Origin of the sequence: Kitasatospora sp. NPDC094028, assembly GCF_049543595.1 — a bacterium.
Taxonomy (GTDB): domain Bacteria; phylum Actinomycetota; class Actinomycetes; order Streptomycetales; family Streptomycetaceae; genus Kitasatospora.
In genome coordinates, this window is record NZ_JBMVFA010000025.1 from 55843 (window position 1) to 113513 (window position 57671).

At 72.8% G+C, this 57671-nt stretch carries 46 protein-coding genes, 1 tRNA gene and 1 pseudogene (2 of these 48 only partly in view); 22 read left to right on the plus strand and 26 right to left on the minus strand.

Annotation, left to right across the window (positions count from 1 at the left end):
* A protein-coding gene (locus ACPC54_RS29470) for a hypothetical protein (RefSeq protein ID WP_498969111.1) crosses the window boundary here: on the minus strand, positions 1–36 show its 5' portion. 111 nt of this gene lie to the left of the window's left edge; only the first 36 of its 147 coding nucleotides appear in the window; the start codon lies at positions 34–36; its stop codon lies off the left edge, out of view.
* Positions 37–57: 21 nt separating this feature from the next.
* Here ACPC54_RS29470 and ACPC54_RS29475 point away from each other — a divergent pair, with 21 nt between their 5' ends.
* Positions 58–837 (plus strand): alpha/beta fold hydrolase, encoded by a 780-nt coding sequence (locus tag ACPC54_RS29475; protein ID WP_498969113.1) that lies wholly within the window; start codon positions 58–60, stop codon positions 835–837.
* 72 nt (positions 838–909) lie between these two features.
* On the opposite strand, the gene ACPC54_RS29480 is transcribed toward ACPC54_RS29475, so the two are convergent.
* Positions 910–2241 (minus strand): serine hydrolase domain-containing protein, encoded by a 1332-nt coding sequence (locus tag ACPC54_RS29480; protein ID WP_498969115.1) that lies wholly within the window; start codon positions 2239–2241, stop codon positions 910–912.
* 170 nt (positions 2242–2411) lie between these two features.
* The gene (locus ACPC54_RS29485) at positions 2412–2900 is read right to left on the minus strand and encodes a carboxymuconolactone decarboxylase family protein (RefSeq protein ID WP_498969117.1); all 489 of its coding nucleotides are present in this window, start codon (positions 2898–2900) and stop codon (positions 2412–2414) included.
* A 172-nt stretch (positions 2901–3072) separates the two neighbouring features.
* Here ACPC54_RS29485 and ACPC54_RS29490 point away from each other — a divergent pair, with 172 nt between their 5' ends.
* Positions 3073–3927, plus strand: a complete 855-nt coding sequence (locus ACPC54_RS29490; RefSeq protein WP_498969198.1) for a pirin family protein — start codon at positions 3073–3075, stop codon at positions 3925–3927.
* Here the strand turns inward: ACPC54_RS29490 and ACPC54_RS29495 are convergent.
* Positions 3902–5020 carry an SGNH/GDSL hydrolase family protein gene (locus ACPC54_RS29495; protein WP_498969118.1) on the minus strand — a complete coding sequence of 373 codons (1119 nt, stop codon included), beginning with the start codon at positions 5018–5020 and terminating at the stop codon, positions 3902–3904. The two genes, ACPC54_RS29490 and ACPC54_RS29495, sit on opposite strands and share 26 nt — an antisense overlap.
* 514 nt (positions 5021–5534) lie before the next feature.
* A complete protein-coding gene (locus tag ACPC54_RS29500) occupies positions 5535–5972 on the minus strand; it encodes a MarR family winged helix-turn-helix transcriptional regulator (RefSeq protein ID WP_498969120.1) in 438 nt (145 codons plus the stop codon).
* Between the two features lie 113 nt (positions 5973–6085).
* Here ACPC54_RS29500 and ACPC54_RS29505 point away from each other — a divergent pair.
* The 8 genes and pseudogenes from ACPC54_RS29505 to ACPC54_RS29540 form a co-directional block, all read left to right on the plus strand.
* Positions 6086–6778: pseudogene (locus ACPC54_RS29505) on the plus strand (type 1 glutamine amidotransferase domain-containing protein); the annotation flags it as partial.
* On the plus strand, positions 6764–8107 hold the full coding sequence (locus ACPC54_RS29510; RefSeq protein ID WP_498969200.1) for an aldehyde dehydrogenase family protein: 1344 nt from the start codon (positions 6764–6766) through the stop codon (positions 8105–8107). The pseudogene ACPC54_RS29505 and the gene ACPC54_RS29510, both read left to right, overlap by 15 nt.
* A gap of 233 nt (positions 8108–8340) precedes the next feature.
* Complete coding sequence (locus tag ACPC54_RS29515) at positions 8341–9084, plus strand: NUDIX hydrolase (protein WP_498969122.1); 744 nt, start codon at positions 8341–8343, stop codon at positions 9082–9084.
* Positions 9085–10248: a 5'-methylthioadenosine/S-adenosylhomocysteine nucleosidase family protein gene (locus ACPC54_RS29520; RefSeq protein ID WP_498969123.1), complete on the plus strand. Its 1164-nt coding sequence runs from the start codon at positions 9085–9087 to the stop codon at positions 10246–10248.
* Positions 10245–12212 (plus strand): hypothetical protein, encoded by a 1968-nt coding sequence (locus tag ACPC54_RS29525; protein WP_498969124.1) that lies wholly within the window; start codon positions 10245–10247, stop codon positions 12210–12212. Before ACPC54_RS29520 ends, ACPC54_RS29525 begins: the two co-directional genes overlap by 4 nt.
* A 20-nt stretch (positions 12213–12232) precedes the next feature.
* Positions 12233–12772, plus strand: coding sequence for a hypothetical protein (locus tag ACPC54_RS29530; RefSeq protein ID WP_498969125.1), 540 nt, complete (start codon positions 12233–12235; stop codon positions 12770–12772).
* A gap of 227 nt (positions 12773–12999) precedes the next feature.
* A complete protein-coding gene (locus tag ACPC54_RS29535; RefSeq protein WP_498969127.1) occupies positions 13000–15393 on the plus strand; it encodes a hypothetical protein in 2394 nt (797 codons plus the stop codon).
* Between the two features lie 83 nt (positions 15394–15476).
* Positions 15477–17714: a hypothetical protein gene (locus ACPC54_RS29540; protein WP_498969128.1), complete on the plus strand. Its 2238-nt coding sequence runs from the start codon at positions 15477–15479 to the stop codon at positions 17712–17714.
* Between the two features lie 172 nt (positions 17715–17886).
* On the opposite strand, the gene ACPC54_RS29545 is transcribed toward ACPC54_RS29540, so the two are convergent.
* The 6 genes from ACPC54_RS29545 to ACPC54_RS29570 form a co-directional block, all read right to left on the minus strand.
* Entirely contained in the window at positions 17887–19557 is a 1671-nt protein-coding gene (locus tag ACPC54_RS29545) for a phospholipase D-like domain-containing protein (RefSeq protein ID WP_498969129.1), read from the minus strand.
* Between the two features lie 196 nt (positions 19558–19753).
* The gene (locus ACPC54_RS29550) at positions 19754–20530 is read right to left on the minus strand and encodes a 3-oxoacyl-ACP reductase (protein WP_498969130.1); all 777 of its coding nucleotides are present in this window, start codon (positions 20528–20530) and stop codon (positions 19754–19756) included.
* Positions 20527–21900: an aldehyde dehydrogenase family protein gene (locus tag ACPC54_RS29555; RefSeq protein ID WP_498969131.1), complete on the minus strand. Its 1374-nt coding sequence runs from the start codon at positions 21898–21900 to the stop codon at positions 20527–20529. Before ACPC54_RS29555 ends, ACPC54_RS29550 begins: the two co-directional genes overlap by 4 nt.
* Positions 21897–22625: a gamma-glutamyl-gamma-aminobutyrate hydrolase family protein gene (locus ACPC54_RS29560; protein ID WP_498969133.1), complete on the minus strand. Its 729-nt coding sequence runs from the start codon at positions 22623–22625 to the stop codon at positions 21897–21899. The genes ACPC54_RS29555 and ACPC54_RS29560 overlap by 4 nt, the downstream gene beginning before the upstream one ends.
* Entirely contained in the window at positions 22622–23980 is a 1359-nt protein-coding gene (locus ACPC54_RS29565) for a glutamine synthetase family protein (RefSeq protein WP_498969135.1), read from the minus strand. Before ACPC54_RS29565 ends, ACPC54_RS29560 begins: the two co-directional genes overlap by 4 nt.
* Complete coding sequence (locus tag ACPC54_RS29570) at positions 23977–25557, minus strand: amino acid permease (RefSeq protein WP_498969137.1); 1581 nt, start codon at positions 25555–25557, stop codon at positions 23977–23979. Before ACPC54_RS29570 ends, ACPC54_RS29565 begins: the two co-directional genes overlap by 4 nt.
* Positions 25558–25772: 215 nt before the next feature.
* Between ACPC54_RS29570 and ACPC54_RS29575 the strand changes: the two genes are divergently transcribed.
* Positions 25773–26522 carry a FadR/GntR family transcriptional regulator gene (locus tag ACPC54_RS29575; protein ID WP_498969138.1) on the plus strand — a complete coding sequence of 250 codons (750 nt, stop codon included), beginning with the start codon at positions 25773–25775 and terminating at the stop codon, positions 26520–26522.
* A gap of 71 nt (positions 26523–26593) precedes the next feature.
* On the opposite strand, the gene ACPC54_RS29580 is transcribed toward ACPC54_RS29575, so the two are convergent.
* A complete protein-coding gene (locus tag ACPC54_RS29580) occupies positions 26594–28477 on the minus strand; it encodes an acyl-CoA dehydrogenase family protein (protein WP_498969139.1) in 1884 nt (627 codons plus the stop codon).
* 277 nt (positions 28478–28754) lie between these two features.
* Here ACPC54_RS29580 and ACPC54_RS29585 point away from each other — a divergent pair, with 277 nt between their 5' ends.
* Complete coding sequence (locus tag ACPC54_RS29585) at positions 28755–29372, plus strand: hypothetical protein (protein ID WP_498969141.1); 618 nt, start codon at positions 28755–28757, stop codon at positions 29370–29372.
* A 589-nt stretch (positions 29373–29961) separates the two neighbouring features.
* Here the strand turns inward: ACPC54_RS29585 and ACPC54_RS29590 are convergent.
* Together ACPC54_RS29590 and ACPC54_RS29595 are read right to left on the minus strand one after the other, a co-directional pair.
* Positions 29962–30513 carry a SecY-interacting protein Syd gene (locus ACPC54_RS29590; protein ID WP_498969142.1) on the minus strand — a complete coding sequence of 184 codons (552 nt, stop codon included), beginning with the start codon at positions 30511–30513 and terminating at the stop codon, positions 29962–29964.
* Positions 30514–30882: 369 nt separating this feature from the next.
* Positions 30883–31440: a hypothetical protein gene (locus ACPC54_RS29595; RefSeq protein ID WP_498969144.1), complete on the minus strand. Its 558-nt coding sequence runs from the start codon at positions 31438–31440 to the stop codon at positions 30883–30885.
* Between the two features lie 145 nt (positions 31441–31585).
* On the opposite strand from ACPC54_RS29595, the gene ACPC54_RS29600 reads away from it, so the two are divergent.
* Positions 31586–31813, plus strand: a complete 228-nt coding sequence (locus tag ACPC54_RS29600; RefSeq protein ID WP_498969145.1) for a hypothetical protein — start codon at positions 31586–31588, stop codon at positions 31811–31813.
* A 203-nt stretch (positions 31814–32016) separates the two neighbouring features.
* Here the strand turns inward: ACPC54_RS29600 and ACPC54_RS29605 are convergent, their stop codons facing one another.
* Positions 32017–32784, minus strand: a complete 768-nt coding sequence (locus ACPC54_RS29605) for a hypothetical protein (protein ID WP_498969146.1) — start codon at positions 32782–32784, stop codon at positions 32017–32019.
* A gap of 280 nt (positions 32785–33064) precedes the next feature.
* Entirely contained in the window at positions 33065–33988 is a 924-nt protein-coding gene (locus ACPC54_RS29610) for a LysR family transcriptional regulator (protein ID WP_498969147.1), read from the minus strand.
* Between the two features lie 109 nt (positions 33989–34097).
* Here ACPC54_RS29610 and ACPC54_RS29615 point away from each other — a divergent pair, with 109 nt between their 5' ends.
* Together ACPC54_RS29615 and ACPC54_RS29620 are read left to right on the plus strand one after the other, a co-directional pair.
* A complete protein-coding gene (locus tag ACPC54_RS29615) occupies positions 34098–34988 on the plus strand; it encodes an NAD-dependent epimerase/dehydratase family protein (protein WP_498969149.1) in 891 nt (296 codons plus the stop codon).
* Positions 34985–35881 carry an aldo/keto reductase gene (locus tag ACPC54_RS29620; RefSeq protein ID WP_498969150.1) on the plus strand — a complete coding sequence of 299 codons (897 nt, stop codon included), beginning with the start codon at positions 34985–34987 and terminating at the stop codon, positions 35879–35881. The genes ACPC54_RS29615 and ACPC54_RS29620 overlap by 4 nt, the downstream gene beginning before the upstream one ends.
* Before the next feature lie 113 nt (positions 35882–35994).
* Here ACPC54_RS29620 and ACPC54_RS29625 read toward each other — a convergent pair whose 3' ends face one another.
* Positions 35995–36648, minus strand: coding sequence for a LysE family translocator (locus tag ACPC54_RS29625; protein ID WP_498969152.1), 654 nt, complete (start codon positions 36646–36648; stop codon positions 35995–35997).
* Positions 36649–37133: 485 nt separating this feature from the next.
* Between ACPC54_RS29625 and ACPC54_RS29630 the strand changes: the two genes are divergently transcribed.
* Positions 37134–38195: a methyltransferase gene (locus ACPC54_RS29630; RefSeq protein WP_498969154.1), complete on the plus strand. Its 1062-nt coding sequence runs from the start codon at positions 37134–37136 to the stop codon at positions 38193–38195.
* A gap of 312 nt (positions 38196–38507) precedes the next feature.
* Here ACPC54_RS29630 and ACPC54_RS29635 read toward each other — a convergent pair whose 3' ends face one another.
* Positions 38508–39404: an alpha/beta fold hydrolase gene (locus ACPC54_RS29635; RefSeq protein WP_498969156.1), complete on the minus strand. Its 897-nt coding sequence runs from the start codon at positions 39402–39404 to the stop codon at positions 38508–38510.
* A 550-nt stretch (positions 39405–39954) separates the two neighbouring features.
* Between ACPC54_RS29635 and ACPC54_RS29640 the strand changes: the two genes are divergently transcribed.
* The 3 genes from ACPC54_RS29640 (at position 39955) to ACPC54_RS29650 (ending at position 45222) form a co-directional block, all read left to right on the plus strand.
* Positions 39955–41871 (plus strand): ABC transporter ATP-binding protein, encoded by a 1917-nt coding sequence (locus ACPC54_RS29640; protein WP_498969157.1) that lies wholly within the window; start codon positions 39955–39957, stop codon positions 41869–41871.
* Between the two features lie 316 nt (positions 41872–42187).
* Positions 42188–44671, plus strand: a complete 2484-nt coding sequence (locus ACPC54_RS29645) for a WD40 repeat domain-containing protein (RefSeq protein WP_498969158.1) — start codon at positions 42188–42190, stop codon at positions 44669–44671.
* A gap of 74 nt (positions 44672–44745) precedes the next feature.
* Positions 44746–45222 carry a GNAT family N-acetyltransferase gene (locus ACPC54_RS29650; protein WP_498969159.1) on the plus strand — a complete coding sequence of 159 codons (477 nt, stop codon included), beginning with the start codon at positions 44746–44748 and terminating at the stop codon, positions 45220–45222.
* Positions 45223–45677: 455 nt separating this feature from the next.
* Here the strand turns inward: ACPC54_RS29650 and ACPC54_RS29655 are convergent, their stop codons facing one another.
* The 4 genes from ACPC54_RS29655 to ACPC54_RS29670 form a co-directional block, all read right to left on the minus strand.
* Positions 45678–46424 (minus strand): phosphotransferase family protein, encoded by a 747-nt coding sequence (locus ACPC54_RS29655; protein WP_498969160.1) that lies wholly within the window; start codon positions 46422–46424, stop codon positions 45678–45680.
* Positions 46417–46710: a hypothetical protein gene (locus ACPC54_RS29660; protein ID WP_498969162.1), complete on the minus strand. Its 294-nt coding sequence runs from the start codon at positions 46708–46710 to the stop codon at positions 46417–46419. The genes ACPC54_RS29655 and ACPC54_RS29660 overlap by 8 nt, the downstream gene beginning before the upstream one ends.
* Positions 46711–47380: 670 nt before the next feature.
* Complete coding sequence (locus ACPC54_RS29665; protein ID WP_498969163.1) at positions 47381–48253, minus strand: hypothetical protein; 873 nt, start codon at positions 48251–48253, stop codon at positions 47381–47383.
* 10 nt (positions 48254–48263) lie between these two features.
* Positions 48264–48827: a papain-like cysteine protease family protein gene (locus tag ACPC54_RS29670; RefSeq protein WP_498969165.1), complete on the minus strand. Its 564-nt coding sequence runs from the start codon at positions 48825–48827 to the stop codon at positions 48264–48266.
* A 553-nt stretch (positions 48828–49380) separates the two neighbouring features.
* Here ACPC54_RS29670 and ACPC54_RS29675 point away from each other — a divergent pair.
* Positions 49381–50286 carry an NAD-dependent epimerase/dehydratase family protein gene (locus ACPC54_RS29675; RefSeq protein ID WP_498969167.1) on the plus strand — a complete coding sequence of 302 codons (906 nt, stop codon included), beginning with the start codon at positions 49381–49383 and terminating at the stop codon, positions 50284–50286.
* A gap of 38 nt (positions 50287–50324) precedes the next feature.
* Here ACPC54_RS29675 and ACPC54_RS29680 read toward each other — a convergent pair whose 3' ends face one another.
* From ACPC54_RS29680 to ACPC54_RS29690, 3 genes are all read right to left on the minus strand, one after another.
* Positions 50325–51215 (minus strand): ATP-grasp domain-containing protein, encoded by an 891-nt coding sequence (locus ACPC54_RS29680; protein ID WP_498969168.1) that lies wholly within the window; start codon positions 51213–51215, stop codon positions 50325–50327.
* A gap of 99 nt (positions 51216–51314) precedes the next feature.
* A complete protein-coding gene (locus ACPC54_RS29685; protein WP_498969169.1) occupies positions 51315–52202 on the minus strand; it encodes a hypothetical protein in 888 nt (295 codons plus the stop codon).
* Between the two features lie 197 nt (positions 52203–52399).
* Positions 52400–52470, minus strand: a tRNA-Cys gene (locus tag ACPC54_RS29690).
* A gap of 281 nt (positions 52471–52751) precedes the next feature.
* Between ACPC54_RS29690 and ACPC54_RS29695 the strand changes: the two genes are divergently transcribed.
* The gene (locus ACPC54_RS29695) at positions 52752–54035 is read left to right on the plus strand and encodes an NAD(P)/FAD-dependent oxidoreductase (protein WP_498969170.1); all 1284 of its coding nucleotides are present in this window, start codon (positions 52752–52754) and stop codon (positions 54033–54035) included.
* Positions 54036–54253: 218 nt separating this feature from the next.
* On the opposite strand, the gene ACPC54_RS29700 is transcribed toward ACPC54_RS29695, so the two are convergent.
* Positions 54254–56653 carry a collagenase gene (locus ACPC54_RS29700; protein ID WP_498969172.1) on the minus strand — a complete coding sequence of 800 codons (2400 nt, stop codon included), beginning with the start codon at positions 56651–56653 and terminating at the stop codon, positions 54254–54256.
* Between the two features lie 328 nt (positions 56654–56981).
* Here ACPC54_RS29700 and dnaE point away from each other — a divergent pair, with 328 nt between their 5' ends.
* A protein-coding gene (gene dnaE / locus ACPC54_RS29705; RefSeq protein WP_498969173.1) for a DNA polymerase III subunit alpha crosses the window boundary here: on the plus strand, positions 56982–57671 show its 5' portion. It continues 2877 nt past the right edge of the window; 690 of the gene's 3567 nt are visible here — the first part of the coding sequence; the start codon lies at positions 56982–56984; its stop codon lies beyond the right edge, outside the window.

Sequence of the window (57671 nt, forward strand, 5' to 3'; positions counted from 1 at the left end):
GCCCGCCGGGGGCAGGACCACTGCCGTGCCCGACAACCCACCCGAGGAGAACCGCTCTTGACCCCCGTCGCGCTCCCGCACACCCTGATCGGCCACGGCCCGCACCACGTGCTCGTGGTGCACGGTTGGTTCGCCGACCGCGCCGCCTACGACCGGCTGCTGCCCGACCTCGACCTGGACGCCTTCAGCTACGCCTTCGTCGACCTGCGCGGCTACGGCGAGGCCCGCGACCTGCCCGGCCGCCACACCACCGCCGAGGCCGGCGCCGACCTGGTGGCGACGGCCGACGCGCTGGGCTGGGACCGCTTCTCGCTGATCGGGCACTCGATGGGCGGCTGCATCATCCAGCGCGCGCTCGCCGCCGCGCCCGAGCGCGTCCGCCGGCTGATCGGCATCGCGCCCGTCCCGGCCTCCGGCATCCCGTTCCCGCCCGAGCAGTGGGAGCTGTTCGCCTCCGCGGGCGACCTTCCGGAGAGCCGCAGCGCCATCATCGACTTCACCACCAGCGGCGTCCACCCGCGCGCCTGGGTGCGGCGGATGACCGAGCAGTCGGTGGAGCGCAGCGACGCCAAGGCCTTCCGCGCCTGGCTGGACTCCTGGGCACTGGAGGACTTCCACCAGGAGATCGCGGGCCGCACCCTGCCCGTCCGGGTGTTCACCTGCGAGCTGGACCAGGCGCTCACCCCGGAGCTGATCCAGCAGACCTGGCTGCGCCACTACCCGCGCGCCACCGAGGTCCACCTCCCCTCCACCGGGCACTACCCGATGGAGGAGACGCCGCTCCAACTCATCAGCGCCATCGAGGAGTTCCTCGGCGAGGACGGCCCGGAGGACTGACCGCCGCCCCGCCCACCGGGCCCGGTCGGCTCGTGGGAGCCGGCCGGGCCGGGGGCCGTCAGCCCGGGGCGCTCACCGTCCGCCGCAGAACACGTCCTCCAGCAGCTGCGCCTGCGCCCGGTACTGCGCGATCTGCTGCGGCCCGTCGCCGTGCGGGGTCGTCGACACCGCGAGCTCCCGGGTGCCCGAGGACCACAGCTGCGACTGGTACCCGGGCATCGAGCCGTCGTGCCCGTAGATCGGCCCGCAGGACAGCTGCACCCGGGCCAGCCCCAGCCCGTACGTCATCCGGCTCGGCGAGCCGTCCGCGGTGACCGGGATCGTGGTGGACATCTCCTTCATCAGCTCGGGCGACAGCAGCCGGCCGCCCAGCAGGGCCCGTTCGAAGCGGATCAGGTCGTCGGTGGTGGAGATCAGCTCGCCCGCGGCGTTGGCCCAGGTGACGCTCTGCACCGTCAGGTCGAAGTCGGTCCGCTGGTCCGGACCGGGGCCCTCGACCAGCGTCACGTAGCCGTGCGCGTGCGGGCCGCGGATGTCGGTCGCCGCGCCGGGGAGGTAGGTGCGGGTCATTCCCAGCGGGCGCAGGATCCGCGCCTCGATCTCGCGCGCGTAGCCGTGCCCGGTGACCTTCTCGACGACCATGCCGAGCAGCGCGTAGTTGACGTTCGAGTAGTGCCACGAGGTGCCGGGCGGGAAGTACGGCGCGTGCGCGACCGAGGCGGCCACCACCTGCGCCGGCGGGACGCTGTGCGAGGGCCCACCCTGCTCGTACCACGCGCGGGCCTCCGCCGCGGTCCTGAAGTTCGGGAAGACGCCCCCGTCCGGCTCGTTGGTCGGGTCCCACAGGCCCGAGCTGTGGTTCATCAGCTGACGGATCGTGATGTTCCCGCCGTTCGGGACCAGCCCCGGCAGGTACCGCTCGACCGGGTCGTCCAGGCCGATCCGGTGCTCGCCGACCAGCTGCAGCACGGTCGTCGCGGTGAACATCTTGGTGATGCTGCCGGCCCGGAACCGGCCGTCCGTCCGCACCGGCGCGCCGGTGGCGAGGTCCGCGACGCCCGAGCCGGCCCGCACCGTGCCGTGCTGGTCCGCGACGGCGCCGAACGAGGCGGCCGCGCCGGCCGCGGTCACCCGCTGCAGTGCGGCGCGCAACCGGGCCCCGACATCGGCGCGGTCGCCGCCCCGACCGTTCCCCTGCTCGTCACCCTGCTCGTTCCCTTGCGCGTTCCCTTGCGCGTTCCCCTGCTCGTCACCCCGGACATCGCCCGGTACGAGGCCCACCACGACGCCGGGGGCCGCCGCGCCCGGACCACCCGCGACCGGCGTCGCCGACGCGGAGGCGACCGGCGCGGCCATCGCCACGCAGATCGCCGCCACCAGTACGGACACCCGACGACGTGCCATCGCACACCCCCCACTCACCCGTGGCGGGCCGCGCCCGCCGCCTCCGCCCAGCCTCTCCGTTCCCCCTCCGGCCGGTCATCCGCTTCCCGTAGGAGGCAGTTCTCCGTCCGAGTACGGAGGATCGCCTACGCCGCGCGGAGGAGACGGGTGCCCCAAACCCCCCCTGACGGTCAGTTGGCGGCCGACCGGCGCACCGGGTGCTTGCTCATGATGGACACCCGGTTGAAGGCGTTGATGGCGATCGCGACCCAGACCGCCGCCGAGATCTCCTGGTCCGTCAGCACCGCCCGGGCGGCCGCGTACGCGGCCTCCTGCAGTGCGGCGTCGGCCGGCGTCGTGGTCGCCTCCGCGAGCCCGAGCACCGCCCGCTCCCGCTCGGTGAACACCTGGGTGTCCCGCCAGGCCGGCAGCACCCCGAGCCGCTGGGTGGTCTCGCCGGCCCGCAGCGCGGCCCTGGTGTGCACGTCGAGGCAGTAGGCACAGCCGTTGATCTGCGACACCCGCAGGTTGACCAGCTCCACCAGCCCCCGGTCCAGCCCGGCCTCGGCCGCGGCCGTCCGCGCCGCCTCGGCGGCGGCCGCCTGCGCCCGGTAGGCCTGCGGGGTCTGCTTGTCGATGAACACCCGCCGCTCCGCCGGGACCACCGTCACGTCACTCACCTGAGCTCCTTCCGCCCTGCTCGACCACTGCTCTTCTCGGCGATCATTTCACCATGCATAATAGTTGAAACTGAAACCACCAGGCAGGCGAAAGGTACGGCCCACCGTGAACCCCGTGAGCACCGTCGACATCCTCTCCCCCCGGGACGTCCCGCTCGGCGGCCCGCGCGCCATGACCGTCCGCCGCACCCTGCCGCACCGCTCCCGCCGCCTGATCGGCGCCTGGTGCTTCGTCGACCACTACGGCCCCGACGACGTGGCCCGCAGCGGCGGCATGGACGTCGCCCCGCACCCGCACACCGGCCTGCAGACCGTGAGCTGGCTGTTCAGCGGCGAGATCGAGCACCGCGACAGCCTCGGCGTCCACGCCCTCGTCCGCCCGGGCGAACTCAACCTCATGAGCGCCGGCCACGGCATCTGCCACTCCGAGGTCTCCACCCCCGCCACCACCGTCCTGCACGGCGTCCAGCTCTGGGTCGCCCTCCCCGAGGAACACCGCCGCACCGCCCGCGACTTCCACCACCACGCGCCCCGGCCCGTCCCGCTCGACGGCGGCGAGGCCCGCGTCTTCCTCGGCACCCTCGCCGGCGACACCTCCCCCGTCCCCACCTTCACCCCCCTCCTCGGCGCCGAGCTCACCCTCCGCCCGCACGCCACCGTCACCCTCACCGTCGACCCGGCCTTCGAACACGGCCTCCTCGTCGACCGCGGCCCGGTCCTCCTCGCCGACACCCCCCTCCGCCCCGGAGACCTCGGCCACCTCTCCCCCGGCCCCACCACCCTCACCCTCACCAACCCCACCCCCACCGAAGCCCGCGCCGTCCTCCTCGGCGGCACCCCCTTCGACGAACAGCTGGTCATGTGGTGGAACTTCGTCGGCGGCACCCACGCCGACATCGCCGAAGCCCGTGCCGCCTGGCAAGCCGCCTCCCCCCGCTTCGGCGAGGTCCACGGCTACCCGGGCGACCGCCTCCCCGCCCCGGAGCTCCCCGGCGTCCCCCTCAAGCCCCGCGGCCGCGTGCGCTGACCCGCACGTCGGCCCCGCCCCCGGCTACGGCACCCAACGCGGTGAGGTCGACCGCGTCGGCCATCGCCTGGTAGCCGGCGTCGTTCGGGTGCAGGTGGTCGCCGGAGTCGTACGCGGGGTCGAGCGCCGACGGGTTGCCGGGGTCGCGCGTCACCGAGTCGAAGTCGACGACGCCGTCGAACGCGCCGCTCGTCCGGATCCACCGGTTCACGGCCGTACGGATCTGCTCGCCGTAGGCCGTGTAGTACTTGGCGCCCTGGTAGGGCGGGATCGTTCCACCGGTGATCCGCACTCCTGCCGCGTGCGCCTGGTGGACGACGTTCAGCATGCCGCTCTCCAGGTCCTCCGCCGTCAGCGGTCCGGTGCCGCTGGAGCCGACGTTGTCGCCGATGTCGTTGATGCCTTCGAGCAGGATGACCTCCTTGACGTGCGGCCGGCCGAGGACGTCGTGGCGGAAGCGGCTGATCAGGGACTTGTTGTAGCCGTCGGCACCGGCATCCGTGAGGATCCGGTTGGAACCCGTCCCGGCGTTCACCACGCCGCGGGTGGTTCCGCCGCCGGTCGCGGCCATGCGGCGCGCGAGGTCGTCGGGCCAGCGGCGGTTGGCGCCCGGGGTGGAGCCGACCCCGTCCGTGAGGGAATCGCCGACGGCGACCAGGGTGCCGGTGGCCGTCCGCGAGACGACGTCGAGACCGGCCAGGACGAACCACTGCTGGCTGGTGGCCGGGTAATTGCCGGTGCCGTCGTCGGCGGCGTGGTCGCCCGCCGTGGAGATCCACGTGGTCTCGCGCGCCCGTTGGTGCCAAGTCTCGGCACCGGCAGGGATGTTGGGCAGGTAGACGCTGACGAGCAGGTCCTGGTCGGCGCACACGCCAGTCGGGACCGGATCGCTGAGGACCTCCCGCCCTGCGGGGATGGTGACGCCGGTGGCCCCGTGGAAGGTCACCGTGCGGTGGCTGCCGGGCACGGCCGTGCCCGCAACGCCGCCCTGCCGCGCCAGGTCGACGGCTCCGACGGTCAGCGGCGAGCTGCCGTAGAGGTTGCTCAGCCGCACCCGCGGCCGGGAGCCGGCCACCGAGGTATGGGCGATCATGCGGATGATCTGGTCGTGGAAGGTCGCCGTGGGTCTGGCCGCCGGCCATCAGGCCGTCGCCGAAGGCACCGACCCGGGTCGGCCGGGTGTGCCTGCGGCGCTGGTCCGCGCCGCTGTCGTGCCGCTGGGTGCACACACCGCCCGGGGAGCCGACCGGCATCGCGGCCGCGGCCGGCGACAGGGCGGGCGCACCCACGGCGAGCACTCCGGCCACGGCCAGGAGGGCGAGCCGCGAACTGACCTGACGTCGCATGGGAATCCTTTGCCTGTGGAGAGTCAGCGGCAGGGGGTTCGGCACCCACGAGCTCCACCACGTCAGCCGAGCGAGCCCCCCGACCGAACAGCTACTGGTCCGTATCCTGCCGCCCGGAGGCTGTCTCCACCAGCTCGACGCCCTTCAACAGCGCGGTACAGCAAGTGACTTGCGTCTCGCCGTGCTGCCTCGTACGCCTCCCTCGCGAGGGCCGGCGCCCGGCGGGCGACGTCGGCCCGTCGAAGGGGCCGGCCGCCGCGCTCAGGCGGCGCCGGCGGGGAAGAGCCGGCTCAGCAGGTGCTGGAGGGTGCGCCGGTCCTGCTCGCCCAGGTCGTCCAGCCCGCTGAGGGTGGCCAGCAGCTCGGCGCGGATCTCCTGGACGGTCCGCTCACCCTCCCCGGTCAGGGTCACGTTCTTGATCCGCCGGTCCGCGGGGTCGACCTCGCGGCGGACCAGGCCGTGCGCCTCCAGCCGATCGACGATGCCGGTGACGTTGGACGCGTCGCAGGCGAGGAGGTCGGCGAGGGTCCGCATGGGCATCGGGCGCCGGAGCAGGCTCAGCATCTTGCCCTGCATCAGCGTGAGGCCGCGCGCCGCCGCCACGGTGGCGAAGCTGCGGTAGTACCCGGCCGCGGCCTGGGCCAGCTGGTCCATCAGCTCGACGGATGTGGGCGGGGTGGGCGGGGTGATGCCGGTCATGGTTCGAGTGTAGGCAGGATTGGTTGACAACCTCAACCGTTGAGGCCTACCGTCGAAAGCATTACTTGAGGCCTTCAACCATCTAGGACCTCAACTCATCCGGGAGCACCACCATGACCGCCGCCCTCTTCGTCGTCACCGGCGCCACCCACTGGACCCTCGCAGACGGCACCGCCCACCCGACCGGCTACTGGGCCGAGGAACTCGCCGAGCCGCACCGCGTCTTCCGCGAGGCCGGCTACGAGATCACCATCGCCACACCCGGCGGCGTCGCGGCCACCGTCGACCGCGGCAGTCTCACCGCCGCGGCCAACGGCAGCCAGGAACGGGCCGACGCCGTCGCCGCGTACCTCGACTCCATCCGGTCCTCGCTCACCAGCCCCGCCCGGCTGGAGGACATCGACCCCGACGCCTACGACCTGGTCTTCTACCCCGGCGGCCACGGCCCCATGGAGGACCTCGCGGTCGACGAGACGTCCGGCCGGATCCTCACCCGCACCCTCGACTCGGGCCAGCCGCTCGGCGTGGTCTGCCACGCACCGGCCGCCCTGCTCGCCGCGCGCCGCGAGGACGGCAGCTGGCCGTTCGCCGGCTACCGGATGACCGCGTTCACCAACGCGGAGGAGACCATGGCCGGTCTGGCCGACCGCGCCGAGTGGCTGGTCCAGGACCGTCTGGTCGAGCTGGGCGCCGACTTCGCCGAGGCCGCCCCGTTCACCCCGCACACCGTCGTCGACCGCAACCTGTACACCGGGCAGAACCCGGCCTCCTCCGCGGCGCTGGCCCACCGCCTGGTCGAGGCCCTCGCCACCGACGCCGACGCCGACACCGACACCGACGCCGCCGCCGTCGTGACGCGGCTGCGCAGCACGTTCCGGTCCGGGCGCACCAAGCCGCTCGCCTGGCGCCTCGACCAGCTGCGGGCGCTGCGCTCGCTGCTCACCGAGCAGACGGAGACGCTCCTGGCCGCCCTGAACGCCGACCTGGGCAAGGGCGCCGCCGAGGCGTACCGCACCGAGGTGGCCTTCACCCTCAACGAGCTCGATCACACGGTGAAGCACCTGGAGGAGTGGCTGCGCCCGAAGCCGGCCACCGTCCCCGACGCCTTCCTCCCGGCCGAGGCCCGGGTGGTCCGCGACCCGCTCGGCGTGGTGCTGATCATCGCGCCGTGGAACTACCCGCTGCAGCTGGCACTCGCCCCGCTGGTGGGCGCTCTGGCGGCCGGCAACACCGCCGTGGTCAAGCCCAGCGAGCTGGCCCCGGCCACCTCGGCGGCCATCGCCCGCCTGCTCCCCCGCTACCTCGACCCGCAGGCCGTCGCCGTCGTCGAGGGTGCCGTGCCGGAGACCACCGCGCTGCTGGAGCAGCGCTTCGACCACATCTTCTACACCGGCAACGGCGCGGTCGGCCGCATCGTCATGGCGGCCGCCGCCGCACACCTCACCCCGGTCACCCTCGAACTCGGCGGCAAGAGCCCCGTCGTGGTCGAGCCCGGCGTCGACCTGGCCGTGACCGCGCAGCGGATCGCCCGCGGCAAGTTCCTCAACGCCGGCCAGACCTGCGTCGCCCCCGACTACGTCCTGGCCGTCGGCGACACCGCTGCCGCACTCGAGGCCGAACTGGCCGCCGCCGTCCACGCGGCCTACGGCGACGACCCGGCCGGTGACCCCGAGTACGGGCGGATCGTCAACGAGCGCCACTTCGACCGCCTCACCGCTCTGCTCACCGAGGGCCGCGTCGTCACCGGCGGTGGCCACGACCGCACCACCCGCTACCTCGCGCCCACGGTGCTCGCCGACGTCTCGCCCGCGGCTCCCGTGATGCGGGAGGAGATCTTCGGACCGATCCTGCCGATCATCACCGTGCCCGACCTCGACGCGGCGATCGCCTTCATCAACGAGCGCAACAAGCCGCTCGCGCTGTACGCCTTCACCGAGTCCGACCGCACCAAGCAGCGGCTCGCCGAGGAGACCTCCTCGGGTGCGCTCGTCTTCGGCCTGCCCGTGTCGCACCTGGCGGTCCCCGAGCTGCCGTTCGGCGGCGTCGGCGAGAGCGGCATGGGCCGCTACCACGGCGAGTACTCCATCGACACGTTCAGCCACGCCAAGGCCGTCCTCGACAAGCCGCTCGGCTAGCACGTTCCCCGCTGCCCGTGCCCCGCTGCCCGTCCCGGCCGACCGCCGGGGCGGGCAGCGGCGCCCCGGCGTCGCTGCCGACCGGCTCCCACGCCCCGGCGCAAGGCCGCCCGGGCGTCGGCTCCGGGCCGGACCGGCCGGTCGGGCGGAACCGGCGGTGATCCCGCCGTCGCCGAGCGCTCCCCCACCCCCCTTCTTGTGCAAGTGACAGTAACTGAAGTACCGTGCTGGACATGCCAGATGACGCGTGGTCACCACCTGCTGTCCTGCTGACGGTCGATCTCGTGATCCTGACCCTGCGGGAGAGCCGCCTGCACGTCCTCCTGGTGGAGCGGGGCGGAGATCCCTTCCGGGGGATGCTCGCGCTGCCCGGCGGATTCCTGAACCACGACGGTGAGGAGATCCTGGATGCCGCCCATCGCGAGCTGAGCGAGGAGACGGCCCTGGCCGCCGGCTGGGTGCACCTCGAACAGCTGGCCGTGTACGGGGGCACGGGCCGCGATCCGCGGGGCCGGGTCGTCTCCGTGGCCCACCTGGCGATCGCGCCGGGGCTGCCCGACCCGGTCGCGGGGACGGATGCCACCGATGCCGCGTGGGTTCCGGCGGAAGCCGTCCTGTCCGGCGACGTGGAACTCGCCTTCGACCATCGTCGGATCGCCACGGACGGGATCGAACTCGCGCGCACCAAGCTCGAATTCTCGGCGCTGGCCACGGCGTTCTGCGGGGAGGAGTTCACCATCGCGGAGCTGCAGCAGGTGTACGAGGCCGTCTGGGGCACCGAGCTCGACACCCGCAACTTCTACCGGAAGGTCCAGGCCGCGAAGGGATTCATCGTCCCCGCGGGCACCGATCGCCGGACCACGGGAGGACGGCCCGCACGGCTGTACCGGGCCGGTCCGGTGACGGTGCTGTTCCCACCGCTGATCCGGCCCGCACCAGCCGTGCCGGAGGAGCACACGAGAGGGGAAGAGGAATAGATGTCGAATGGCCCGGTGGTGATTCTCACCGCCCTCAATCTTGAGTACGAGGCCGTGCTCCAGCGGCTGGCCGGTCCGCAGCTGCACCGCCACGAGCGTGGTACGCGCTTCGAGGTGGGTACCGTGCGGGGCACCTCGTGCCGTGTCGCACTCGGTATGACCAGCAAGGGGAACCATTCCGCGGCGGTGATCGCCGAGCGCGCGATCCAGGAGTTCTCGCCGGTGGCCGTGCTGTTCGTCGGGGTCGCCGGTGCCCTGTGGGACACCACCAGGCTGGGCGACGTGGTGGTGGCGTCCCACGTGTACGCCTACCACGGCGGGACCAGCGAGGACGACGGGCTCAAGGCCCGCCCCCGGGTGTGGGAAGCACCGCACGCCATCAGCCAGCTCGCCTCCCACCTGGCCCGGGTGAACGACTGGGCGGACCCGATGCCCGGTCACGAGGAGGCACCGCAGGTGCGCTTCGGGGCGATCGCCGCCGGCGAGATCGTCCAGAACTCGCGGATCTCGGCCGAGGCGACGTGGATCCGGCAGCACTACAACGACGCGCTCGCGATCGAGATGGAGGCGGCCGGTGTGGCCCAGGCCGGCCATCTCAACGGGGCTCCGGTGGCCATCGTCCGGGGGATCAGCGACCGGGCGGACGGGACGAAGAACAGCGCGGACGACCGCAACTGGCAGCCGCGGGCCGCCGCGAACGCGGCGGCGTTCGCCACCCGGCTGGCGGTGGAACTGGTGGGAGAACAGGAGGAGACCGCCATGCCCCGGGACGACAGGGTCCGTTCGGCCGACGGGTTCGACCGCAGCGTCAGCAACACCGCCCATCACAGCACCGTCGGCATCATGGCCGGCTCGGTCACGGGCAGCAGCGTCCACCTGAACGCGGCCCCGAAGGCGGCCGGCCGGACCGACCTGATCGCTGAACTGAACGTTTTCCGCGAGCACTTGGGGCGCCACCGCACCGAGGGCGCCCTAGACGAGGACACCTACCGGGAGGCCCTGGGCGATCTGGACTCCGCCCTCCGGTCGGCCGGCGGGACCACCCCCGAATCCTCGAAGCGCACGGCCATGACGCTCAAGAGGCTGCGCGGACTGGTCGCGGACTGCCCCGCGCTGGTGGCCGAACTGGCCCCCCTGATCGCCGCGGCCGGTGACCAGGCATGAACCACGGCAGCGGTGCCGAGTTCTACGCGGCCGCCCACGACTCCACGGTCGGGATCCAGGCCGGGACCGTCCACAACTCCACCGTCTACTTCGTCCACCCGGACGCCTCGCCGCAGGAGAAGTACCGGGTGGGCGTGCAGCTCCTGGAGGACGGCGTCCCCAGCCGCGCCCGCGAAATGATCACCGACGCGATCGCCCACGGGTACGACGGCGCGGAGGTGCGCTTCCACTGGGTGCTCGCCATGCTCAGCGCACGCACCTACCACGACCTCGACACCGAGGAGGTCCGACGGCTGCACTACACCTCCGGGCTCGTCCGGGGCTACGCCGAGGACCAGTGGAAGGAAGCCCTGCGCGTCATCTTCGACCTGCTGGCGGTGCTCACCACCGCCGGCGGGGAGACCGGCCCCGTGCTGAAGCAGCTGCAGGACCTGCCGCGCCGCCAGCACGACGCGATCATCCGCCACCTCGACTTCGCACTCACCGGAGGGCTGAAGGACGACCTGTGGGCGGAGACCTGCGAACGGGCCAGGGCGGAGCGCTTCGGCAACGACCGGGAACGGCGGGTCTGGGCCTACTTCGCGCCCGTCCCCATCGGGGCGCGGGCCGTTCCGCCCCGCCCGAGCACCGCGGCCGCCGCCAAGGCGGCCCTGCCGCTCCGGGCGGCCCTGTTCGTCGTCAGCAGCGCGCTCCTCTGGGCCCTGGCCCTGATCGCGGATCCGGCCTGGGCCCTCGTCGAGTTACCGGTGGCGCTGGGCGCGGGTCTGACCGCGGCCCGCTCCGGCCTGCGGTGGTGGGGGCGGGAACCCCGGTCGGACGTCGGGGCCGAAACCCCGGACTCCGCCTCCCCCGAGGGCGGGTTCACCCACCAGGTCCGCCACACCTTCGACCACTACTTCAGCGTTCGCACGCCCTACGGGTTCACCGCGGACGCCTGGCTCGCCCACACCGCCGAGGTCCGCGCCCGCCTCGCCGCCGAGATCGCGGACCTCTACCGGGAGAGCAGGGTCGGCGTGGACCGGGTCACCTGGCTGATCCGGTACCTCGCCGAGGACACCCGGAACCGCCACCACCAGGGCACCCTGTTCGAGGACCAGCACCAGGACCGGGCTCCGGTCAGGACGAAGGCCCTGACCGTGGTGGCCCTGGCCGTGCTCGGCATCACGGCTCTGACCACGTGCGCAACGGCGGTCTCGGGTGCCGCCGCGCCCCGGCCGCTGTGGGCGTTCCTGGCCCTGCTCGGTGCGGCCTGGTCCGGGCACGCGGCCGCCTCCCGGTGGCTGGAGGTCCGGCGCGAGGAGCACCGGCTGGCCCGGGAGACCCGGAGGTACCACGAGCAGCTGGCCGCACGACAGATCGCCCACCAGCGCTGGCAGTCGCTCCTGGACGCCACGCGGCCCACCGAGCTGGAGATGGAGACCTGGCTCAGCTGCGACAAGACCTCGTTCATCGACGAAGCGCTCCGGCACCACCGGCTCACCTGGCGCGACCTGGTCACCCACACGATCCTGCTGGCCCCGGCCCCCCGCTGCAAACGAGGCCGGGTCAGGGGCGGCCCCTGGCGGTACTCGCACTACGTCTTCCGCCTGTTCCTGTTCACCCAGGACGGCATCCGCGAGATCGGCTCCGAGTTCGACTTCTCCACCGCGACGCGCAGGAACGAGCAGCGGAGCAACTACCGGTTCGACGCGCTGTCCTCCGTGCAGGTGACGGAGAACATCGACGTCGGCTACGACCTGGAGCTCTTCCTCACCAACGGGCCAGCCCGGAAGATCCGCGTCAAGGACGCCGACGCCCACCAGCTGGCGCCGGACGAGGACTCCCAGGAAATCTCGGAGATCAACCTCAGTGCGACCGGCTCCACCCACACCTTCCGCGTCCTGGAGGGGATAGCGGCGGACGGGAAGGGCTGGATCGAACGGCACGGCCCGGACAACCTGACGCCCTTCCAGATCGCCGGCTGATCCCGGACTCGAACATGGGGATGCCTGTGACTTCCACGGACGACGTCACCGAGAGCAAGATCCTGCTGGCCGAGTACGACTGCCTCAAGGAGGAACAGAAGACCCGCATCGGGTTCCGCGACAACCTGCTCTACTTCACGCTCGCCGCGGCCACCGCGGTCGTGGCGGTCGCCGTCCAGAGCGGGCAGTCCCGGCTGCTGCTCTCCGTCCCCGCGATCTGCCTGATCCTGGGCTGGACCTACCTGGTCAACGACGAGAAGATCTCGGCGATCGGCTGCTACGTCCGCGACCGGCTGGGACCGCGCCTGGGGGAACTCACCTCCGCCCGTGGCCCGGTGTTCGGCTGGGAGGTCTACCACCGCACCGTGGCGGGCCGCACCCTGCGCAAGCGGCTGCAGACCGCGGTGGACCTGTTCACGTTCCTGGTCCTGCCCATGGTCTGCACGGCCGCGTTCTGGTGCTCCCCCACCGTTCGGCCCCCGCTCGTGCTCGCCTCGCTCGCGCAGACGCTCGCCCTGGCCGTACTGGGCTGGCAGTTCCTGCGCCGTGCGGAGCCGTAGCACCGGCCCCGCCGGGGCCGACCGTCCTCGCCGCCTCGATGTCCGGACGTGTTCCACGCCGGTGCCCCGGATGACGACCTTTCTCGTCGCACGCGTTTTGGTCGCACATCTTGTGCGATGTCATGTCCGGGGCCACACTTCCGAGTTGCGAACACGCGCGCACATCTGCGTGAACGTCCTTCACCCCTCAACTGTCGGGCGACGCCCGACTGTCGAAAGGATGTTCAGTGTCACGCTCCCTCCTGCGGCGAGGACGGGCCGCCGCGCTCGCGGCCGTCCTGACCGCCCTGCCCGGGCTCTGGCTCGGCGCCTCCCCCGCCCACGCGGCCCCCGCCGCGCCGCCCGTCCAACCGGCCGCCACCGCCCAGCAGTCCGCCGACTCGGGCGCCGCCGTCCACCACGACACCTCCGCCCCACTGCGCGACCTCGCCGCCGCCTCGACGGTCGCGCCCGGCCCCAAGCACAAGGCCAAGGACCACGAGGAGCGGCTGCCCCACCCGCCGGCCGCGCACATCCCCGATCCGGTGGTGCAGGGCACGCCCGGGGGCCCGTCCGTCCCGGCCACCGGCACGAGCTTCGACGGCATCGGCTCGGCCACCTACTCGGTGACCGGCGTGCCGCCGGACCCGAACGCCGCGGTCGGCTCGACCCAGATCGTCGAGACCGTCAACACCGCCTACGCCGTCTACTCCAAGACGGGCGCCACCCTGCTCGCGCCGACCAACACCAGCACCCTGTGGTCCGGCTTCGGCGGTTACTGCCAGTCCACCAACGACGGTGACGCGGTGGTCCGTTGGGACACCATGGCGAACCGCTGGGTGGTCACCCAGTTCGCCAACGTCTCCTCCACCTCCGGCCCGTACTTCGAGTGCATGGCCGTCTCCACCTCGGCGGACGCCACCGGCACGTACAACCGGTACGCGTACCAGTTCGCCAACTTCCCGGACTACCCGAAGCTCTCGGTCTGGCCGGACGGCTACTACGTCACCTACAACATGTTCACCCCGGCCGGGTCGTTCCTGAACGCCCAGGTCTGCGCGATGAACCGGGCGAACATGCTGACCGGCGCCGCCGCCACCCAGCAGTGCTACACCACCTCCTCCTCGTACGGCGGGCTGCTCGCCTCCGACCTGGACGGCGCCACCGCCCCGCCCGCCGGCGAGCCGGCCACCCTGATGGGCCTCGGCACCACCAACACCTCACTGGCCTACTGGAAGTTCCACGTCGACTGGGCGACCCCGGCCAACTCCAGCTTCACCGGACCGACTTCGCTCACCGTCGCGTCCTACACCACCGCCTGCGGCAGCTCCGGCACCTGCATCCCGCAGGGCGGCACCACCCAGCAGCTCGACTCCCTCTCCGACCGGCTGATGTTCCGCCTCGCCTACCGCAACTACGGCGACCACGAGGCGCTGGTCGTCAACCACTCGGTGACCGCCGGGACTTCGGTCGGCGCCCGGTGGTACGAGTTCCGTCTCTCGGGCGGCAACCCGACCGTCTACCAGCAGGGCACCTACGCCCCGGACACGAGCTACCGCTGGATGGGCTCGATCGCCCAGGACAAGTCCGGCAACACCGCCCTCGGCTACTCCCAGTCCTCCTCCGGCACCCACCCGTCGATCCGCTACACCGGCCGCCTCGCCGCCGACCCGCTCGGCAGCATGACCCAGTCCGAGACCACCGCCCTCACCGGCGCCGGCTCCCAGACCGGCTACAGCCGCTGGGGCGACTACACCTCGATGGCGATCGACCCCGTCGACGACTGCACCTTCTGGTACACCGACGAGTACGAGCCCGCGAACGGCAGCTTCAACTGGGCCACCCGACTCTCCTCCTTCACCCTGCCCGGCTGCGGCGGCACGACGGCCAACGACTTCTCGCTCGCGCTCAACCCCGCCTCCGGCAGCGTCGCCGCCGGCTCCGCCACGACCAGCACCGTCTCCACCGCCACCACCGCGGGCACCGCCCAGACCGTCGACCTGACCGCCTCCGGCCTGCCCAGCGGCGCCACCGCCACCTTCAGCCCGGCCTCCGTCACCTCCGGCGCCGGCTCCACCCTGACCCTCACCACCACGGCCGCCACCCCGGCCGGCAGCTACCCGATCACGGTGACCGGCACCGGCGCCTCCGCCACCCACACCGCCTCCTACAGCCTGACCGTGACCGGCGCCACGGGCGGCGGCGGCATCACCAACGGCGGCTTCGAGACCGGCGCCCTCACCGGCTGGACGGCCACCGGCGCCGCCACCGGCGTCACCACCGCCACCCCGCACAGCGGCACGTACGCGGCCCTGCTCGGCTCGACCTCGCCCACCAACGGCGACTCCTCGATCGCGCAGACCTTCACCGCGCCGACCGGCACCAGCAGCCTGTCCTTCTGGTACAGCACGGCCTGCCCGGACACCGTCACCTACGACTGGGCCACCGCCACCCTGACCGACACCACCACCAACACCACGACCACCGTCCTCGCCAAGACCTGCGTCGCCAACTCCGGCTGGGTCCAGAAGACCGCGGCCGTCACGCCCGGCCACTCCTACACGCTCACCCTGACCAACCACGACGACAACTGGTCGGGCGACGCCACCTCCACCGAGTTCGACGACGTCACCCTGTCCTGACCCGCACGCACCGACCCGGGCGGGCCGCGGTAGCCCCGCACCGCGACCCGCCCTCGTCCGTCCGCCCACCCGAAGGAGTTCGGATGCGACACCCACGCACAGCACCCGTCTGGCGGCGCCCGCTCGCCGCCCTCGCCTCGGCGGCCCTCGCCCTCGCCGGTGCGGCCTGGACGGCGGCCCCGGCCGGGGCCGCCACCGCGATCACCAACGGCGACTTCGAGACCGGCACGCTCACCGGCTGGACCGCGGCCGGCACCACCTCCGTCACCACCACCGGCCCGCACGGCGGAACGTACGCCGCACTGCTCGGCAGCACCTCCCCCACCAACGGCCTGTCCTCGATCAGCCAGTCCTTCACCGCCCCGGCCGGCAGCCCGGCCCTGTCGTTCTGGTACGACGTGACCTGCCCGGACACCGTCAGCTACGACTGGGCCACCGCCACGCTCCAGGACACCACCGCGGGCACCACCAGCACCGTCCTGCCCAGGACCTGCACCAACGGCGCCGGCTGGCAGCAGGTCACCAGCGCCCTGACGGCCGGTCACTCGTACACTCTGACGCTGAGCAACCAGGACGACAACTGGCCCGGGGACGCCACGTCCACGCTCTACGACGACGTGCAGGTCACCGGCACCTCCGCCAACGACTTCTCGATCACCGACAGCCCGGCCTCCGGGACGGTGGCCGTCGGAGCGGCCGCGACCACGACCGTCTCCACGGCCGTCACCTCCGGGTCCGCCCAGTCGGTGGCGCTGTCGGCGAGCGGCCTGCCCGCGGGGGCCACGGCCGCGTTCAGCCCCGCCACGGTGACGGCCGGCGGCTCCTCCGCGCTGACCGTCTCCACCACCGCGACCACCCCCGCCGGCACCTTCCCGATCACGGTCACCGGCACGGGCGCCTCCGCCACTCACGCCGCGACCTACACGCTCACGGTCGACGCCGGCGGGTCGAGTCTGGTGCAGGTGAGCACGGACCCGTTCACCAACTCCACCAGCCAGCACGCCACCGAGCTGGAGCCGGACACCTTCGCCTACGGCAGCACCATCGTCTCCTCCTCCCAGGTCGGCCGGTTCACCGACGGCGGCTCCTCCGACATCAGCTGGAACACCTCCACCGACGGCGGTACGACCTGGCAGCACGGCATGCTGCCCGGTGTCACCACCTACCAGGGCGGCGGTAGTTGGGCCCGGGTCTCCGACCCCTCGGTCGCCTACGACGCCAAGCACGGCACCTGGATGATCACCGGCCTGGTGATCGACTCCGCGGTCAACGGCGCCGGCGTGAGCGTCAGCCGCTCCGCGGACGGGCTGACCTGGCAGAACCCGGTGCTCGCGGTCGGCAACGACGGCCAGGGCTACGACAAGGAGTGGATCGTCTGCGACAACTCCACCACCAGCCCGTACTACGGGAACTGCTACATCGAGGTCGACATCACCTCCTCGTCCAACCGGGTGATCATGTCGACCTCGCACGACGGCGGCGCGACCTGGTCCAGCCCGCTCAGCCCGGGCGGCACCAACACCGGCCTCGGCGGCCAGCCGCTCGTGCAGCCCAACGGCACCGTGGTGGTCCCGTTCTCGACCAACGGCAGTTCGATCCGCTCCTTCACCTCCACCAACGGCGGCGGCTCCTGGGGCTCCACCGTCCTGGTCTCCACCGTCTCCTCGCACGCCGTCGCGGGCAACCTGCGCGACGGGGAGGGCCTGCCCTCCGCCGAGATCGACGCGAGCGGGAAGGTGTACGTCTCCTGGCAGGACTGCCGCTTCCGCTCCGGCTGCCCGGCCAATGACATCGTGTACGCGACCACGACCGACGGCAGCACGTGGTCCGCGGTCACCCGGGTACCGATCGACGCGACGAACAGCGGCGTCGACCACTTCATCCCGGGCTTCGGCGTCGACCACGCCACTTCCGGCGCCACCGCAAGGCTCGGCCTCTACTACTACTTCTACCCGAACGCCAACTGCACGGCCACGACCTGCCAGTTGGAGGTCGGCTTCATCTCCTCCACCAACGGCGGGGCCACCTGGAGCACCGCGCAGACCGTGGCCGGCCCGATGTCGCTCGCCCAGATCGCCTCGACCACGCAGGGCAGCATGGTCGGTGACTACCTCTCCACCTCGGTGGTGAACGGCAGGGCGGTGGCGATCTTCGCAGTCGGCAAGGCCCCGACCAACGGCCAGGCCTTCGACGAGGCCATGTACGCCGTCACCGGCGGCCTGGCCCTCCAGGCCGGCACCGTGCCCGCGAGCACCTCCCCGGTGCTCTTCACCGCGCCCGACCGGGAACGGACCCTGCCCGCGGCGGCCGTCCGCCGCTGACGTTCCCGCCCCGCCTTCCGGCCCCGCCTTCCCGCCCGGTGCGAGCCGGCGGGGCCTTTCCTCGACGCGCCGGTGCCCGGCCCGCTCACCGCGAGCGGGCCGGGCACCGGCGTCACCGCGAGGCTGTCCCCGTTCGACGGGGACAAACCCGCCGGACGTCGAGGGTGCGGCGTCAGCCCTGGCAGATGCCGCGGCTGTAGTCGAAGGTGGCGGCCGCCTGCGAGTACTGCCACTGCGGGGCGAGCAGCTGGTCGTCGAGCTGCGCCGCGGCGGTGCGGTTCTCGACGATGTAGCCGAAGTCCTGCAGCCAGGCCGGGTAGAGGTTCTTCGAACCGATGAAGAACGCGGATCCGTCGACCGAGACCACCTTGTGGTGCAGTGCGTACGGGTGCCCGTCGGCCCAGGTCGAGGTGGGGGCGGCGCGGAACGGGGCGAGCTGGAGGTTGCGGCACATCGCCGTCCTCGCGTCCGCCGGGTTGCCGAGGCGGGCGGTGAGGCGGGCGGCGAGGATGTCGCTGATCTCGTTCACGGACTTGATCTGCGAGTAGCCGCCGCTGCCGACCGCGCCGCGGTTGGCGGGGTCGCTGACCACGATGCGGACCTTCACGCCGCCCGCGAGCTTGGCCGCGAGCAGGTCGAGGAGCCGCGCGTCGTAGCGGGGCATCGGCGGGCAGGTGCCGGTCACGTCCTGCTGGGAGATGTCGATGCGGCTGTCGGCGCCGGCGATCAGCGCGCGCAGGGCGTTCTCCTCCGGGTTGACCGTCTCGTAGTCGCGGTCACCGTTGGTGTTGTCGTGCAGGCCGATCGGGCCGCACTTGGTGTCGCCGATGGCGGGCACGGGAGCCGGACGGTAGCCGGACGCGGGGTCGGTGCCGCGGATCCCGACGCCCAGGCCGCCGACCGCGATCACCGGCAGGTCACCGGTGGCGGGCACCTTGTCGGCCGGGGGGTTGAGGCGCCGTTCCAGGTCGGGGGTGCAGCCGGCGCCGTTGGTGGAGGCGAACCACGCGGCGGAGAACGTCCCGGTGTTGCGGCAGGTCCAGTCCCACAGGGTGTCCAGGTAGGCGCCGGCGGAGGCGGCGGCCGGGCCGTTCAGCGCGAGGTCGACGTCGGTGACCGGGTGCGCGGTGTCGAGGTAGTCGCTCTTCCAGTTGTTGATGCCGCCGGTGATGACGCTCTGCCCGTCGACGACCAGCAGCTTGGAGTGGTTCCAGGAGAACGCGGTCCTGGCGGTGGTCATCGCGGCGACCTCGATGGTGACGCTGCCCGAGGCACCACCGAGTTCGGCCACCAGCTCGTCGCGGTACTTGGACGGGAGCGCGGTGATGTTCAACAGCGGCGCGGCCCCGGCCAGGATCCGCACGTGCGGCCGGTTCCCGGCCGCCACCGAGGCCTTGAGGCCGTCCACGACGGCGTCCTGGAACGCGCCGTCCGGGAACGGCGCGAGGGTCGAGATGTCGACGGTGCGGGTGGCGTGCGCGATGGTGTCGCGCATCTTGTCGAGCAGGCGGCGCGTGCCGGTGCGCTCGGTGCAGGAGGGGTCGCCCCAGCAGCCGGGGGTCTGCAGCAGCCAGCCGCCCGGGTCGTCGGCCGGCGCGTCGAGCCGGTTGCCCGCCGTCCGCTGCCACACCGTCCCCTCCAGGCCGGGCGAGACCTGACGCAGTGCCTGCTCGACGGCATCGAGGTGCGGGGTGGTGCCGGCCGGGGCGGCGACCGGAGCGGGCACGGGAGCCGGGTCGGCGAACGCGGGGGCGGCCGGCAGTGCGCAGACGGCGGTGGCGGCGAGGGCCAGCGCGGAACCGGCGAGACGGCGGCCGGAACGGCGGGGCTGGGGATCGAGCACGGACGAGTCCTTCAGAAGGGGCCGGGGGCTGTTCACCCGGACGACAAGGTAATATTACCTTAAAGTAACTTGATGTTTGGTCAGCAATCCGCCAGGGCCGCCCCCTTGGCGCCGGTCCGCCGCCTCGACGCGGACGGCTCGCCCGCCCCGGCGCGGGGGCGGGCGAGCCGTCGGTGTCCTCCGGGGCCGGCAGCCGCTACTGCGGCGTCACGTAGGCTCCGGAGATTCCGCCGTCGACCAGGAAGGTGTTGGCGGTCATGAACGACGAGTCGTCGGACGCGAGGAACGCCACCGCGGCCGCGATCTCCTCGGGCTCGGCGAACCGGCCGAGCGGGATGTGGACCAGTCGACGGGCGGCCCGCTCCGGGTCCTTGGCGAACAGCTCCTGCAGCAGCGGGGTGTTCACCGGCCCGGGGCAGAGCGCGTTGACCCGGATGCCCTCCCGGGCGAACTGCACGCCCAGCTCGCGGGACATCGCCAGCACGCCGCCCTTGGAGGCGCTGTAGGAGATCTGCGAGGTGGCCGCGCCCATCACCGCGACGAACGAGGCGGTGTTGATGATCGAGCCCTTGCCCTGGCGCTGCATGTGCGGGATCGCGTACTTGCAGCACAGGTAGACGCTGGTGAGGTTGACCTCCTGGACCCGCTTCCAGGCGTCCAGGCCGGTGGTGAGGATGGAGTCGTCGTCCGGCGGGGAGATGCCCGCGTTGTTGAAGGCGATGTCGAGCCGCCCGTACTCGTCGACGGCCCGCTGGAACAGCGCGCGCACCGCCTGCTCGTCGGTGACGTCGGCCTCGATGAACAGGCCGCCGACCTCGTTCGCGGCCTTGGCGCCGGTCTCCGCGTCGAGGTCGACGCAGACCACCTTCGCGCCCTCGGCGGCGAACCGGCGGGCGGTCGCCAGGCCGATGCCGCTGCCCGCGCCGGTGATGACGGCCACCCGGCCGTCGAGTCGCTGGGTCATGCTGATCATTCCTCCGTGGAGATGAAGACGTTCTTGGTCTGGGTGAAGGCGTCGAGGGCGTCCGGGCCGAGCTCCCGGCCCAGGCCGGACTGCTTGAAGCCGCCGAACGGCGTGGTGTAGCGCACCGAGGAGTGCGAGTTGACGGAGAGGTTGCCGGCGTCGACGCCGCGCGAGACGCGCAGCGCCCGCCCGACGTCCCTGGTCCAGATCGAGCCGGACAGTCCGTACTCGGTGGCGTTGGCGATGCGCAGCGCGTCCTGTTCGTCGCGGAACGGGACGACCGCGACGACCGGGCCGAAGACCTCCTCGGTGAAGGCCCGGTCGTCGTGCCGCACGGGTGCGAGCACGGTCGGCGGGAACCAGAAGCCGGGCCCGTCCGGGGCACTGCCGCGGACGGCGACCGCGGCCCCGTCCGGGACGTAGGAGGCGACCCGCGCCCGGTGGGCGGCCGAGATCAGCGGGCCCATCTCGGTCTTCTCGTCGGCCGGGTCGCCGACCCGCACGCCGCGGACGGCGGGCTCCAGCAGGGCCATGAAGTCCTCGAACACCGAGGCCTCGACCAGGATCCGGGAGCGGGCGCAGCAGTCCTGGCCGGCGTTGTCGAAGACGGCGTAGGGGGCCGTCGCGGCGGCTTTGGCGAGATCCGCGTCGGCGAAGACGATGTTGGCGCTCTTGCCGCCGAGTTCGAGGGTGACGGGCTTCACCTGGGCCGCGCAGCCCGCCATGATCTCCTTGCCGACCCGGGTCGAGCCGGTGAACACCACCTTGCGCACGTCGGGGTGGGTGACGAAGCGCTGCCCGACGACCGGGCCGCGTCCGGGCAGGATCTGCAGCACACCCTCCGGGATCCCGGCCCGGAGGGCGAGTTCGCCGAGGCGCAGCGCGGTGAGCGGAGTGAGTTCGGCCGGTTTGACGATGACGGTGTTGCCGGCGGCCAGCGCCGGGGCCAGCGCCCAGGCGGCGATCGGCATCGGGAAGTTCCACGGCACGATGACCCCGACGACGCCGATCGGCTCCTGGAAGGTGACGTCGATGCCGCCGGCGACGGGGATCTGCCGGCCGAACAGCCGCTCGGGCGCGGCGGCGTAGTACTCGATGACGTCCCGCGCGTTGCCCGCCTCCCAGCGCGCGTTGCCGATGGTGTGGCCGGCGTTGGCGACCTCCAGGGCGGCCAGGTGCTCCCGGTCGGCGTCGACGGCGGCGGCGAAGGAGCGCAGCAGCCGGGCCCGGTCGGCGGGTGCCACCCGGCGCCAGGTGTCGAAGGCGGCCTTGGCGCGGGCGACGGCGGCGTCGGTCTCGGCGAGGCCGGCCAGTTCGACGGTGGTGATCACCTCCTCGGTGGCGGGGTTGACGACCTCGTGGAGGTCCGGTTCGGTCATGGGGCGGTCTCCCTGTGCGTGGTGGTGGTCCGGCCGGCGGTGATCAGGGCGTGCAGGAGGCGGCCGTCGTCGGGGTCGGTCTCGGGGTGCCACTGGACGCCCAACGCGAAGCGGCGGCCGGGTAGTTCGAGCGCTTCGACGATGCCGTCCGTGCTCCAGGCGGTGGCCCGCAGGCCGGTGCCGAGGCGGTCGACGGCCTGGTGGTGGTAGCAGGAGACCTCGGCGGCCGGCCCGAGGACGGCGGCGAGCCGGCTGCCGTCCACCAGGCCGACCCGGTGGCGGACGAAGCGGGCGGGGACGGTCTGGTGGCTCCCGTCCGGCAGGTGCTGGCGGAGGGTGCCGCCGAGTTCGACGTTGAGCAGCTGCATGCCGCGGCAGACGCCGAGCACCGGCAGGTCCCGGGCGAGGGCGGCGCCGAGGAGCAGGCTCTCCCAGTCGTCGCGGGCGTGGTGGGGCGGGCCGGTGCGCGGATCGGCGGCGGCCGCGTACCGGGCCGGGTCGATGTCCGGTCCGCCGGCGAGGACGAGCCCGTCCAGGGCGTCGAGCAGGTGGCCGGCCCCGCCGGGTTGCGGTGGCAGCAGCACCGGGGTGCCGCCCGCGCGGACGACGGCGTCGACGTACGTCTGGGGCACCAGGGCGGCGCGCTGGTTCCAGACGGACCAGGCGGCGTCGTCCTGGTAGCTGGTGATGCCGATCAGCGGGGGTCGGCGGTCGTGGCCGGTCACAGCCGCTCGAATCCGCGGCGCCGCTCCCAGTCGGTCACCGCCCGCCGGTAGGAGGCGAGTTCGGTGCGTCCGGCGTGGGCGTAGTGCCGGACGACGTCCTTGCCGAAGGCCTCGGCGGCGACGGTGCTGCGCTCGAAGGCGTCGACCGCGTCGCGCAGGTCCGCGGGCACCCGGGGGGCGGCGGAGGCGTACGCGTTGCCGGTGAACTCCGGTTCGAGTTCGAGCTGTTGCTCGATGCCGTGCAGTCCGGCCGCGATCAGGGCGGCGACCGCGAGGTACGGGTTGACGTCGCCGCCGGGGACGCGGTTCTCGAAGCGCAGCGAGGGGCCGTGGCCGACCACGCGCAGGGCGCAGGTGCGGTTGTCGCGGCCCCAGGCGATGGCGGTGGGCGCGAAGCTGCCGGGCACGTAGCGCTTGTAGGAGTTGACGGTGGGCGCGAGCAGCAGGGCGAAGTCGGCCAGGCAGGCGAGCTGCCCGGCGAGGAAGTGTTCCATGGTGCGGGAGAAGCCGTGCGGCCGGTCGCCGGCGAACACCGGGGCGCCCTGCTCGTCGCGCAGGCTCAGGTGGATGTGGCAGGAGTTGCCCTCGCGTTCGTCGTACTTCGCCATGAACGTGAGGCTGCAGCCCTCCTGGGCGGCGATCTCCTTGGCGCCGGTCTTGTAGACGGCGTGGTTGTCGCAGGTGGTGAGGGCGTCGGCGTACTTGAAGGCGATCTCGTGCTGGCCGAGGTTGCACTCGCCCTTGGCGGACTCGACGGTGAGGCCGGCGCCGGCCATGTCGTTGCGGAGCCTGCGCAGCAGGGGCTCGATCCGGCCGGTGCCGAGGATGGAGTAGTCCACGTTGTACTGGTTGGCCGGGGTGAGCCGGGTGTAGTCCTTGTCCCAGGCCTGTTCGTAGCTGTCCCGGAAGACGATGAACTCCAGCTCGGTGGCGGCGTGGGCCTGCCAGCCGTAGCCGGCGAGCCGGTCCAGCTGGCGCTGCAGGATCTGGCGCGGGGAGACGGCGACCGGTGTGCCGTCGTGGTGGGTGACGTCGCACTGGACCATGACCGTGGCTGGGTGCCAGGGGACGGACCGCAGGGTGGCGAGGTCGGGGCGCAGCACCAGGTCGCCGTAGCCTCCCTCCCAGGAGGAGACCTCGTACCCGTCGACGGTGTCCATGTCGACGTCCACGGCCAGCAGGTAGCCGCAGCCCTCCGCGGAGCCGGGGACGACGTCGGCCAGGAAGTACTCGGCGGCGACGCGCTTGCCCTGGAGGCGGCCCTGCATGTCGGTCATGGCGAGCACGACGGTGTCGACGGACCCGTCTGCGACGCGGGCCCGCAGTGCGTCGAGGGTGAGCCGGGGGCTGGTCATCGGACCTCCAGTTCGGTGTCGTGTGCGTCGGGTTCCGGCGGTGTGCCGTGGACGTGGGGCCCGGTGAACCAGTGCCGGGCGGAGGCCAGCCACCAGATTCCGGCGAAGCCGACGACGACGGCCACGGCGACGGGGGTGTAGTTGAAGCTCTCGGCGGTGATCGGGCTGGCCGTGGGGAGCATGAACAGGACGGTGATCACCGCGGTCCAGCCGACCGCGACGACGCCGATCGGCCGGCTCCACCGGCCCAGGTGCCAGGGGCCGCGCGGGAAGGCCTCGCCCTGGCGCAGCCGCAGGAAGACCGGGATGACGTAGGAGATGTAGAGGCCGATGACGGAGATGGAGGTCACGGCGGTGTAGGTGGTCTCGTTCCAGAGCGCGGGCAGGCCGAGCAGCAGTGCGCCGCCGGTCGCCAGCCAGACCGCGCTGGTCGGGGTCTGGGTGCGCGGGTCGATGCGGTGCCACAGGCGGGAGCCGGGGAGCGCGCCGTCCCGGGAGAAGGCGTAGATCATGCGGGAGTTGGCTGTGACGGAGGCCATGCCGCAGAAGAACTGGGCGCCGATCACGATGAGCAGGAGGAACTGGGCGCCGCCGGGGCCTATCGCGTCGATGAAGATCTGCGCGGGCGGGACGTCCGTGTCGCTGTTGAGCGCGCCGTCGTAGTCGCGGATCGCGAAGGTGATGCCGAGCAGCAGGATCCAGCCCGCCACCAGGGAGACGGTGATGGCGTTGACGATGCCGCGCGGGCCGGAGCGGGCGGCGTCGTGGGTCTCCTCGGTCATGTGGGCGGAGGCGTCGTAGCCGGTGAGGGTGTACTGGGCCATCAGCAGGCCGAGCAGTGCGACGTAGAACTGGCTGTGGAACCCGGTCCGGTTGACGAACTCGGTGAGGACGAAGGAGACGGAGGCGTGCCGGTCGGGGAGGAAGGCGAGCGCGCCGACGATGACCGCGACGCCGACCAGGTGCCACCACACGGACACGCTGTTGAGGACCGCGACCAGGCGCACCCCCAGGGTGTTGAGCAGGCCGTGCACGGCCAGGATGACGGCGAAGATCTCCATGGTGTGCGCGGGGCTGGCCTCGACGCCGAAGCGGAGCGTGAGGAAGGCGTTGGTGAAGAAGGCGGCGCCGTAGTCGACGCTGGCGGTCACCGCGACCTGGCCGAGGAAGTTGAACCAGCCGGTGAACCAGCTCCAGGCCGGGCCGCGGCTGCGGGTCAGGGTGGCGGACCAGTAGTAGAGGCCGCCGGCGGTCGGGTAGCTGGAACAGATCTCGGCCATCGCGAGCCCGACGCACAGCGTGAGCAGGCCCACCACCGGCCAGCCCCAGACGATCAGGGCCGGGCCTCCGGTCTTCATCCCCGTTCCGTACAGGGTCAGGCAGCCGGAGAGGATGGACACGATGGAGAAGGAGACGGCGAAGTTGGAGAAGCCCGACATCGAACGGGCCAGTTCCTGGGTATAGCCCAGCTCGCGGAGCCGCTGTTCGTCGGCGGAAACGGGGGCGCCGGAAACGGGGGAGGCTGTCGCCGGAAACACGTCGGGGGCAGGGTGGTCGGGTGAGCGTGCGTCGGTCATGGGCACCCCTGGGGGTTGAGGGTGTGCCGGGGAGCCCCCGGCCACGACGGCGTGGCGCGGTTCCCCCGGCCGGTTCGACGGTCGGACGGCTCTTTCAATGGCCCGGAAACAGACCATTGGGGTGGGTGAGCAGCATCGTTCCGGCTTGGCCGGGGCCCCGTCAAGAGCCCGGCGGGAACGCGTGCGGGAAACCTGTTCATAGGTACGATTCCGGCGTGGACGTGGACGAGACACTCGACCGAGCGCGGCTCGACTGGCGGGCCGGGGCGATCTTCCGCCCGGTCCGGACCGGCAACGCCTTCGAGGAGACCGTCGAGCGGCTGCTCCAGGCGATCAAGCTCGGCGTCTTCGGGCTCGGCGACCGGCTGCCCGCCGAACGGGACCTCGCCGCCCGGCTCGGCGTCAGCCGGGAGACCCTGCGCGAGGCGCTCCGCACGCTGCAGCAGGCCGGCTGCGTCGAACCCCGCCGCGGCCGCTACGGCGGCACCTTCGTCACCTACCGGATGCCCGCGCCGGACGTCGCCGACCTGCGCCGCGCGGCCCGCGACCTGGGTGGCGCGCTGGAGGACGCGCTGACCTACCGCCAGGTGCTGGAGGTCGGCGCCGCCGAAGCGGCCGCCCGCCGCCCCCTCTCCCCCGACCAGCAGGCCCACCTGGAGAGCCGGCTGGCCGAGCTGGAGGAGGCGCCGCCGGAGCAGTACCGCCAGCTCGACTCGCGCTTCCACCTCGCCATCGGCGAGCTCACCGGCTCCCCCACCCTCGCCACGGCCATCGCCGAGGCCAGGATGCGCCTCAACGACCTCCTCAACGCGATCCCCATGGTGGACCGGAACATCGCGCACGCCGCCGAGCAGCACCGCGCGATGGTCCGGGCCATCCTCGACGGCGACGGCGACGCCGCCCGCCGCGCCACCGAGGAACACCTCGCCGGGACGGCCGCCCTGCTGCGGGGCTTCCTGGCCTGAGGCCCCCAGGCGCCGGGACGCGGGGGCCGGGCCGAACGGGGGCCGGGCGCGCGGGGGCCGGGCCGAGCGGTTCATGAGACGAAGGCGTCCTGGTAGCGCGCGGTGGCGATGGGGCGGCTGCCGAGGAGCGCCTCGGGCAGGTCGAAGGCGTCCACCAGCGTGCGGCCGTGTTCGGCCAGGCGTGCGACCGATCGTTCCTGCAGGTCGGGAAGCGCCCCGGCCTGCTCCGCCGTCAGCTCACCGGCGGCGAGCAGCGTCGTCGCGTGAGCGGTGATCCGCTCCAGGGTGAACAGGCGGTGCAGGTCGAGCAGCACGGCCCGGGCCCCGGGCTCGGCGGCGGCGTCCGTCCAGGCCAGCAGGGCCGCCGCCGCGTCGCACTCGGCCCGGGCGGTGACGGCGGCGAGCGCGTCCGGGGCGGCGGAGTTCCAGCGGCGCATGCCGTCCCTGGCGGGCACCTCGCGCAGCCGGGTCCTGGCGCGGGCCAGCCGCAGCCGCCCCGCCGTCCGCAGCAGCGCCTGCCGGGCCGCCGGGTCGGCCAGGTCGGCGGATCCGCCCGGGCGGGCCGCTTCGCCGCCGTCCCGGCCGGGCTCGTCCGCCTCGGCTTCCAGCAGCAGTTCCGCCCCGGCTTTGGCCCACAGTGCGAGATTGTCCCCCTCGGCCGTGATGGTGCCCTCGATGTCGGCGGCGGCCTCGATGATCCCGTTCACCGGCAGCAGCCCCTGGGCGCCGCAACGCTCCCGGGCCTCGATGACGAGGCTGCGCGCCTGCCAGGTCGTCCAGCCCTTGGCGATGGCCACCTGCCGCTCGGCGGCCTCCCGGTCCGCGGAATCGGCCGGGTCGTGCCCGGTCCACCGGGTGACGGCCATGCGGTGCAGCGCCGTCATCGCGTAGACGGTGGCGAGGCCGGCGAGCAGCGGGCCGTGGTGGGTGCGCAGGCTCCACAGCGGGCGGCGCCGGTCCGGCCGGACGCCCGAGATCTCACGGTGGTGGGCGTAACGGACCGCGGTGGCCAGGACCGCCCGGGCGCCGCCGGTGGCGCTGGCACTCATGCAGAGCTTGCCCGCGGTGACCCGGCCGATCGCGGTGAGGAACCGCTTCCGGCGGCTGCCGAACGCGCTGGTGAACGTGCCGTCGTCGGCGAGCCGGCCGTGCGCGCCGGTGAGCAGGGCACCGTGCGGCAGGGTCACGTGGTCGAAGGAGGTGAGGCAGTGGTCGACCGGGCTTCCGGGCCGCACCGGCAGGGCGCGGACGGTGACGCCGGGAAGCGGTCCGTTCTCGTCGGTGAGCGGGGTGCGGAAGAGGAAGACGCCGTGGTCGCGCCCGTCGACGCGCAGGCGCGCGGCGACCACGGCGGATTTGGGGCCGCCGACCGCACTGGTGTTGGGCATGAACTTCTGGGCACCGGGGTTGGGCGTGTGCAGGGTGAAGGTACGGTCGGTCCGGTCGTAGTCGGCGACGGTCTCCAGCGCGGTGGCGTCGTTGCCGTGGCCGAGTTCGGTGCAGAGGAAGGTGCCGACGCGGTCCATCCGGAGGTAACCGTCGAGCGGGTGTATGAAGTCGACGTCGTGGTCGAGCAGGCTGCCGAGGAAGAGGTTGTAGTGGATCCCGGTGAGCACGGTGAGCGCTCCGTCGACGGCGCCGGTCCACTCGTGCAGCGCCGCCAGCCGGGCGGGGTCGGCGGCGAGCGCGGCGGCGTCCACACGGTCGTTGAGCAGCCGCAGCCGCCGGTAGGCGTCGCCGATCCGCTCGACGGTGCCGTCCCCGGTCCGCGGGCGCAGGGCCGGGTCGGCGGCCAGCGCCCGCCACGCGCGGTGCCCCGAGCCCTCGTCCGCGGCGAAGAGCAGCCGGGTCAGCTCGGCCGCCACCGCCCCGGCGGCGGGCTCGGGCTCGGGGTCGGGGTCCGGGTCGGGGTCGGGCTCGGGGTCGGACTCGGGCTGGAGCGGACGCAGCGTCAAAGAAGCTAAGCAGTAGGCGGATTCACGCGGAGCCAGGCGACCGGGAGTCGTAGTCATGTCAGTTCTAAGCGACCGACCCCGTCCTTGGTCACGGCCGGGTGCGTGTGATCACCGGCACACGCCACCCGCCTGGCGGCACCGGTGGAGGCGGGGCCTCCCGGCCGGGGCCACCCCGCCGCCGGGCCGTCCCGGGTGGACGACTACGATCCTCCGACCGCACAACCGCCGCCGCCCGGGCCCGCCGTGGGCGGCCGACCGTCCGCCCCGGAGCCCCCTCGTGACGTTCACCCCGCCCGCACCGCCCGCGTTCGCCGAGTCCACGCCCGTGCAGAAGACCGCCAGGATCATCACGGACGTCCTGGCACCCGCCAACCTGGTGATCGCGCTCCTCCTGCTCGTCGGCTGGCACAGCACCGGCTCCTGGGCCGGGCTCGGGTGGGGGCTGCTCGCCGCCCTGTTCTGCGGCGTCATCCCCATCGGCATCGTCCTGCTCGGGGTGAAGCGCGGCGGGCTCACCGACAAGCACATCCGAATACGGCGGCAGCGGGTCGTCCCGATGGCCCTCAGCCTGGCCTCCGTGGCCGCCGGCATCACCCTGCTGTACACCCTGGGCGCACCGGCCGACGTCTCCGCACTCGTGGTCGCGATGCTCGTCGGGCTCGTCTCCTCGCTGCTGGTCACCATCGGCTGGCAGATCTCCATCCACAACTCGGTGGCCGGCGGGACGGTCATGATCCTGCTGCTCGCCTTCGGCCCCCCGCTGCTGCCCGCCGCACTCGCCGCAGGCGCGATCGGCTGGTCCCGCCTCGTCCTCAAGGCCCACACCGTCGCCCAGATCCTCGCCGGGACGGCCCTGGGCGGCACCGCCGCGCTGACCTTCGCGCTGCTCCGCTGACCCACTCGGACGGGGCGTGCGCGTGCCCGTGCCCCTCGTGCAATTTCACATTGTCATGTTATATTTCACATCCATGGAGAGACGATCGGCCTCCTCCCCACGAGAGAACCGGTGTCAACTCCCTTCACCGCGCGCCGAGTCACGCCCGCCCTGACGGCGGGCCACACCCACGAGCGCCCGCCGAGCCCCTGGCCGGCACCCCAACTCCCGTACGAGGGCGTCGTTCAACCGCTTCCACGCCGCCCTCGTACGGGCTTCGAACCCCGCGCCACCGGCGCGGTCACCCGGTCCCGGGCTGCCGTTCCCCCACACCCCGGCACCGGCCGGAGTTCGAACGACGCCTCCAGGCACTGCAAGTGATGCCGCACACCCGACCGGATGCCGGCTCTCGTCTGGCGAGAAGCGGACCTCACCAGCGATCAGGCACGGACGGGGTTTCGGCCAGCTCGGGGATGCCAAGAAAACGAGAGTCCATTCCGATCATGATCACGCATGCCCGGCCCGGAGCACCCGGAGAGTGACGCGCATCATATCTGCGGTCTCGGAATACGAGGGCCCACCCGTATCGGACGGCTCGCGGTGAACCCTGTTACAGCTCCGCCAGGAACTGTGCCAGCGATGGCGCGACCAGCCGACCGCCCGGATGGCCGACTTCCTGGAGCAGGATCCTGCCGGTCGCATTGTCGAGGACGAAGAACAGGTCGGAACAGGTGCTGGCGACGGGGAAGGTGATGTCACCGCCGAACTCCGCCGCCTGGCGGCGCGCGTGTTCGGCCAGGCCACGCACCGTACGCCGCAGTTCGTCCTCGTTCCACAGGGTGCACAGCGTCACCGGCTCCCCGGAGTGCTCCAACCCGTCCACCACGCCGCACCAGAAGGTGCCGTAGAGCGCGAGCACATCCGGATGCAACGTCGTGCCGATCTCGGCGAGTGCACTCTCAAGCTCGGCAAAATCCGGAGCCTGTTCCATCGGCACGGGCTTCCACCGGATCATGCCGTCCGGGGTGGGCGCCCCCATCTGGCAGGGGGATGACCATTCGGGGTCGTATTCCACGACGTTCAGGCCGACTTGGTCCAGGCCGGGCCACAGGCCGTCGAGAAGCAAGGCACCGAGCCTGGTCCGTGTGTCGTTCCCGGTCAAGTTCTGACTCCTGTCAATGGTGCGGTCCTCACGCCAGCCGCAAACGCTATCGGGCCGGTGCGACAGCGAGTCCACCGTCCTTCGCCGGTAAGGCCAACTGGAGCCGGCACTCCTTCCTCGCGCCGCCCTTCGACACCGCGAACAACCTCACCCAGCAGGAACTCCGGTCCTACCTGCCCACATCCCCGCCCTTTTCGGCTCTTACCACTGCGAGATCGAGCTCGGCGACGGCGGCCCGGGCCGTTCGCCGGTGCCCGACGCGCCCGGTGACCTGCCGGCCGGGTCACCGGGCGCGAGGGGCCGCCGGGCGCGGACCGCCCAGGGGTGCCGCCGCCTCGACCGCCCGGGTCGGCCTCGCGGGAATCGGCGTCAGCCGAGCGTCACGCCGCGCTCCCGGGCCAGGGCTTCCAGACCGTACCGGGCCACGTGCTCGGCGTTGCTCAGCTCGATCGTCCGGACGCCCTCGGCGGCGAGCCGCTCGTTGACCTCGTCCAGGTGCTGCTGCACGAGCTGCTTCTCGGCGTCGGTGGTGCGGCCCTTGTGCGGCCTGCCGGCGTGCTCCAGGCTGGCGTAGTTGACGCGTTCCTTGGCGCCGGCCGGCACCGCTGCCTGGCCGGGGACGGTGCGGGCCACCTTCCTGGCGCCGCGCAGCACCTCCGGCATCGGGGTGGCGGAGGCCAGCCGGTTGAAGGCCTCGGCCTCCAGCACGACCGTCTCCGGCTCGTCGGCGTCGGGGTAGTGCAGCTCGACGGTCACCAGGTCGAGCGCCAGCGCCTCCACCGCCGCCAGCTCACTGCCGAGCGCCTCGATCTCGACCGGGCCGTCCTCCAGGTCGGGGTGCCGGCGCACCACGATGCGCACCAGGTCGTCCTCGTTCTCCACGTGCGTTCCGGTCAGGTCCGAGAACCGGATGATCTTCTGGCCCATGTCTACCTCTCGTGATGGCTGCGCTCTGGCGAGAGCCTAGCCGGGGATGATCATCGCGTTCACCGGGCGGAGCATCACCCGGTGCCGGCGGTGTGCCCGGCGCCGGAAGCCGCGGCACGGGCTCACTCGGGCGGGGCTCGTGGGCGTGCCCCGCTGGCGGTGGTTGGCCGGGGCGTACCTGCGGCGGGTCGCCGGCCGGCTCGGCATCCACGCCGATCCGGGCGGGACCCCGATCAGCTACCTGGTCTCCTGCACGATGGACCCCTGGCTGACCGACACCGAACGCGGCGACTTCATCCCCGTCCTGCGCGAGGCGCTGGCCGAGGGCGCGCGGGCCGCGATCGGCGACGTGTTCCCCGAGCCCGCCCGCTGAGCGGCCGGGGGGGGGGGGGGGGGGCGGGGCGGCCGGCGGGGGGGGGGGGGGGGGGGGGGCGCGGCGGGGGGGGGGGCCCGCGGGCGGGCCCCCCCCCCCCCGGGGCGCGAGGGGTTGTAAGGGGGCGGCCCCCCCCGCCCCCCCCCCCCGCGACCGGAGGACGGCCGGCTGGCGGCCGCCGGTCCCCGGCTGCCGACGACCGGCTACCGGGAGAAGTAGGTCTTGACGCTGACGGCCGGACCGTGCGCGAACTTCCGCACGGCCGCCTTGGCGTCGCCCGACACGGCCACGGAAGCGGTGCCCCCGGCCGGGACCGCGGTCAGCCCACCGATCGGGACCGCCTCGACCACCTGCTGCGACCTGCCGGGTCGCGGCTCGTCATAGACCAGGTAGACGACCCGGACCGACACCGCCGTGTCGTTCGGGTTCTTCAGGACGACCTGGTCGAAGGCGTCGAACTTGGTCAAGGGCTGACCGTCGGCATCCGCCGGCTGGGCCTCGACGAGGGCCGCGTCGGCCCGCAGGTCCGCCGGGGCCAGCTCCTTGACCGTCACCCGGACATCGGCGACCTGGTCGGCTCCGGCTCCGCTGAAGGCCAGGACGTCGAAGCCCCCGCCGGGTTGGACGACGAGGCCTCCGTGGTCACTCCCGTACGCGGTCGTGACCCGTACGTCGGGCAGGTCCTTCCCGCTGCCGTCCACGGCGGAGATCGCCAGGGTGGGCGCCACGCTCGTCCGTCCGCCGTTGTTGATGGACAGGGTCTGGTCGATGAACTCCTGCTTGCCGAGCGCGTGGTAGCGGAAGGACAGCGGCGCGGCCGTGGGGCTCGCCGCCGAGCTCGCCGCGACCGGTGCGGAAGCCGCCGGCGCCGCACTGCTCGTGGCGCCGGCGGGCTGGGACGCCGCTCCGGCCGGAGTCGGAGCGGTACCACCTGAACGGCAACCGGCGAGCGCGACGAGACCGAGGACCATGCCCACGATCGTCGCGCCCCGCCGGTGTCGAACGAAAGATCGATCCATGCTTGGCATTTGCGGGAGACTAGCGCAGGTGGGGGCACCACCGGACCACGGGGCCGGCAGCTCCGCCGCTCAGCACCGCCGGACCCGGAGACGCGGGTCGTCGGCGGCCATCGGCAGGTCCTCGGGGAGCACCCGGCCGGCGGCGTGTTGCCAGGCCAGGGTGAATGCGGCGTCCATGCCGTCATCATCGCGCGCGCCGGCCCGCCCCGGCCTACGATTTGTCCGGCGGCAGTCAGTCCCCGCCGGTCCCTCCCGCGACGAGCCGGGAGGCCAACTCCTCCGCCAGGCTCGCCATCCGGCCGCGGCGGCGGCGGGCGAGGGCCAGCCCCAGGTCGCGGCGCGGGCCGGGTTCGGCCAGCGGAAGCGCGACCAGGTCCGGGTGCCGGGCGAGGCCGATCTCGGGGATCAGCGCGATGCCGATCCCGGCGCGGACCAGCGACTGGGCGAACTCGTAGTCCGTCACGGTGCAGGAGATCCGCAGCTCGACGCCGGCCAGGTCGGCGTGGCGGGCGAGCTGGCCGGCGGACTTGTGGCAGCCCAGGATCCAGCGCTGGTCGGCGAGTTCGGCCAGGTGCAGCGCCTCGGGACGGTCCCGGTAGCGGGCCGCGGCGGGGTGCCGGCTCAGCAGTACGACCCGGAGCGGGTCCTCGCCGAGCGGCGTCCAGTCCAGCCCGGAGCGGTCGCCGGGCCTGGCCGGCGGCGAGCCGCCGAAGTGGTAGGCGAGGGCGAGGTCGGCCCGCCCCTCGCGGACGGCGGGCAGGCTCTCCTCCGGTTCCGCCTCCAGGACGGTCAGTTCGACCTCCGGGTGGTCGGCGGCGAAGCCGGAGAGCGCCGAGGGCAGCAGCCGTCGTCCGCCGCTCGCGAAGGTGGCGACGGTCAGGGTGGTCCGCTCGGCGGTCAGCCGGGTGATGCGCTGCTGGGTGTCGGCGAGTTCGGCGGCGATCGCGTCGGCGGCCTCCACCAGCAGCCGGCCCGCGTCGGTGAGCGTGACCCCGCGGGTGGAGCGCTCCACCACGGGCGCGCCCAGGCCGCGCTCCAGCGCGGCGATCTGCTGGGAGACGGCCGAGGGGGTGCAGTGCAACGCCAGGGCCGCCTGGTTGAAGCTGCCCCGGCGGGAAACCTCCCGCAGCACCGCCAGCCGCTGGACGTCGATCAACAGTTCTCCTAATGATGCGTTCTTGATCTCAACACTACTGCTGACGACCGGGGCACGACAGGCTGGTCCCACCGGAAGCCACCGGAAGCCAGGAGAAGGGATCGAGAGCATGGACGTGTGTGTGATCGGCGGGAGCCGCTACTTCGGCAGGCGGCTGATCGAGGAACTCCGTGACGCGGGCGCCACGGTGACCGTCGTCAACCGCGGCTCGACCCCCGCCCCGCAGGGCGTGACCCACCTGCTCGCCGACCGGGACGACGAGGCCGCGCTGCGTGCCGCGCTCGGCGACCGGCACTTCGACGCCGTCGTCGACCAGGTCTGCTTCACTCCCGTCCAGGCCGCCCTCGCCGCCCGGGTGTTCGCCGACCGCACCCCGCGCTACGTGCTCACCTCCACCGTCGAGGTCTACGCCCACCTCGGCCGGCCGGACGGTCCGCCGCTCACGGAAGGGGCACTCGACCTGTCGACCGAGCCGGTGGACCTGCAACTCCCCTGGGGCGACAGGCAGGCCATAGCCGACCACTACGCCCTGGGCAAGCGCCAGGCGGAGGCGCTGCTCACCCGGCAGGCCCCCTTCGACGTGGTCACCGTCCGGACCGCGCACGTCCTCGGCGGCGCCGACTTCACCGGCCGGCTGGCCCACTACGTGGAGCAGATCGGACGTGGCCTGCCGGTGGCCGTCCACGCCGCGCCGCAGCCCGCCTCCTTCGTCCACGCGCCGGAGATCGCCCGCTTCCTGGCCTGGGCCGCATCGGCCGACTTCACCGGCCCGGTCAACGCGGCCTCCCGAGGAACCCTGGACGTCCGGGAGTTGTGCGCAACCGTGGGCCGGGTGACCGGCACCGAGCCCCGGCTCACCGCCGAAGGGAGCGAGCCGCCCTCACCGTTCTCCTTCGACCGCTGCTACGCGATGGACACCTCCCGGGCGGCCCGTCTGGGCTTCCGGTTCTCCGCCGTCACCGACTGGCTGTCCCAGGCCGTCGAGGAGGTCCGCGCATGACCGCCGCCCGGGCAACCGCCCCCACCCGCAGCATCGGTGACCGCGCGGTCGGCGCCATCGGCCTCGGCGCGATGCCGCTGTCCGTCGAGGGCCGCCCCGACGAGCAGCAGGCGATCACCACCGTCCACGCCGCCCTCGACGCGGGCGTGACACTGATCGACACCGCCGACTCGTACCACTGGCACGCGGACGAGGTCGGCCACAACGAGCGGCTGGTCGCCCGCGCGCTGGCCGCGTACGGCGGCGGCGCGGACGGCGTCCTGGTGGCCACCAAGGGCGGCCGGGGCCGCCCCGGGGACGGCAGCTGGACCGTCGACGGCGACCCGCGCCACCTGCGCCGCGCCGCCCAGGCCTCGGCCGCCCGGCTCGGCGTCGAGGCGATCGACCTCTACCAGTTGCACAAGCCGGACCCGGCCGTCCCGTTCGCCGACTCGGTCGGCGCGCTGCGCGACCTGGCCGACGCGGGCACCATCCGGATGGTCGGGCTCTCCAACGTCGACCCCGCGCAGATCCGCACCGCACGGGAGATCCTCGGCGCGCGCCTGGTCTCCGTGCAGAACCGCTTCTCCCCCGCGCACACCGCCGCCCGCGACACCCTCGACCTGTGCACCGAACTCGGTCTGGCCTTCCTCCCCTGGAGCCCGCTCGGCGGCATCTCGCTCAGCGCCGTCGACGACCTGGGCAGCCGCCAACCCGCGACGGGCACCCCGTTCCACGCCCTGGCCCGCGCCCGGGGCGTCAGCCCGCAGCAGGTCTGCCTCGCCTGGCACCTGGCGCAGTCCCCGGTCGTCCTGCCGATCCCGGGGGCCCGCCGGCCCGCCTCCGTCCGCGACTCGGCGGCTGCGGCCGGCCTCGCGCTGTCGGCGGAGGAGTTGGCGGGACTGCACCTGTAGGGGCGGGGGGGGGGGGGGGGGGGGGGGGGGGGGGGGGGGGGGGGGGCGCCCCCCGCCCCCCCCCCCCCCCCCCCCCCCCCCCCCCCCGATCGCGCACCGCGCTGCCTCCGCGGTCAGCTGTCCGCGAGCGCCAGCTTGAGGCCGAAGCCGACCAGTACGGTGCCGGTGATCGCGTCGATGGCCCGCTGCACCGAGGCGCGGTTCAGCCAGCGGCGCACCAGCTGGGTGCCGAATATCAGGGCGCTGAACCAGACCAGCCCCTCCAGGTCGTGCACGGCCGCCAGGACGACCCCCATCGGCAGGTGCGGGGCACCCTCGGGGATGAACTGGGGCAGCATCGCCATGTAGAAGACGCCGTTCTTCGGGTTCAGCAGGCTGGTGCCCAGCCCGCGCGCCCAGGACCGCACCCACGTCGTCTCCGCGCCCGCGGCTTCCGCCGTGCCCTCCGCGCCGCCCGCCGCGGCTCGGCCGCGCTCCCTGAGCGTCTTGCGGACCATGCCGATCCCCAGCCATACCAGGTACCCGGCCCCGGCCACGCGCAGCGCGTCGTACAGCAGGTGCGAGGCCGTGAGCACCGCCGTGGCACCCACCGCGGCCGCCACCCCCCACACCAGCACCCCGCAGAGGATCCCCAACGCCGTCGCGAAGGCCCGGCGCCGGCCGAGGGTGATGGCCGAGCGCAGGACGAGGGCGGTGTCCAGTCCGGGCATGATGGTCAGCATGCCGGCCACGACGGCGAAGGAAGCAATGGCAGAGGTCACGGTCATGCGCCCATCCTGAAGCCCCGGCCGCGATCACGTCCAACGAGGTCTGCTTCAGCCTTGATCAGCGGAGCTGATGCCGCCGACCCGCTTCCCTCGGCTCGGCCCCTGACAGCCCACGTACTCCGGCGAGCCCGCTTCTTGATCGGCGGGGTGCTCCGGCAGCCAGTTGGCCGGATTCCTGCCCTGCCGGGCGCCTCGGACGCTGGGTGCGGAGAAGCGCAGGTCGGCGGCCTGCGGGACCCGGGTCGCGGCGGGCCGGCGGGCGGTGTGGCGGGCCCGGTGAGCCCCGGTGGTCCCAGTGGACTCACCGACCACGTACGGCTCTTTCGTCCCTTCCGTTCCTTCTTGATTCCTCGGGCCGAAAAAGCTCCGTGCCCATGCCATATTTGCCGGGCGGCGGCGCCCGGACCGGGGTCGTCCCGTTCGGCCTGCCCGCGAACAGCGAACAGCGAACAGTCGACGCTCGACCGAGTTGTGAGGAGAGGGACTTGACGAACCTGTCGGAAACCGACCGTGACCTGCCGTCCCCGGTGCCGCTGATGCAATTGACTTCCGCGTTCTGGCAGTTCAAGACGCTCGCCGCGGCCGTGGAGGTGGGGCTGTTCACCGAGCTGGCCGACGGGCGGGCGCTCACCCAGGAGGAGCTGGCCTCGCGGCTGGACATCCGGGAGCGGCCGGCGGACATGTTCCTCGCGGCCCTCACCTCGCTGGGGCTGCTGACCAAGGACGACGGCAGGTTCCACAACTCCCCGCTCGCCGAGGAGTTCCTCGTCGAGGGCCGGCCCCGCTACTTCGGGGGACTCGTCAGCTACTGCGACCAGCGCGAATACCCGGCCTGGCACCGGATCGTCGAGGCGCTGCGCACCGACAAGCCCCTGACCTGGGACCCCGACACGCGCGAGAGCCTGTTCGGCTCGGACGACCCGGTGATGACGAAGCTGTTCTGGGAGGCGATGCACTCCCTCTCGATGTCGACCGCGCGGGCGCTCGGCGAGGCCTACGACTTCAGCACCCACCGGCGGCTGTTGGACGTGGGCGGCGGATCGGGGGCGTTCCCGATCGTGCTGTGCCAGCGCTACCCGCAGCTGGCGGCGACGGTGGTCGAACTCGACCACGTGTGCGCCGTCGTCGAGCAGAAGGCGCGCAACGCAGGGGTGGGCCAGGCCGTACGGGCCGAGGCCGGCGACTTCCTGTCCGACGCGGCCCTGCCGACCGGCCACGACGTGATCCTGCTCAGCAACGTGCTCCACGACTGGAACGAGACCACCGGCCGGAAGCTGATCGGCAAGTGCTACGACGCGCTGGAGGACGGCGGCGCGATCATCCTGTGCGAGCTGATGCTCGACCCCGACCACACCGGTCCCGCGCCCGCGGCCCTCATGGGACTGAACATGATCGTCTCGACCGAGGGCGGCCAGAGCTACTCCGCCCCCGAGCTCACCCGCTGGCTGACCGACGCCGGTTTCGAGGACCCCCGGACCATCTCCTTCGAGACGACCGGTGCCAACGGTGCCGTGGTGGCCCGCAAGCACCCCGGCCGCGTCGGCTGACCTGCGCACCGACCGACCTGCCCGTGGCTTCTGCTCCGGGTTGAGAGCCGCACGGCCCCGCCGCGTCCCGGCGGGGCCGTCACCGTTCCGCCGGGCGGATCCGCCCCCGGCCCCCGCCCGCCTCCGGTGCCTCGACGGTGGCGGGATGATCGACAAGCAGCTCCGTGTCGTCCTCGCCGAGGACTCGGTGATCCTCCGGGACGGCGAATCGTCCCGCCCGGGCGGCGGCGCCGCGGTTGCCCTCGCGGGCGGCGGTCCGGCTGACCGGGCGCCCCCGCCGTCCGGCTCCGCGCAGGTGCGCCCGGACACGTCCTACCGGGTCAGCAGGCCCGCCACCGCGTCGATGAAGACCTCGGGGGCCTCCTGCGGGACGTTGTGCCCCACCCCCGGCAGGTAGCGGTGCTCGTACGGCCCGGTGAAGTGGTCCCGGTGCCCTGCCGCGCTCGGGCCGCCCACGCCGGAGTCCCCGCTTTCGAGCACGACCGTGGGCACGGAGATCGACGGCTGGGCCGCGATGAGGTCTTCGAGCCCCTGGTAGCGAGGATCGCCCTCGGCCAGGCCGTACCGGTGCCGGTAGGAGTGGATCACCACGTCGACGAAGTCCGGGTTGTGCAGGCTCGCGCGACTGGCGGGGAAGGCGGCACTCGCCCCGGTCCAGGTCGGCGACCAGGTGCGCCAGAGCAGTTCGCACAGCTCGTCGCGGTTGCGCTCCAGACCGAGGCGCCCGCGCTCGGAGTGGAAGTAGTACTGGTACCAGTAGGTGCGCTCCCACTCCGGGTCGACGGGCTCCCCGGCGCGGGCGATGTCCTGGACGTTGTAGCCGCCGGCCGTGGCCAGGCCGCGCACGCGCTCGGGACGCAGGGCGGCCGTGATGCACGCGGCCCTGCCGCCCCAGTCGTAGCCCGCGAGGACGGCGCTCTCGATGCCGAGCGCGTCCATGAAGTCGACCACGTCCTGGGCGATCGCCGCCTGCTGTCCGGAGCGGGCCGTCGTGCCGTCCCGGAACCGGGTCGGGCCGAAGCCGCGGAGATACGGTGCGAGCACGCGGGCGCCCCGGTCGGCGAGGCCCGCGGCGACGTCGTCGAACGCCCGGACGTCGTAGGGGAATCCGTGGAGCAGGATCACCGGCGCGCCGTCGGGTTCGCCCGCGCTCTCGTAGCCGATGTCCAGTACCGCCGTCGCAACCTGTCCTGATGATGAGAAGGCCATCATCTGATCATGGCACGGCCTCAAGGCGAACTCGCCCGAATTCCTCAGGACATCCGGACCGACGCCGCGACCCGAAACCCGGTCGGGTAACTGTCCAACCGAACGGGTGAATTGGACGACGGCTGCGCGCTGCGCGGCACCCCGACCAGGAGGGCGCCCACGGCCGCCCCGAACCCGGCCGGACGGCCTCACTCGAACGTGCACTCGCCGCCTGCGCCTTGGGCTCCGGCGCTTCCCACCACCCTTCGCGAGCGGGCGGAGGGGCCGTTGGGGCGCGCCTGAGAGGTATTCGAAAACGCCCGATTCGACCCGGGATCGCCCTGGCTCGCCCGAGGGTAAATCCGCTTGAACAGCGCATTCGAACAGCCCCATCATCGGACGCCTCCGGGTCGTCAGAAGACCCCAACTCGACTCTACTGAAGCCCACTTGGGCCCCCTCCAACGCAATCGTCTCCTCGACTTCGCACGCCCGCACACCGTCCCCGGCTGGAGGAACCGTGATGCACACCCCTGCCTCGAAGCCCACCGACCCCCGAGAGGAGGCGGACTCATGACCGCCACGACCCGAGCGGCCGAAACCGGCGAGGCCGCCGACGAGGAACTCCAGTGGCTGGCCGACGGCCGTCGCATCGAGGCGATCGAAGCGATCAGCGTCAGCTCGATGGCCCGCCGGCTCCCGAGCCTCGTGGTCCGCGCGTTCCGACTCGGCTGGCGCATCGACCGCGCCTCCGTCGCCCTGCTGCTGACCTGCCAGGTCGTCTCCGCCGTCCTCGGCGCGGCCGGGCTGTTCGCGACCACCGGCGCGATCGCGGCCCTGTTCGGCCCGGGCCCGATCGGCGACAAGCTCACCCACGCGGCACCGTCGATCCTGGTGATCGCGGCAGCGGCGGGCGCCCGCTCACTGCTCGGCGTCACCATCCGCACCATCACCGTCCACCTGTCCCCCAGGATCTCCCGCGAGGCGGAGGCGGCGGTGCTGCGCGCCACCGTGGCCGCCGAGCTCACCGCCTACGACCACGCCGGCTACAACGACGAACTGGAGGCCGCCGACCGGGGCGCCGAGGTGTGCGTGGACATCGTCGGCGAGGCGCAGAACCTGATCGCCTCGCTCGCCTCCCTCGTCGGCGCCGCGGGTGTGCTGACGGTGCTCCACCCACTGCTGCTGCCACTCCTCGTACTGGCCGCGCTGCCGCAGGGCATCGCGTCGGTGCACGCCGCCCGGGTGCAGTTCCTCGCGAACCGGGCCGCCATCGGCGACCGCCGGATCATGGCGAACCTGCGCTGGTACATCCACCTCAAACGCAACGCCGACCAGGTCCGCTCCGACACCATGGGCGACTTCCTGCTCGCCAAGTACGAGCAGGTCGGCCGGCGCCTGGACGTCAGCTCCCGGCAGGCGGCGATGAAGGGCGCCAGGGTCTCGGTGATCGGCGCCGCCGCCTCCGGCCTCGGCACCGCCCTGGTGTGGGCCGTGATGCTGTGGCTGGTCAGCACCGGCCGGATGAGCCTCCCCCACGGCGGCGCGGCGGTGTTCGCCCTCGGCTCGGTCGGCACCAGCCTGCACGGCATCGTCGGCTACGGCGCCGACCTGTTCCGCACCGGCATGTACCTGGACGACTGGTCGAGCTTCCTCGACACCGCCGGAGGCCACCGCCCGCAACGCGGCACCGCCGTACCGCAGGCCCCGCACCGGATCTCGGTGCACGGCCTCAGCTACGCGTACCCCGCCTCCGAGCGCACCGCGCTGGACCGGGTAAGCCTGCACGTCGACCGCGGCGAGATCCTGGCCCTGGTGGGCGAGAACGGCTCCGGCAAGACCACCCTCGCCAAACTCCTCGCGGGCCTGTACCTGCCGGCCGACGGATCGGTGCGCTGGGACGGGCACGACACCCGCGGCCTCGACCCGCACGCCCTGTGGCGCCAGGTCGCGGTCGTGCCCCAGGACTACGCGCGCTGGCCACTGACCTGCCGGGAGAACATCACGCTCGGGCAACCGGCCCCCGATGGCGACGAGGCGGTGCTGCGCGCCGCCGAGGCCTCCGGGGCGGGCGAGGTCGTCGCCAAGCTCCGCCGGGGTCTGTCCACGCTCCTGGCCGTGGAGTGGATGGGCGGCGAGGAACTGTCCGGAGGGCAGTGGCAACGCCTCGCCATCGCCCGGGCTTTCCACCGCGAGGCCGGACTGCTCGTCCTGGACGAACCCACCGCGGCCCTCGACCCACGGGCCGAGCACCGGATCTTCCGGAACCTGCGGGCCGTCTCCCGCGACCGGGCGGTCGTCCTGGTCACCCACCGGCTCACCAACGTGGCCGTCGCCGACCGGATCGTCGTCCTCGAAGACGGGAAGGTCCTCCAGGAAGGGACGTTCGCCGAACTGGTCGCCGACACGGGCGGCCGGTTCCGGGAGCTGTGGGACCTGCAGAACGAGCGCACCGGCGTGCCCGCCCCGCGTGCGGGGAAGGAGAGTTGATGCGCAAGGACGATGATTGATGCGCAGTGAAGACGCACATCCCCGTCAGCCGGGCCGGGGGGGTGTGAGGCCCGGTGACCGGCGCTGAGTGTCGGGGCGCATGACTACTCTTCGGGCCATGTTCGAGGTTGACGAGGGCTTGCCCTATGACGTGAATGAGTTGCTCTCCGATGCGGGGCGTCTGGTGCGGGCCGATCCCGAACGACTGCTGGAGGCGTTGGATCAGGCGCCTGGTTCGCGAGCCCGGCTCGTGGCATCGGTGTACCGGGCTTCGGCAGGCGTGCACCGGGACCTCGGCCCGGCACAGCGTCGGCAGGTGTTGGCGCTGGACGCGGCCCGGCTGGGTGACCGGGACCTGGCCGCGTGGCTCGCCGACGCCGACGTGCCCGGGGACCTCGGTGAGCAGTGGAAGGTGGACTGGGCGAGCGGCTCGCTGGTGGACCGCCGGCTCGTGCGGTCCCTCACCGGCCACGGCGGCCCGGTGATGGCGGTGGCGACGGCGGTGGTCGACGGCAGGCCGGTCGCCGTCACGGGTAGCCGGGACAAGACGCTGCGCTTCTGGGACCTGGCTACGGGCCGTCAGCTCCACGAGCCGGTGACCGGCCGCACCGATCCGGTGTCGTCGGTGACGGCGGAGGTCCTGGCCGTCGCGACGGCGATGGTGGACCGACGAGCGGTGGCGTTCACGCTGAACACCGACGGGACTGTGCTCCTCTTCGATCTGGCCACCGGCCGTGGGGTCGGCGAGTTCATCCGGGTGGTGGAGAGTCTGACGCTGGACGGCCGCCACGTCGTCCTCACTGTCGGGGCGGACCGCACGATGCATTCGTGGGACCTGGTCACCGGCAGTCGGCTCGGCGAGTTCGCATCCGTGACGGACATGGCGACCTTGGACGGGCGCCGTGTCGTTCTCACCTCCGAGGCGGACAGGGCACTACGGGCCTGGGATGTGGTCACCCGCCGTGAGGTCGGCGAGTCCCTGCGCGTGCTGAGAGCCGTATCGCTCCATGGTCGCTCCCTCGCCCTCACCATGGGAGAAGGACAGGTGCCTCGCCTGTGGGACCTGGTCACCGGTCAGCCGGCCGGCTCTTCCCCGACCGACTCGGTCGACCTGCCGCAGGAGGGCGACGAGGACCTGGCGCACGTGCTCGCGGTGACCGTGGTGAACGAACGAGTCATCGCCGCCACCGTCGACACCGGAGAGGCGACGCTCCTCACGGAATTGACGACCGGCCGCAGGATCGGCACGCCCGTACGGGGGCGGGAGACTGCGGTGCTGGACGGACGTCCCGTCGCTCTCTCGGCCGGAGCCGACCGCGGGCTGCAGATCTGGGACCTGGCAGCGAGCCGCCAGGAGGTCGACGGCATGCGCGTGGTGGAGACCGTCGTGCCGAGCCGGCAACTTGTCACCTTCGAGGTCGGCGAGGAAGCGGAAGAGCTGGTCTGGGAGTTGATCACCGGCTGTCGGGACAGCCGATCGCAGCTTGGCGGAACCGGGCGAGCCGATGCGAACGCCGCCACGGAGACTGCGGTGGTGGACGGGCAACCGGTCACCCTCACCGCCGAGGACGACGGGACGGTCCGCGTCCGGGCCACGACCACCGGACTGCCAGTGGGCGTACCGCTCACCGGTCACACCGACCGTGTCCGGGCGATCGCCACCGCGCGTGCCGATCGGCACACGCTCGCGGTCACCGCAGGCCTCGACCGGACGGTACGGGTGTGGGACGTGGCTGCCGGGCAGCAGGTCGGCGCGCCGCTCGCCGGCCACACCGGCCAGGTGTGGGACGTGGCCACCACCGTCTCGAACGGACGTCCGATCGCTGTCACCGTGGGCGCGGACCACATCGTCAGGACCTGGGATCTCACGGGCACCCATCGGATCGACCCGCCCGATTCCGGGTCCGGCGGCCCGGTGCTGGCGGTGGCCACGGCGGTGCTCGAAGGCCGGCCCGTCGCCATGACGGCAGACGCGGGCCACACCGTGCGGGCCTGGGACCTCGCCGACGGGCGGCAGGCCGTCGAGGCCCTCACCGGCGTCGAGGGCGAGGTGTCCGCCATGACCACCGCCGTGCTGGACGGGCGGCTCGTCGTCGTCACCGCAGGTCCGGACGCCGGCATCCAGGTCCGGTCGGTGGCGGACGGCCGACAGGTCTGTGATCGCCGACTCACCCACCACGGCAGGGTGCTGGCCATGGCAACCTCCGAACTGGACGGTCGGCCCGTCGCCGTCACGGCCGGCTCCGACCGGACCGTGGGCATCTGGGACCTCGCCACCGGCCGGCCGATCGGCGAGCCGATGTCCGGTCACTCCAGCAGAATCCTGGCCGTGGCCACCACGGTTCTGGCGCAGCGGCCCGTCGCGGTCACGGGAAGCTGGGACAAGACGCTGCGCGTGTGGGACCTCGCCACCGGGCAGCAGATCGGCGAACCTCTGACCGGGCATACCGACTGGGTGACCTCGGTCGCCACCACCGTGCTGGACGGGCAGCCCGCCGCGGTCACCAGAAGCCGCGACAACACCGTGCGGCTGTGGGACCTCGGCACCGGGCGGCAGGTCGGCGGCGCCCCGGCCGACCACGCCGGAGCAGGCCGGGCCATGGCCGTCATCACCGCCTCGGGACGGCCGCTGGCGGCCATCGGCCAGGACAGGACGGTGCAGCTGTGGGACCTCGTCACCGGCCGCGAAGCGGCGGCCGCATATGTGCTCCCGCTCCCGGTAACGGCGCTCGCGAGCACGCCGAGTGGAGCGCTGATCGTCGCGTTCGGACCGGAGGTCGCGGTGCTCAGCCCACGCTGAGACGTCTCCTGGTCCGCCCCGATCCCCCGTCACCTCACCTGTCCACGACGACCGCCCCTCCCGGAGGAACCACCGTGCCCGGTCTTCCCGTTCGCCCCGCCGGCCCGCAGGACGCCGACGAGCTGCTGCGGTTGCGCGTCGCCGTCCTCGACGGTGCCCACCTCACCGACGAGTGGCGCTCCACCTTCCGCGACGACATGCGCGCCCGCCTCGGCACCGACCCGCACCTGCTCGCCTACGTCGTCCCCGCCGACGCGGGCGCGCTCGCCTCGTGCGCCATCGGCATCGTCTACCGCGGCTACCTCGGGCCCACCCACCCCACCGGCCTGTGGGGCCGCATCCACACCGTGGCCACCGACCCCGCCCACCGGCGCCGCGGCCACGCCCGCGCCGTCACCACCGCCCTGCTCGACGCCCTCCAGGCCGCCGGATGCGGCTCGATCGAGCTGCGCGCCACCGAAGCCGGCGCACCGCTCTACCACTCCCTCGGCTTCGCACCGCTCGACGGCTACATGGCCCTGCGCCCCGGCCCGGACGGCCGCCTGCGGTGAGCGGATTCGACCTCGCGACCTCCACCGGGCAGACCCGCGACGGGCCGTGCCTCGGCTGCTCGATGCCCGCCGCCACGCCCCCGGCGGTGCCGGCCCACCGGCGCCTCGCGTGCCGGAGCGGGAGGGGCGCCCGGGCCGGCGCCTATCATCCCGGTGACTCTCCGAATCCATGAGGCTCCTGGAGCGGGCGATGGCTGCGTTCGGGACCGGCACCGTGAGCGGCCCCGGTGCCCGGCTGTACGTCGAGGTCCGTGGCACCGGGCGCGCCGGGCCGCTGGTGCTGCTGGTTCCCGGCGCGGCCTCGGATGCGACCGTGTTCGAGGCGTTGGCCGAGCAGTTGGCCGTGCGCCACCGGGTCGTCAGCTACGACCCGCGCGGTGTGTCCCGCAGTCCGCTGGACGGTCCGCCGGTCGAGCGCTCGACAACGCGACGGTGCCGCCCGGGTCCGCGCGGCGTCACATCCGGGAACGCAGCACGTCGACCTCGCAGCCCGGCGCGAAGGGGTCGAAGCCGTGCTCGGCCAGCCAGCGGACCGCCAGCAGGCTGCGCAGTGACCACCACGCGTGGAGCACGTCGAGGTCGACGTCGGCGCCGTAGCCGGCGAGGACGTCGTCGAGGTGCTCCTCGTGTCCGAGCGTGAAGGTGGCGAGGTCGTACAGGGCGTCGCCCTGGCCCGCCTCGGACCAGTCGATGATGCCCGTGACCTCGTCGCCGTCGAGGAAGACGTGCGCGATCTGCAGGTCGCCGTGCGTGAAGGCCGGGGTCCACGGCCGGAGCGCGGCCTCGGCGACCTGGCGGTTGCGGGCGACCAGGTCGGCGGGCAGGACACCGTTCGTCACGAGCAGCGCGCACTCGTCGTCGAGTTCCGCCACCAGCGCGGCGATGGTCCGGCCCGCCCGTCCCGGGCGGGGCGGCAGTGGCGCGTCGTGCAGCGTCCGGATGGCGGCGCCCGCCGCGGCCCACGCGGCCGGCGACCCCGTCGACGGCCCGCCGAGGCGCCCGAGCGTCGCCCCCGGGAGCGCGGCCAGCGCGAGCACGGGCGGCTCGCGCCACAGGATCTCCGCGGTCGGGACGGGCGCGAGGGCCATCGCCTCGACCTCTGCGTCCATGCGCGCCTGGTCGGCGTCCACCTTCAGGAACACGTCGCCGACGCGCAGGGTCGCACGCTCGGAATGGGCGACGACGACTTCGACCTCATCCATGGCCGACCAGTATCCCGGGGGCGACCGTCCGCGTCACCGGGTTTTCCGCAGCGGTGGCCGCCGTCAGATGTCGATCATGGTCAGGCCCGGGATGGACGCCGGACCAGCGGTAGCGGCGGCAGTGCAGGTGCCAGTACGCGAAGGCGGTCATGTACCGGCCGAGATGCGGCCGTTGGTCGTCGGTGGCGCGGTCCAGGACGCGCCGGTAGGCGGCCAGGCCACTGTCGAAGCTCTGCCGGTAGGCCTCAGCCCGTCGAACAGGCGACACTGACTGATACGGCTTCATATCACGGCAGGATGCGGCAGATTGGCACCACGATCGATGCGGTCAACCAACATGCCGAGGGGCCCGATGAGGCGGTTGAACCCTCGCGGTCGGCGGGGCCACCACCGGCACCCCTCCCCAGCTCGACTTCGCCGTCGCCCGCTATCTCGGCTGACCCGCCCTCCGGGCCCGACGGCACGACCCCGAACCGCCGGTTCCAAGCCCTCGGCCGGCTCCGCTCGGCTTTGTAGCCACCCCGTGGCCCGGCCCGTACTCGCCGCACCTGACGACGGGCGGCGCCAGCGGGTCGGGACGCGCGTGGCGACGAACACGGATCGATGCCCACCAGACCTACACCGGCGGGAACGGGGTGAACGGCTCCCGGCAGGACGCCGACGACCCGCTCTTCCTGCGCACCCTCCCACCGACCGGACAGACCCACTGACACACGGGGCCGTGTGGGCTCGGGGCCCAGGCCGGACCCCGAGCCGCACCCGGTCTTCGGCTCTGTCCCGTCACCGGTGGTGACGGGCTGTGGCCTCAGGCGAGGAGGTGGTGGCAGCGGGCGACGCAGGGCTTCGCAGCGCGGCGGACATCCTGGCCTTCGTATGAACAGCCGTGGGCCGTGGACACGCTGCGCACCGCCGGGAGGGCTGCGGCTGGCGCCAGACCGGGGCGACGGGTGCCGGGTTCAGCCGGTGGTGCTTCGCCGACTGCGACGGAAGGCGACGACACCGCCCGCGAGCACCAGGGCCAGGCTGGAACCGCCGACGAGCGCCGGTGTCGAGGACGAGGCCGGCGCCACCTTCCCGGCGACCCCGTAGCCGCTGGACATGCCGGTGGTGTCGTACGTCGAGCCGGGCAGCTTGTCGGCGTAGCGGGCCTTGACCAGCTTCTGGTAGTCGGCGAGCGAGACCGAGGCCTGACCGTTCAGGCCCTGCCGCGCCTGATCGTTGAGCGGCTCGACCGTGGTGAGGCTCAGCTGGTACCAGCCGCGGATCTGCGGCTCGCTGAACACCAGGGTCCCCGCCGTGGCCTTGCCGGCGTACGCGGCGTCGCTGTCGCCGTCGCGCAAGGCGGCCAGGTGCCAGCCGCCGCCCTGGGTGGGGGCGAGCATGACAGTGGCGTTGCGCCCGTTGACCGGGGCGTTCAGTGCGGAGACCAGGTTGCTCAGTTTGATCGCCTCGGAGGGGACCGGCAGAGCCGTCCCCGCGACGAAGCCGGGGGTGATCTCGTTCAGGGCCAGGGGGTCGTTGACGGTGAACGCCGGGATGCCCTCGCACGGATCCGCCTTGTCGGGGATCGGCTGCGACGTCCCCGCCCCGTTCCCCTGCGGCACCGGAACGCTGAGGAAGCGGCAGACGGCGTTGTGGACGTCGGCCGACTTCACCAGGTCGAGGGCGGCCTGGTAGTCCGGGATGTCCGCCGGGATCGAGTCCGTGGCCGGGGCCGCGTGGACGGGCCCGGCGAGGGCCAGCAGCGCGGACGCGCCCACGACCAGGACGGTGGTCAGACGGGAGGGGCGGGAGATCGCCCGCCCGCCGGCCGTTCTTGTTGAGTGCATGCCGCCTGCCTTAACGGGAGATGCCGATCCGGGAGTGGGTCCACTTGAACGAGCTGTTGCTGACGTAGTCGCCGTAGTTCCACCACGTGTACGTGGTGGTGTCCGGCCACGGGTCGGCGACGGCGATGGTGTTCTTCGACGTGTCGAAGCCGTAGACCACGTTCATGTGGCCGCCGCCCGACATCCAGCCGATGCGGGCGGCGACCGGCCGAGAGGCCTTGACGTCGGTGTAGACCTGGTTGAACGTGGCCGCGCTGCTGAGACCCGTGCCGAGGTGGGTCATGCCGAGGCTGTTCCAACCCCTGGCCATGTCGTCGAGCGTCGCCGGCTGGTTGTCGCATCCGTAATAGGGCTGGGCCCGATTGCAGAAGTCCGTCTGCGTGCTGCCGTAGCCCTGGAACTTGGCGATGGTCAGCCCGGAGGCGACCCAGCACCACTGGGATTTCTCCTGTTTGGCCATGTCGATGGTGTCGTACCCACTCTCGGCACGGGCCTGTCCTGCTGCGGCGGCGAGCAACGAGGAAGCCATCAGGGTGACGGCCGTCGTCGTGATCGCGAACGTGGATCTTCCCATCGTCCTGCCTTCCCGCGTAATGGCGATGAGTATCGGGGAATCTGGCAGGGCTACGACAGCACGAAATGACGCCGCCACAGATAGTAAGCGTAGGAACCTTGCTCGTAAGAGTGAACCGACGTGGGCCGCGAGCACTATCCGATCGGGAACGATCGCCACACCGGATCCTCCGACCGGGTGGCGTCCGGTCGGCGGAGGAATGGGACAACTGACGCAGCGTCACGGTGTTGCGCCGAGGGTGGACCAGTGGGCCCCCGAACGACGCCGCCCTGCCTGCGCCGCTGCTCCTACAAGGGCGGAATCCGATGGCCGGCCGGCCTCAACCGAGCCGTCCGGCGCGCGCTTCGCGGCCGGGGACGAGTGGAACCCGCTTTGCAGCCGCGTCACTTGGCCCACTTCTCTCACACGGATTTGACCTGGGAACGTGATCCACTGAGCCCGTACCGTGATCGCATTGGTGATCGACGGCCGGTTTCGCCGGCGGCGCCCGCGGCGGTCAGGGAGGCAGGCCGTACGGCCCGCCGATCACGGAGACGACGAACGAGAGGAACGCATGACCGTGCACGTCTTCCTCGCCGGTGGCACCGGCGTTGTCGGGCGGCTGCTGCTGCCCCTGTTGCGGGAGTCCGGCCACCGCGTGACGGCCACCTCCCGCACGGCCCGAGGGGTCGCCTGGTTGCGCGCCCAGGGCGCCGAAGCCGTCCGCTTGGACATGTTCGACCGTGCGGGTGTGCTGGACGCCGTATCCGCCGCGGCGCCGCAGGTGATCGTCCACCAGCTGACCGCGCTGGCCGACGCGAACCTCGCCGACAACGCCCGGATCCGCCGCGAGGGCACCCGCAACCTGGTCGACGCGGCGCAGCGGGCCGGTGTCGAGCGGATCGTCGCGCAGTCGATCAGCTGGGCGTACGAACCGGGCGAGGGCCCTGCCACCGAAGCCACCGCGCTGGACTCCGGCGCGCCCGAGCCCCGGGCCACCTCCGTGGACGGCGTGCTCGCCCTGGAGCGGGCGGTGGCCGAGCTGCCCGAGCACGTGATCCTGCGGTACGGCATGTTCCACGGGCCCGGCACCTGGTACGAGCCGGGCGGCTCGATCGCCGGGCGGCTGCGGCGCGGCGAACTCGCGGCGGACGGCTCGGTGACCTCGTTCCTGCACGTCGCGGACGCGGCCAGGGCCGCGCTCGCCGCCCTGGACTGGCCGACCGGCGCGGTCAACGTGGTGGACGACGAACCGGCTCCGGCCCACGACTGGATGCCCGTACTGGCCCGCGCACTGGGCGTACCGGCACCCGAGCCGAGCCACGGACGACCGGGCTGGGCCCGCGGCGCGGACAACACCATCGCCGCGACGGTCTACGGGTGGCAGCCGCGCGAGGGTTCGTGGCGCGACTGCTTCGAGCGCATGGCGGCGGACCGGCCCGCCGCACCGGTCACCGCCCACGCCGGAGCCCCCCGGTAGACGAACGCGGGCCGTCGACGCGTGGCCACATGCTGCCGTCACCCTCTCCCGGAGTGCCGGGTCGCTGCCGCCACCGCCGCGGCGAAGCGCCCCGGCGCGGCCGGATCGTCCTGCAGGAACAGGTTCGGCTCGATGAGTTCCAGCTCCATGACCACCGGTTCCCCGGCGTTGTCCAGGACCAGGTCCACCCGGGCGAACAGCGGTGCGGCCGTCGACGGCACCGCCGACAGCGCCGCCGTGGCCGTACGGATCTCCGTCCCGGTCGGCCGGTACGGCGCGACGCCGAGGTGCGGCTCACGGTCGTCGTCGATCACGCCGGGCTCGGTCAGCAGGGGGTCCTTGCGGATCGCGTGGCTGAAGGCGCCGCCGAGGAAGACCAGCGCACGCTCTCCGTCCACCACCCGGGGCAGGTACGGCTGGACCATCACGCTGCGGCCCTGCTCCAGCAGCGTCCTGGCGTGCCGGGCGGCGTCCTCGGGCCGGCCGGGCTCGTAGCGCGCGGTGTCCACCGCGCCCGCGGACACGGCCGGCTTGACCACCACGCCGTCCGCCCCGGCGAAGTCGGCCGCGGTGAGCCGGGCGCCGGGTTCGAGGAACCGGGTCGGCACGACGGCGGCGCCGTGCCGGGTGAGTTCGCGCAGGTAGTGCTTGTCGCTGTTCCAGCGGACCACGGGAGCGGGGTTCCACAGCCGGGTGGCGCCCGCGGTGGTGTCGGCCCAGGCCAGGAACTCGTCGATGCGTTCCACGTAGTCCCAGGTCGACCGGATGACCGCCAGGTCGAACTGCTCCCAGGGCACCGCCGGCGTGTGCCACACCACCGGCTCCGCGGACAGGCCCTCGGCGCGCAGGGCGTCGACGATCAGCGGAAGGTCGTCGTCGTACTCGACACCCGCGGCACTGGTCACCACGGCGATCCTGGCACCGCTCATGCAGCTCTCCCACCGACGCCTCGGCCGCTCCCGGAACGGGCGCGGCCTCCGACCTGCCGGGGCACGCCCGCGCCCGGCGCGGTCACCGGAACACGGCGCCTACGGGGCTTCCCCTTCCGCGCCAGTCTGCCGCAGGGCCCATCCGGCCGTCGCGCCCACCGTGACCGCGGCCGCGCCGCAGAGCGCCCAGTTCACGAGCAGCGGCGGGTACGTGAGCACCACCACCGCGTCGAGACCGGCGGCGACGGCGAGCCCCGCGGCCACGGGGAGGTGGAGGCCGGGACGGAACCGGCGCAGGGTCGCGAGCCGCCGTCCCGCCTGCCCGCCCGCCCAGGCCAGGGTGCCGCAGGCGCAGAGACCCCCGACCAGGAGCAGGACGCCGAACGTGTTCGAGAAGACGCCGACACCCGAGCTGGCCTCGATCGGGGGGCGGGCGCCGAGATCGGGCCGGGTCGGCGCGTAGAAGGCGTCGGTCCGGTCGCCGACCGCGGGTTGGCCCTGGATGGTGACGTCCCGCAGGGTCACCGGGCGGGCGCCGCCGACGAAGGGCACGTCGACCTCGACGTCCGCCGCGTACGCCCGGACCTCGCCGCGCACGACGTTCTTCGGGCTGGGGGTGCCGAGCACCCGGAGGACCGTCACCTCGTGCGTGCGGCCGCCGGCCTCGCGGACCTGCTCCGCCCAGCGGGCGGATTCGCCCCACGGTCCGACGCCGGGCACGAGCGCGGCCGTCCCGACCAGCGCCGCCGCCAGGCCGAGGGCGGCTCCGAACGGCCGTCCGGCGCCCCGCCGGGTCGGGCGGACCGTGCGTCGCGTGGCCAGTGCGGCGGCCACCCATAGGAGCGCGCAGAGCGCCGCCACGAGGACGGGCCGGAGGCGTTCCGCGATGGTCGGCCCGGGCGAGAAGGCGCCCAGTTCCAGGTAGCCGGCCGCGATCGTGCCGGCGAGCGCCAGCCAGCCGGTCAGTCTCGTCCAGATCCACACCACGGCGTGACCCCCCGTCACCGCACGGCGGCCGTGCGGCCGCTCCCCCTGGCCCCTCGCGGGCCGGGACGGAGACTACCGGATGGTGATCTTGCCGCCCGGGACGGTGCGCAGCCCGGTGACGACGAACCGGTCGACCCCGGGCGAGTGCTCCGGAGGGAGGGGGGGAATTCACCACGGCCAATGCCGTGGAAGGAAAGAGGTGGAGATAGGATTCGAACCCATGTAAACGGCCCTGCAAGCCGCTGCCTCACCGCTCGGCCACTCCACCGTGGGCGACGCCGGGAACGCTACACGGGAACGGGAACGAACCTTTGTGACCCGCAGTCACTTCACCCGGAAGGCGCACATCCGTCCCCGGCCCGCCCCGCCCGCCGCCTGCCGCGGGCCGTCTGCGCCGCCACCGGGCATCTCGCCCTCGACGAGCTCACGACCAGCCCCCCGGAGCAGCCGCTCGGGGGCGGCCGTGACGTCGGCTCAAGTGACCGACAGCCGCCATCAGTTCGTCGTTTCCATGAACGGCGGCGCTCCGCGAGTGGAACGATCAGGGACATGACCGAACCTGCGAACACGGCGGACGACTTCGACGTCGTCATCAGCGGAGCCAGCCTCGCCGGGAGCGCCGCGGCGATCCTGCTCGCCCGGCGCGGTGCCCGCGTCGCCCTGCTGGAGCGCCGCTCGGACCCCGATGCCTACCGGGTGCTCTGCACCCACAGCGTCCACGCCTCCGCCTACTCGGTGCTGGACGACCTCGGCCTGCTGCCCGCCCTGGAGAAGGCGGGCGCCGTCCGCAACACCTCCCGCTGGTACATCCGTTGGGGCTGGATCGAGCCGACCGACGTGCTGACCGCGCCCGGGCTGCCGAGCGGGTACAACATCCGGCGCAGCGTCCTCGACCCGATGATCAGGTCCCGGGCGGCGCAGACCCCCGGCGTCGAGCTGCTGCTGGGCCACCAGGTGACCGGGCTGGTCCGGGAGGCCGGGCGGACCGTGGGGGTGCGGGTGTCGACGCGGCAGGGCGCGCGGGAGATCCGGGCCCGCCTGGTGGTCGGCGCCGATGGCCCGGACTCGGCCGTGGCGAAGTTCGCCGACGTGCCCGCGCAGCTGCACGAGAACGCCCGGTTCGGCTACCTCGCGTACTACCGCAATCTGACGCTGCCCGACGGCATGACGCGCGTCTGGTTCCTCGAACCCGACATGGCGTACGCGTTCCCCAACGACGACGGGGTGACGGTCGTCGCGGTGCTCCCGCACAAGAGGCGGCTGCCGGGCTTCCGGGCGGATCTGGAGGGCAGCTTCGAGGCGTTCGTCCGCGCCCTGCCCGGGGCGCCGGACATCGACTCCGCCGAACGCATATCGAAGATCATCGGCACGCTCGACTACCCGCTGCGCAGCCGCGCGGCGATCGCGCCGGGCATCGCCTTCGTCGGCGACGCCGCCCTGACCGGCGACCCGGTGTGGGGATCGGGCTGCGGGTGGGCGCTGCAGTCCGCGCAGTGGCTGGCGGACGCGGTCGCCCCGGCCGTGACCGGTCGGGGCGACCTCGACGTGGCGCTCGCGGCGTACGCGCAGACCCATCGGGAGCGGATGCGCCGCCAGAAGGCGCGGCACATCGGCTTCGCCACGGGCCGCCCGTTGAAGCCCCTGGAGCGGCTGATGTTCGCGGCGGCGGCCCGCGACGAGTCGATGGCGCGGCACATGCACCGCTTCCAGACCCGGGCGATCACTCGGCTGCGCTTCCTGAGCCCGGTGGCGCTGGCCCGGGCTGCGGCCGTCAACCTCCGGGCCGGCGGGCCGGCCCTGCCGCACGCGCGCCCGCGCCGGGCGAGGTTCTGACGGCCGTCGGAGCCGGATCAGGCCCGGGGGCCCGGCCCCGGGCGCTGAGGCGGCGCAGGCGGGCGAAGCGGCCGATGGTGAGGAGTTCGTCTCGCACGCCCTCGTGCTGGACCCTCCCCGGGGGGAGGGTCCAGCGGCGGGTCCCGCCCCAGTGGGACCCTCGGTGGGACGGACCCGGAACGGACCCCACCGTCCGTACCGCGCCCGGGGATTGACGGCTATCGGCGCAGCGGGCCCTCACAGGTGTAGTCGGCGGTGCCGGCCTTGCCGCCGGTCCAGACCTCGACCTTGCCGAAGGTGCAGTTCATGTCGTTGAGGTTGTTGGCCCCGGCGACGCCCTTGGTGCGGGTCAGGATGAAGTAGTCCACGGTGTCGGACATGTCCTTGAAGACCTTGTCCGGGTTGGCGGCGTCGGAGAGGTTGGCGGTGACCTGGCCGGTGCAGATGAAGCGCATCGGCTTGTTGGCCCAGTCGCCGTTGTCCTTGCAGTTCGGCGTGGCGCCGGTGGCCTTGGCGAACGCGCTCCGGACGTCGGAGGCCCAGGCGAGGTCCAGCGAGCCGTTGGCGATGTACGAGGTCGACGGGACGTACAGCTTGTCGACGTTCTTGATCTGGGCGTCGAGGAATGCGTAGTACTCGCCCTGCAGGGCGGTGTCGGCGCCCATCCGGGCGCGCCAGGCGTCGAAGCCGGCCGGGTCGTCGGCGCGCTGGTAGCCGTACATCTCGCGCAGCAGCGAGGGGTGCTGCTGCCAGAGGAACTCGAAGAAGGTGCCGGCGTAGTTGTAGAAGTGGAACGCCGGGGTGTCGGTGTAACGGCTGTGCAGGATCTGGGCGATGGTCATCCGGGGGATGCCGGACGCCTCGTCCGAGGCGAGCTTGCGGACCAGCGACTTGCGCACCAGGATGCCCTGGTCGCGGGTGGAGCCGTCGAAGAACTCGGCCGTGCCCTCGTCCATCGCGGTGGTCTTGTCGTCGGCGTACCAGCGCGGGTCGCCGAAGTAACCGGGCACCGCCCAGCGGCCGTTGAGGTAGTGCACGTACTCGTGGCGGAAGAGCTCTTCGAGAGTGAGCGTGGAGTCCTGCGGGACGCGCCGCTGGTAGGTGTAGAAGGTGGAGCCGCGCTCGATGTAGATGCCGCCGTTGTTGGTGTTGTAGCCGGTGAGGATCGGGTGGTAGACCTCGTAGTCGGCGCGCGAGGCGTACAGGTGGATGTGCAGGGTGGAGTTGACGTCGCCGGCCAGCGGCTGGTCGGTGCCGAGGACGCGGAAGTACTGGCTCTTCACCTGCTTGCTGGCGTAGTACATCTGGTCGACGGTCGGCTTGTCGAGGGCGGTGTGGACCTCGATGGCGCCGTTGTCGTAGGTGTAGGTGTTGGGGAAGAGCCGGGCCTCCAGGTCGGAGATGCACACGCCGTACTGCTTGCAGACGCCGTAGGTGTTGGCCCAGCCGATGGCCTTGGCCCACGGGTCGGACCACTCACCGAACGCGGCCTTGGTGGCGCCGATCAGCGGGCCGAGGTCGGCCACGGTGGCGTCGTGCAGGGCCGGGATCTGGCCGAAGCGGCCGGCCTCGCCGACCGCGTCGCGGGCGGCCCAGGCGTTCTTGGTGCCCTTGAGGTGGCCCCAGGAGGCGTACGCGCGGAAGGCGGCGCGGTAGTCGGCGTCGGCGGAGACGGCGGAGAGGAAGGCCGGGTCCTGGTTGTAGATGCCGAGGTAGTTGAGGTTGAGCGCCTGCAGGACGGCGGTGCCCCAGTGGGTGTTGTCGGCGAGCGCGGTACCGGGGGCGAGGGTGGCGAGCAGGCGCTTGGCCAGGCCGAGGTTGTGCTGGCGCAGGCCGTCCGCGCCGGCCGTGATGGCGGTCTCGCGCAGGATGTCGGCGGCCAGGTCGGTGCCGTCGAAGGCGTGCGCGCTGCCCGCGTACGTCGTGACGGCCTGCTGGATCGCGGCCAGGGTGGCCGGATCGCCGATGTTCAACTCGTGGTGGCCGAAGGCGTGGTAGACGGTGGCGTGCAGGTACGTCCACAGCTCGTAGAGGCGCGAGGCGCCGGTGCCGTCGTCGGTGGCGGACAGCTGGGTGATCTTGTTGGCGACGGCCTGGACGTGGGCGTTGTCCAGGGTGGTGGTGAAGCGGGCGTCCCAGGTCCAGACGAACGTGCGCAGGCAGCCGTCCGCGGTGACGGCCGGGTCGGTGAGGAAGGTGACCAGCTGGTCGGGGGTCAGGCCGGTGAAGCCGTCGACGGTGCAGGGCACCCCGGCGCGGGTGCTCGGCGCGGTGCTGCCGGGGGTGGCGGTGAGCTGGTCGGCGGTGGGGGCGGGCGCGCCGACGTGGTCGGGCAGCAGGCCGGGGACCAGGGTGCTGCCGAGCGAGCCGCCGCCGGGGGCCGGGGCGGGGGCGCCGGGCTTGGCGGCGGCGGCACCGAGGTGGTCGGCGTCGTCGTAGGCGGTGCGCTGGTCGGGGTCGCCCTTGGGTGCCGTGGCCTGCGCGGGCGCGGCCTGGGGGCTCTGCGAGGTGGCGGCGGCCGCGGTGACGGCCTGGGCGCTCTGCAGGGCGGGCAGTGTGAGGGTGGCTGCCATCGCGGCGGCGAGCACGACTCGCCTGGCGACACGGGGAGTTGACACCGGTTCTCCTGGATGGGGAAGTGACAGGGCGGTGCGACGCGGCAGTGCGGTGGATTTTCGGCCGCAGGGCTGCCGGGGATCGAGGCGGTCGGGTTGTGGGGCCCTGATCATCGAGTGATGCATAACATAGCAATGTGAAATTGCACCTGCCAAGAGGGTGAACGCCCTTGATCCCGGCTCCCCGCCGCCCGGAGTCAACGCTCCGTCAAGGAGTCGGGAAGGACGTGTCAAGGTCGCGGGCCCGCACGGCCCTCGCGGCGCGTCGTCCGCGCCGACCGGCTAGCCTGGACGACTTCCCCGCCCGAGACCCCCCGAGGAGCACAGCACCGTGTCCGACAGCTTCGCGCACCTGCACGTCCACACCGAGTACTCGATGCTGGACGGCGCCGCGAAGAACGGCAAGCTGTTCGCCGAGGCGGAGAGACAGGGCATGCCCGCCATCGCGATGAGCGACCACGGCAACATGTTCGGCGCGTACGAGTTCTTCCACGCCGCCGCGAAGACCGGGGTGAAGCCGATCATCGGCATCGAGGCGTACGTCGCACCCGGGTCCCGGTTCCACAAGAAGCAGGTGTTCTGGTCGCCGGGCGGGCAGCGCCCGGCCAGCAGCGACGGCGAGGGCGGCAAGGACGTCTCGGGTGGCGGCCGCTACACCCACATGACCATGTGGGCGCAGAACGCCACGGGCCTGCGGAACCTGTTCAAGCTCTCCTCGCTGGCGTCGATGGAGGGCTACTACATGAAGCCCCGGATGGACCGCGAGCTGATCGCGGCCAACGCGGGCGGCATCATCGCCACCACCGGCTGCCCCTCCGGCGAGGTGCAGACCCGGCTGCGGCTCGGCCAGTACGACGAGGCCGTCAAGGCGGCCGGCGCCTACCAGGACATCTTCGGCAAGGAGAACTACTTCCTGGAGCTGATGGACCACGGCCTGTCCATCGAGCAGGACGTCCGCGAGGACCTGCTGCGCCTCGCCAAGCAGCTGAACATCCCGCTGCTGGCCACCAACGACTCGCAC

Bases quoted from the DNA above. Each gene is read 5' to 3' on its own strand.
- ACPC54_RS29480 (WP_498969115.1), bottom strand. From the start codon at position 2,241: ATGGCACGTCGTCGGGTGTCCGTACTGGTGGCGGCGATCTGCGTGGCG.
- ACPC54_RS29490 (WP_498969198.1), top strand. From the start codon at position 3,073: ATGACCGTCCGCCGCACCCTGCCGCACCGCTCCCGCCGCCTGATCGGC.
- ACPC54_RS29495 (WP_498969118.1), bottom strand. From the start codon at position 5,020: ATGATCGCCCATACCTCGGTGGCCGGCTCCCGGCCGCGGGTGCGGCTG.
- ACPC54_RS29500 (WP_498969120.1), bottom strand. From the start codon at position 5,972: ATGACCGGCATCACCCCGCCCACCCCGCCCACATCCGTCGAGCTGATG.
- ACPC54_RS29515 (WP_498969122.1), top strand. From the start codon at position 8,341: ATGCCAGATGACGCGTGGTCACCACCTGCTGTCCTGCTGACGGTCGAT.
- ACPC54_RS29520 (WP_498969123.1), top strand. From the start codon at position 9,085: ATGTCGAATGGCCCGGTGGTGATTCTCACCGCCCTCAATCTTGAGTAC.
- ACPC54_RS29525 (WP_498969124.1), top strand. From the start codon at position 10,245: ATGAACCACGGCAGCGGTGCCGAGTTCTACGCGGCCGCCCACGACTCC.
- ACPC54_RS29530 (WP_498969125.1), top strand. From the start codon at position 12,233: ATGCCTGTGACTTCCACGGACGACGTCACCGAGAGCAAGATCCTGCTG.
- ACPC54_RS29540 (WP_498969128.1), top strand. From the start codon at position 15,477: ATGCGACACCCACGCACAGCACCCGTCTGGCGGCGCCCGCTCGCCGCC.
- ACPC54_RS29550 (WP_498969130.1), bottom strand. From the start codon at position 20,530: ATGATCAGCATGACCCAGCGACTCGACGGCCGGGTGGCCGTCATCACC.
- ACPC54_RS29555 (WP_498969131.1), bottom strand. From the start codon at position 21,900: ATGACCGAACCGGACCTCCACGAGGTCGTCAACCCCGCCACCGAGGAG.
- ACPC54_RS29565 (WP_498969135.1), bottom strand. From the start codon at position 23,980: ATGACCAGCCCCCGGCTCACCCTCGACGCACTGCGGGCCCGCGTCGCA.
- ACPC54_RS29570 (WP_498969137.1), bottom strand. From the start codon at position 25,557: ATGACCGACGCACGCTCACCCGACCACCCTGCCCCCGACGTGTTTCCG.
- ACPC54_RS29595 (WP_498969144.1), bottom strand. From the start codon at position 31,440: ATGGGCCAGAAGATCATCCGGTTCTCGGACCTGACCGGAACGCACGTG.
- ACPC54_RS29605 (WP_498969146.1), bottom strand. From the start codon at position 32,784: ATGGTCCTCGGTCTCGTCGCGCTCGCCGGTTGCCGTTCAGGTGGTACC.
- ACPC54_RS29615 (WP_498969149.1), top strand. From the start codon at position 34,098: ATGGACGTGTGTGTGATCGGCGGGAGCCGCTACTTCGGCAGGCGGCTG.
- ACPC54_RS29620 (WP_498969150.1), top strand. From the start codon at position 34,985: ATGACCGCCGCCCGGGCAACCGCCCCCACCCGCAGCATCGGTGACCGC.
- ACPC54_RS29625 (WP_498969152.1), bottom strand. From the start codon at position 36,648: ATGACCGTGACCTCTGCCATTGCTTCCTTCGCCGTCGTGGCCGGCATG.
- ACPC54_RS29635 (WP_498969156.1), bottom strand. From the start codon at position 39,404: ATGGCCTTCTCATCATCAGGACAGGTTGCGACGGCGGTACTGGACATC.
- ACPC54_RS29640 (WP_498969157.1), top strand. From the start codon at position 39,955: ATGACCGCCACGACCCGAGCGGCCGAAACCGGCGAGGCCGCCGACGAG.
- ACPC54_RS29655 (WP_498969160.1), bottom strand. From the start codon at position 46,424: ATGGATGAGGTCGAAGTCGTCGTCGCCCATTCCGAGCGTGCGACCCTG.
- ACPC54_RS29660 (WP_498969162.1), bottom strand. From the start codon at position 46,710: ATGAAGCCGTATCAGTCAGTGTCGCCTGTTCGACGGGCTGAGGCCTAC.
- ACPC54_RS29665 (WP_498969163.1), bottom strand. From the start codon at position 48,253: ATGCACTCAACAAGAACGGCCGGCGGGCGGGCGATCTCCCGCCCCTCC.
- ACPC54_RS29670 (WP_498969165.1), bottom strand. From the start codon at position 48,827: ATGGGAAGATCCACGTTCGCGATCACGACGACGGCCGTCACCCTGATG.
- ACPC54_RS29675 (WP_498969167.1), top strand. From the start codon at position 49,381: ATGACCGTGCACGTCTTCCTCGCCGGTGGCACCGGCGTTGTCGGGCGG.
- ACPC54_RS29680 (WP_498969168.1), bottom strand. From the start codon at position 51,215: ATGAGCGGTGCCAGGATCGCCGTGGTGACCAGTGCCGCGGGTGTCGAG.
- ACPC54_RS29695 (WP_498969170.1), top strand. From the start codon at position 52,752: ATGACCGAACCTGCGAACACGGCGGACGACTTCGACGTCGTCATCAGC.